At 62.6% G+C, this 57,671-nt stretch carries 51 protein-coding genes (2 of these 51 only partly in view); 35 read left to right on the top strand and 16 right to left on the bottom strand.

Going from position 1 to position 57,671, the window contains the following annotated elements; translation table 11 throughout:
- A protein-coding gene (locus tag HGSM_RS13345) for a LysR substrate-binding domain-containing protein (RefSeq protein ID WP_019149270.1) crosses the window boundary here: on the bottom strand, positions 1-183 show its 5' portion. The gene continues 708 nt to the left of window position 1, outside the view; the window shows 183 of its 891 coding nt (coding positions 1-183); its start codon is at positions 181-183; the stop codon falls past the left edge of the window.
- A gap of 122 nt (positions 184-305) precedes the next feature.
- On the opposite strand from HGSM_RS13345, the gene HGSM_RS13340 reads away from it, so the two are divergent.
- A complete protein-coding gene (locus HGSM_RS13340; protein WP_019149269.1) occupies positions 306-3,773 on the top strand; it encodes a bifunctional proline dehydrogenase/L-glutamate gamma-semialdehyde dehydrogenase in 3,468 nt (1,155 codons plus the stop codon).
- Positions 3,774-3,969: 196 nt separating this feature from the next.
- Here the strand turns inward: HGSM_RS13340 and HGSM_RS13335 are convergent, their stop codons facing one another.
- On the bottom strand, positions 3,970-4,509 hold the full coding sequence (locus HGSM_RS13335; protein WP_019149268.1) for a gluconokinase: 540 nt from the start codon (positions 4,507-4,509) through the stop codon (positions 3,970-3,972).
- Positions 4,510-4,649: 140 nt separating this feature from the next.
- Positions 4,650-5,345, bottom strand: coding sequence for a DUF4232 domain-containing protein (locus HGSM_RS13330; protein ID WP_081581489.1), 696 nt, complete (start codon positions 5,343-5,345; stop codon positions 4,650-4,652).
- Between the two features lie 153 nt (positions 5,346-5,498).
- On the opposite strand from HGSM_RS13330, the gene rlmC reads away from it, so the two are divergent.
- Positions 5,499-6,650, top strand: coding sequence for a 23S rRNA (uracil(747)-C(5))-methyltransferase RlmC (rlmC, locus tag HGSM_RS13325; RefSeq protein WP_326550048.1), 1,152 nt, complete (start codon positions 5,499-5,501; stop codon positions 6,648-6,650).
- Positions 6,647-7,252: a shikimate kinase gene (locus HGSM_RS13320; protein ID WP_019149265.1), complete on the top strand. Its 606-nt coding sequence runs from the start codon at positions 6,647-6,649 to the stop codon at positions 7,250-7,252. The genes rlmC and HGSM_RS13320 overlap by 4 nt, the downstream gene beginning before the upstream one ends.
- On the opposite strand, the gene HGSM_RS13315 is transcribed toward HGSM_RS13320, so the two are convergent.
- Positions 7,245-7,847 carry a pentapeptide repeat-containing protein gene (locus tag HGSM_RS13315; RefSeq protein ID WP_019149264.1) on the bottom strand — a complete coding sequence of 201 codons (603 nt, stop codon included), beginning with the start codon at positions 7,845-7,847 and terminating at the stop codon, positions 7,245-7,247. The two genes, HGSM_RS13320 and HGSM_RS13315, sit on opposite strands and share 8 nt — an antisense overlap.
- 277 nt (positions 7,848-8,124) lie before the next feature.
- Here HGSM_RS13315 and HGSM_RS13310 point away from each other — a divergent pair, with 277 nt between their 5' ends.
- Positions 8,125-8,790, top strand: coding sequence for a GNAT family N-acetyltransferase (locus HGSM_RS13310; RefSeq protein WP_081581488.1), 666 nt, complete (start codon positions 8,125-8,127; stop codon positions 8,788-8,790).
- 86 nt (positions 8,791-8,876) lie between these two features.
- Here HGSM_RS13310 and HGSM_RS13305 read toward each other — a convergent pair whose 3' ends face one another.
- Positions 8,877-9,296, bottom strand: coding sequence for a GNAT family N-acetyltransferase (locus tag HGSM_RS13305; protein WP_040595293.1), 420 nt, complete (start codon positions 9,294-9,296; stop codon positions 8,877-8,879).
- Between the two features lie 332 nt (positions 9,297-9,628).
- Between HGSM_RS13305 and HGSM_RS13300 the strand changes: the two genes are divergently transcribed.
- The 3 genes from HGSM_RS13300 to HGSM_RS13290 all read left to right on the top strand — a co-directional run bounded on the left by HGSM_RS13300 (position 9,629) and on the right by HGSM_RS13290 (position 11,985).
- Positions 9,629-10,822 (top strand): FAD-dependent oxidoreductase, encoded by a 1,194-nt coding sequence (locus tag HGSM_RS13300; protein WP_230197559.1) that lies wholly within the window; start codon positions 9,629-9,631, stop codon positions 10,820-10,822.
- 63 nt (positions 10,823-10,885) lie between these two features.
- Positions 10,886-11,332 (top strand): hypothetical protein, encoded by a 447-nt coding sequence (locus HGSM_RS13295; RefSeq protein WP_019149260.1) that lies wholly within the window; start codon positions 10,886-10,888, stop codon positions 11,330-11,332.
- Between the two features lie 38 nt (positions 11,333-11,370).
- Positions 11,371-11,985, top strand: a complete 615-nt coding sequence (locus tag HGSM_RS13290) for an NUDIX hydrolase (RefSeq protein ID WP_019149259.1) — start codon at positions 11,371-11,373, stop codon at positions 11,983-11,985.
- Between the two features lie 1,354 nt (positions 11,986-13,339).
- Here the strand turns inward: HGSM_RS13290 and HGSM_RS13285 are convergent.
- Genes HGSM_RS13285 through HGSM_RS13275 form a run of 3 tightly spaced genes read right to left on the bottom strand, consistent with a single transcriptional unit; the run spans position 13,340 to position 17,038 of the window.
- Positions 13,340-14,311: a MaoC family dehydratase gene (locus tag HGSM_RS13285; protein ID WP_019149258.1), complete on the bottom strand. Its 972-nt coding sequence runs from the start codon at positions 14,309-14,311 to the stop codon at positions 13,340-13,342.
- Complete coding sequence (locus tag HGSM_RS13280; protein WP_019149257.1) at positions 14,308-15,669, bottom strand: 3-oxoacyl-ACP reductase; 1,362 nt, start codon at positions 15,667-15,669, stop codon at positions 14,308-14,310. The genes HGSM_RS13285 and HGSM_RS13280 overlap by 4 nt, the downstream gene beginning before the upstream one ends.
- Before the next feature lie 10 nt (positions 15,670-15,679).
- Entirely contained in the window at positions 15,680-17,038 is a 1,359-nt protein-coding gene (locus tag HGSM_RS13275) for an acetyl-CoA C-acetyltransferase (protein ID WP_019149256.1), read from the bottom strand.
- 139 nt (positions 17,039-17,177) lie between these two features.
- Here HGSM_RS13275 and HGSM_RS13270 point away from each other — a divergent pair, with 139 nt between their 5' ends.
- From HGSM_RS13270 to HGSM_RS13945, 5 genes are all read left to right on the top strand, one after another.
- Positions 17,178-17,831 carry a TetR/AcrR family transcriptional regulator gene (locus tag HGSM_RS13270; RefSeq protein WP_019149255.1) on the top strand — a complete coding sequence of 218 codons (654 nt, stop codon included), beginning with the start codon at positions 17,178-17,180 and terminating at the stop codon, positions 17,829-17,831.
- Positions 17,832-17,887: 56 nt separating this feature from the next.
- The gene (locus HGSM_RS13265; RefSeq protein WP_019149254.1) at positions 17,888-19,966 is read left to right on the top strand and encodes an acyl-CoA dehydrogenase family protein; all 2,079 of its coding nucleotides are present in this window, start codon (positions 17,888-17,890) and stop codon (positions 19,964-19,966) included.
- Positions 19,967-20,249: 283 nt separating this feature from the next.
- Positions 20,250-21,653, top strand: coding sequence for a hemolysin family protein (locus HGSM_RS13260; RefSeq protein ID WP_019149253.1), 1,404 nt, complete (start codon positions 20,250-20,252; stop codon positions 21,651-21,653).
- Positions 21,650-22,699, top strand: a complete 1,050-nt coding sequence (locus tag HGSM_RS13255) for a hemolysin family protein (protein ID WP_019149252.1) — start codon at positions 21,650-21,652, stop codon at positions 22,697-22,699. The genes HGSM_RS13260 and HGSM_RS13255 overlap by 4 nt, the downstream gene beginning before the upstream one ends.
- A 166-nt stretch (positions 22,700-22,865) precedes the next feature.
- Positions 22,866-23,381 carry an SRPBCC domain-containing protein gene (locus tag HGSM_RS13945; RefSeq protein ID WP_019149251.1) on the top strand — a complete coding sequence of 172 codons (516 nt, stop codon included), beginning with the start codon at positions 22,866-22,868 and terminating at the stop codon, positions 23,379-23,381.
- Positions 23,382-23,423: 42 nt separating this feature from the next.
- Here HGSM_RS13945 and HGSM_RS13245 read toward each other — a convergent pair whose 3' ends face one another.
- Positions 23,424-23,891, bottom strand: coding sequence for an NUDIX hydrolase (locus tag HGSM_RS13245; RefSeq protein WP_019149250.1), 468 nt, complete (start codon positions 23,889-23,891; stop codon positions 23,424-23,426).
- Positions 23,892-24,051: 160 nt separating this feature from the next.
- Here HGSM_RS13245 and HGSM_RS13240 point away from each other — a divergent pair, with 160 nt between their 5' ends.
- Positions 24,052-24,669 carry a TM2 domain-containing protein gene (locus tag HGSM_RS13240; RefSeq protein ID WP_019149249.1) on the top strand — a complete coding sequence of 206 codons (618 nt, stop codon included), beginning with the start codon at positions 24,052-24,054 and terminating at the stop codon, positions 24,667-24,669.
- 339 nt (positions 24,670-25,008) lie between these two features.
- On the opposite strand, the gene HGSM_RS13235 is transcribed toward HGSM_RS13240, so the two are convergent.
- Positions 25,009-25,953: a DUF2599 domain-containing protein gene (locus tag HGSM_RS13235; protein ID WP_081581487.1), complete on the bottom strand. Its 945-nt coding sequence runs from the start codon at positions 25,951-25,953 to the stop codon at positions 25,009-25,011.
- 206 nt (positions 25,954-26,159) lie between these two features.
- On the opposite strand from HGSM_RS13235, the gene purL reads away from it, so the two are divergent.
- The 13 genes from purL to HGSM_RS13170 all read left to right on the top strand — a co-directional run bounded on the left by purL (position 26,160) and on the right by HGSM_RS13170 (position 41,801).
- Complete coding sequence (gene purL / locus HGSM_RS13230) at positions 26,160-28,484, top strand: phosphoribosylformylglycinamidine synthase subunit PurL (protein WP_019149247.1); 2,325 nt, start codon at positions 26,160-26,162, stop codon at positions 28,482-28,484.
- 256 nt (positions 28,485-28,740) lie between these two features.
- Positions 28,741-28,956 (top strand): helix-turn-helix transcriptional regulator, encoded by a 216-nt coding sequence (locus tag HGSM_RS13225; protein ID WP_051009899.1) that lies wholly within the window; start codon positions 28,741-28,743, stop codon positions 28,954-28,956.
- A complete protein-coding gene (locus HGSM_RS13220; RefSeq protein ID WP_019149245.1) occupies positions 28,946-30,208 on the top strand; it encodes a type II toxin-antitoxin system HipA family toxin in 1,263 nt (420 codons plus the stop codon). Before HGSM_RS13225 ends, HGSM_RS13220 begins: the two co-directional genes overlap by 11 nt.
- Positions 30,209-30,519: 311 nt before the next feature.
- The gene (locus tag HGSM_RS13215) at positions 30,520-31,275 is read left to right on the top strand and encodes an SDR family NAD(P)-dependent oxidoreductase (RefSeq protein WP_019149244.1); all 756 of its coding nucleotides are present in this window, start codon (positions 30,520-30,522) and stop codon (positions 31,273-31,275) included.
- A gap of 185 nt (positions 31,276-31,460) precedes the next feature.
- Entirely contained in the window at positions 31,461-32,693 is a 1,233-nt protein-coding gene (locus HGSM_RS13210) for an FAD-dependent oxidoreductase (protein ID WP_019149243.1), read from the top strand.
- Between the two features lie 182 nt (positions 32,694-32,875).
- A complete protein-coding gene (locus tag HGSM_RS13205; RefSeq protein ID WP_019149242.1) occupies positions 32,876-33,307 on the top strand; it encodes a hypothetical protein in 432 nt (143 codons plus the stop codon).
- Positions 33,308-33,485: 178 nt separating this feature from the next.
- Positions 33,486-35,189, top strand: coding sequence for a M81 family metallopeptidase (locus HGSM_RS13200; protein WP_019149241.1), 1,704 nt, complete (start codon positions 33,486-33,488; stop codon positions 35,187-35,189).
- Between the two features lie 243 nt (positions 35,190-35,432).
- The gene (locus HGSM_RS13195) at positions 35,433-36,770 is read left to right on the top strand and encodes an enolase C-terminal domain-like protein (RefSeq protein WP_019149240.1); all 1,338 of its coding nucleotides are present in this window, start codon (positions 35,433-35,435) and stop codon (positions 36,768-36,770) included.
- Complete coding sequence (locus HGSM_RS13190; protein WP_019149239.1) at positions 36,767-38,041, top strand: alpha-L-fucosidase; 1,275 nt, start codon at positions 36,767-36,769, stop codon at positions 38,039-38,041. The genes HGSM_RS13195 and HGSM_RS13190 overlap by 4 nt, the downstream gene beginning before the upstream one ends.
- Positions 38,042-38,106: 65 nt before the next feature.
- Entirely contained in the window at positions 38,107-39,384 is a 1,278-nt protein-coding gene (locus tag HGSM_RS13185) for an ABC transporter substrate-binding protein (RefSeq protein ID WP_019149238.1), read from the top strand.
- A gap of 91 nt (positions 39,385-39,475) precedes the next feature.
- Positions 39,476-40,387: a carbohydrate ABC transporter permease gene (locus tag HGSM_RS13180; protein WP_019149237.1), complete on the top strand. Its 912-nt coding sequence runs from the start codon at positions 39,476-39,478 to the stop codon at positions 40,385-40,387.
- Positions 40,377-41,375, top strand: a complete 999-nt coding sequence (locus HGSM_RS13175; protein ID WP_019149236.1) for a carbohydrate ABC transporter permease — start codon at positions 40,377-40,379, stop codon at positions 41,373-41,375. Before HGSM_RS13180 ends, HGSM_RS13175 begins: the two co-directional genes overlap by 11 nt.
- Positions 41,376-41,486: 111 nt before the next feature.
- Positions 41,487-41,801, top strand: coding sequence for an L-rhamnose mutarotase (locus tag HGSM_RS13170; protein WP_019149235.1), 315 nt, complete (start codon positions 41,487-41,489; stop codon positions 41,799-41,801).
- Here HGSM_RS13170 and HGSM_RS13165 read toward each other — a convergent pair.
- The gene (locus HGSM_RS13165) at positions 41,777-42,463 is read right to left on the bottom strand and encodes a FadR/GntR family transcriptional regulator (RefSeq protein ID WP_019149234.1); all 687 of its coding nucleotides are present in this window, start codon (positions 42,461-42,463) and stop codon (positions 41,777-41,779) included. The genes HGSM_RS13170 and HGSM_RS13165 overlap by 25 nt on opposite strands.
- A gap of 276 nt (positions 42,464-42,739) precedes the next feature.
- On the opposite strand from HGSM_RS13165, the gene HGSM_RS13160 reads away from it, so the two are divergent.
- The 5 genes from HGSM_RS13160 (at position 42,740) to gdhA (ending at position 47,870) form a co-directional block, all read left to right on the top strand.
- Positions 42,740-44,092, top strand: a complete 1,353-nt coding sequence (locus tag HGSM_RS13160) for an alpha-L-fucosidase (RefSeq protein ID WP_019149233.1) — start codon at positions 42,740-42,742, stop codon at positions 44,090-44,092.
- Positions 44,093-44,171: 79 nt separating this feature from the next.
- A complete protein-coding gene (locus HGSM_RS13155; protein WP_019149232.1) occupies positions 44,172-44,912 on the top strand; it encodes a copper homeostasis protein CutC in 741 nt (246 codons plus the stop codon).
- Between the two features lie 112 nt (positions 44,913-45,024).
- Positions 45,025-45,441 carry a hypothetical protein gene (locus HGSM_RS13150; protein ID WP_019149231.1) on the top strand — a complete coding sequence of 139 codons (417 nt, stop codon included), beginning with the start codon at positions 45,025-45,027 and terminating at the stop codon, positions 45,439-45,441.
- A gap of 491 nt (positions 45,442-45,932) precedes the next feature.
- Positions 45,933-46,187, top strand: a complete 255-nt coding sequence (locus tag HGSM_RS13145; protein WP_154646364.1) for a hypothetical protein — start codon at positions 45,933-45,935, stop codon at positions 46,185-46,187.
- A gap of 348 nt (positions 46,188-46,535) precedes the next feature.
- The gene (gdhA, locus tag HGSM_RS13140; protein ID WP_019149229.1) at positions 46,536-47,870 is read left to right on the top strand and encodes an NADP-specific glutamate dehydrogenase; all 1,335 of its coding nucleotides are present in this window, start codon (positions 46,536-46,538) and stop codon (positions 47,868-47,870) included.
- Between the two features lie 98 nt (positions 47,871-47,968).
- On the opposite strand, the gene rocD is transcribed toward gdhA, so the two are convergent.
- Positions 47,969-49,219, bottom strand: coding sequence for an ornithine--oxo-acid transaminase (rocD, locus tag HGSM_RS13135; protein WP_019149228.1), 1,251 nt, complete (start codon positions 49,217-49,219; stop codon positions 47,969-47,971).
- A 138-nt stretch (positions 49,220-49,357) separates the two neighbouring features.
- On the opposite strand from rocD, the gene HGSM_RS13130 reads away from it, so the two are divergent.
- The gene (locus HGSM_RS13130; protein ID WP_019149227.1) at positions 49,358-51,091 is read left to right on the top strand and encodes an RNB domain-containing ribonuclease; all 1,734 of its coding nucleotides are present in this window, start codon (positions 49,358-49,360) and stop codon (positions 51,089-51,091) included.
- A complete protein-coding gene (locus HGSM_RS13125; RefSeq protein WP_019149226.1) occupies positions 51,081-51,470 on the top strand; it encodes a sterol carrier family protein in 390 nt (129 codons plus the stop codon). Before HGSM_RS13130 ends, HGSM_RS13125 begins: the two co-directional genes overlap by 11 nt.
- 16 nt (positions 51,471-51,486) lie before the next feature.
- On the opposite strand, the gene HGSM_RS13120 is transcribed toward HGSM_RS13125, so the two are convergent.
- From HGSM_RS13120 to HGSM_RS13105, 4 genes are read right to left on the bottom strand one after another with little or no spacing between them, the layout of a single operon-like run.
- Positions 51,487-52,509, bottom strand: a complete 1,023-nt coding sequence (locus HGSM_RS13120; RefSeq protein ID WP_019149225.1) for a sulfate/molybdate ABC transporter ATP-binding protein — start codon at positions 52,507-52,509, stop codon at positions 51,487-51,489.
- A complete protein-coding gene (locus HGSM_RS13115) occupies positions 52,506-53,333 on the bottom strand; it encodes a sulfate ABC transporter permease (protein ID WP_019149224.1) in 828 nt (275 codons plus the stop codon). The genes HGSM_RS13120 and HGSM_RS13115 overlap by 4 nt, the downstream gene beginning before the upstream one ends.
- Positions 53,326-54,288, bottom strand: coding sequence for a sulfate ABC transporter permease subunit CysT (cysT, locus tag HGSM_RS13110; RefSeq protein ID WP_230197558.1), 963 nt, complete (start codon positions 54,286-54,288; stop codon positions 53,326-53,328). Before cysT ends, HGSM_RS13115 begins: the two co-directional genes overlap by 8 nt.
- Positions 54,285-55,322: a sulfate ABC transporter substrate-binding protein gene (locus tag HGSM_RS13105; RefSeq protein ID WP_019149222.1), complete on the bottom strand. Its 1,038-nt coding sequence runs from the start codon at positions 55,320-55,322 to the stop codon at positions 54,285-54,287. The genes cysT and HGSM_RS13105 overlap by 4 nt, the downstream gene beginning before the upstream one ends.
- A gap of 233 nt (positions 55,323-55,555) precedes the next feature.
- Here HGSM_RS13105 and HGSM_RS13100 point away from each other — a divergent pair, with 233 nt between their 5' ends.
- Entirely contained in the window at positions 55,556-56,005 is a 450-nt protein-coding gene (locus HGSM_RS13100; protein ID WP_154646363.1) for a hypothetical protein, read from the top strand.
- Positions 56,006-56,252: 247 nt separating this feature from the next.
- Positions 56,253-57,671 carry the 5' portion of an amidophosphoribosyltransferase gene (gene purF / locus HGSM_RS13095; RefSeq protein ID WP_019149220.1) on the top strand. The gene runs 126 nt beyond the window's last position, so 1,419 of the gene's 1,545 nt are visible here — the first part of the coding sequence; its start codon is at positions 56,253-56,255; the stop codon falls past the right edge of the window.

The following is a 57,671-nucleotide window of genomic DNA, read 5'->3' as shown; positions in this document are numbered from 1 at the left end:
CTCGGGCGTGAGCTGAACCCGCCGGCCCACCTTCCGCAGGAGTTGCGTGCCCACTTCCTTTTCCAGCAGCGCGAGCTGCTGGGAAATGGCGGAAGGGGTCTGGTGGAGGGCCACAGCGACGTCGGCTAGGGTCTCGCGTTGTTGCAATTCAAGCAACACTCGCAGGCGCCTGACGTCCAGCATTGTAGCCTCCGAAAAACAGTAGCAATACTTAAGTAAATCGATTAGAAATCTTCACTTTACCTAAAGTAAATCACCTCTCACACTTAGATTTGAATATGACACCTTGACTTAAAGGAGTGACCTTGCTCGATCACAGCAACGACGCTCAGGCGCTGACGGAACAGACCACCAGCCTGGTCCGTGAGTGGCTCGCCACCGCCGACACCATCAAGCCCTCAACCGCAGCCACCCTGCTTGCGGGAGTGCTCAGTGAGGAAGGCGGCCTCGACTTCACCGTAGGGTTTGTGGATGGCGTGATCCGCCCCGAAGACCCACAGATCGCGGCGGAGAACTTCCGCTCGCTCGCTCGCAACACCCCGGGCTTCCTACCCTGGTACCTGCGTGCGGCGGTCAAGACGGGATCGGCAGCATCGCGAGTGGCGCCGGCGCTCGTGGTTCCCGCAGCGCAGAAAGTCCTGCGCGAGATGGTGGGTCACCTCATCGTTGACTCCACAGACGCTAAGCTCGCCCCCGCTATCGACAAGATCAAGCGCACGGGACGCAAACTCAACGTCAACCTCTTGGGCGAGGCCGTCCTCGGCCCACGAGAAGCAGCAAAGCGCCTCGCCGGCACCAAGCGCCTGCTCGAACGCGATGACGTGGACTACGTGTCCATCAAGGTGTCCTCCACTGTTGCCCCGCACTCACCGTGGGCATACGCCGAGGCAGTGGACCACGTCATTGACCAGCTGCTTCCGCTCTACCAGTACGCAGCGAGCCACCGCGGACGCAAGTTCATCAACCTGGACATGGAGGAGTACCGCGACCTCGACATGACCATCGAGGTGTTCACCAAGCTGCTTGACCGGCCCGAACTTCTCGGGCTAGAGGCCGGGATCGTCCTGCAGGCCTACCTGCCAGATGCCATGCGAGCCATGCAACACCTCCAGGAGTGGTCGGCAGCCCGCCGCGCTCGCGGGGGAGCGGCAATCAAGGTCCGCCTGGTCAAGGGTGCAAATCTGCCCATGGAGCGAGTCGAAGCAGCTGTGCACGGCTGGCCGCTCGCCGTGGTGGGTTCCAAGCAGGAGGCCGACACCAACTACAAGCGCGTGCTGAACTGGGCCATGACCCCGGAGCGCATGAACAACGTCCACATTGGCGTTGCCGGCCACAACCTTTTTGACGTGGCACACGCCTGGCTGCTCGCTGGAGAGCGCAGCGTCCGCGAGATTCCGGGAGCCCTCGAGTTTGAGATGCTGCTCGGCATGGCGGAGGCCCAAGCCGAGGCCGTGTCCCGGACAGTGGGGCAGCTCCTGCTATACACGCCAGTGGTCCACCCCGACGAGTTCGACGTGGCCATCTCCTACCTCATTCGCAGGCTCGAGGAGGGCGCGTCGCAGGACAACTTCATGTCCGCTGTGTTCGAGCTGTCCAAGAACGAGCCGCTGTTTGCCCGCGAAAAGGCGCGTTTTGAGGCGTCGCTCGCGCAGGTAGATGACTCAGTGCCACTGGCAAACCGCCGCCAGGACCGGACCACGGATGTCCCCGCGCTCCAGTCGGAGTTTGCCAACACCCCGGACACCGACCCGGCGCTCCCCGGCAACCGCGGTTGGGGCCGCGAGATTCTGACGGCTATTCCGGGCAGCACACTCGGCGATGACCTCGTGGCATCCCACACGATCACAGACCCAGCGGCGCTCGAGCGCGCGCTGACCACCGCCGTGGATGCTACCCCCGGATGGGCCGCGCTGGGTGGAGCGGGCCGAGCCCGCGTTCTTCGTGCCATGGCCACCGAGCTGGAGAAGAACAGGGCCAGGCTCATGGAGGTCTCGGCCTCCGAATGCGGGAAGACCCTGGACCAGTCCGACCCTGAGATCTCCGAGGCAATCGACTTTGCCAACTACTATGCGCAGCTGGCTGAACAACTCGACACCGTTGATGGCGCCCGCGCAGTCCCCGTGAAGCTGACCGTGGTCACGCCGCCGTGGAACTTCCCTGTGGCGATCCCAGCCGGATCGACCTTGGCGGCACTTGCGGCAGGATCGTCGGTAGTCATCAAGCCTGCAACGCAGGCGCAGCGCAGCGGATCCGTCATGGTGGACGCACTGTGGGCGGGACTCGATGCCTGCGGCATCTCGCGCGACATCCTCCAGCTCGTGCACGTGTCCGAGGGCGATCTGGGACGCCAGCTGGTGTCCGATCCGCGCGTTGACCGCCTCATCCTGACCGGCGGATTCGACACCGCGCAGCTGTTCCAGACGTTCCGTCCGGACCTGCAGCTGCTCGCCGAAACATCGGGTAAGAACTCGATCATCGTGACACCGCACGCGGACCTCGACTTGGCAGTCAAGGACGTGGTGAACTCCGCGTTCGGTCACGCCGGGCAGAAGTGCTCCGCCGCGTCCTTGGTCATCCTGGTGGGTTCGGTGGGGCGCTCGCAGCGCTTCCGCAACCAGCTGCTTGATGCGGTCTCAGGCCTGCGGGTCGCCTTCCCCGAGGACCCCACCGCGCAGGTGGGCCCTGTCATCGAGGCACCCAGCGGAAAGTTGGAGCGCGCACTGACTACGCTGGCTCCGGGGGAGTCCTGGGCGATAGCGCCCGAACTCCTGTCGGAGGATGGCCGCTTGTGGTCCCCGGGCGTCAAGACCGGAGTTGTCCCCGGCTCCGAGTACCACCTGACCGAGTACTTTGGGCCGATCCTGGGCATCATGACCGTGGACACCCTCGAGGAAGCTATCGCCGCCCAGAACGCCACCGACTTTGGCCTGACCGCCGGCCTCCACTCCCTCGAACCAGCAGAGATCGAGCAGTGGACCGGGTCCGTGAACGCCGGAAACCTGTACGTGAACCGGGGGATCACCGGCGCGATTGTCCGACGCCAGCCGTTTGGTGGGTGGAAGCGATCGGCCGTTGGTGCCGGCACCAAGGCCGGTGGCCCCAACTACCTGGTTGGGCTGTCGGATTGGGAGCGCGCAGAGGCTGCGGCTTCGTCTGAAACTGCCACAATTATCGACGATGTTGCTCGCCTCATGAGCATCATCCGTTCCAGCGCATCCGAGTTGGGTCTGGGTCCAGCGGACTTGGAGTTCCTGTCTCGCTCCGTTGCCTGCGACGCAGCTGCTTGGGAGAGCGAGTTCGGAGTCATGCGTGACGCGTCCGGTCTAGTAGTGGAGCGTAACGAGTTTCGATACGTGCCAACGCTCACGCCAGTGCATGTCTTTGTGGGAGAAGACAGCTCCGTGGCGGACGTGCTGCGCGTTGTCCTAGCGGGGCTGGCAAGCCGGGGCATTTTCGAGGTAGTCCTCGAAGCTCCGCACGCCGGACTCCAGGAGGTTCTGGCGCGAGCAGGCATGGGCGCGAACGTGCGCGTTCAGGAACTTGGTGTGTGGGCGGAAAAGCTGAACGACGGGCGTGTTCGGGCCGTAGGATCTTCCCGCGCGGTGCTTGCGGGTGCGATTGGGGCTAAGCCCGACGTCGCCATCTATGCGCAGCCGGTCACCGAGGCTGGGCGGATTGAAATGCTTCCGTTCCTGGTGGAACAGGCCATTTCGATCACGGCTCACAGGTTCGGTACCGTGCAGCCTCACGTTGCGCTGGGAGCGCGGGACTAGCCTTCGCCCACACCCACACTCTCGCCGAGATTTTGGTTACGGCGGTAAACTCCTAGGTACGTACTAGGAACTCACCGTTGCGGCCAGGATCTCGGCGAAGTTGGTATTGGTGCCGGAAGTGTGCCCGAGAGTCCTCCGCCCAGCGCACAGGGCAGGGGCCTGGCGGGTGCTGGAAGCCAACCAGGATCGTCGAAAATCAGTTGCGGATGGACCGCACCCACGTGGCGGCAGCCGCGGCAATCTCGGCAGCGGGATCGGCGATGTCGAACTCGCGGCCGGGCTCATCCGACTCCAGCAACTCCAAGGTGGCCAGCTGGGACTCCAACAGACCCGTGGGCATGAAGTGGCCCTCGCGGCCGCCCACCCGAGCCGCCAACAACTCGGGCGTGCCGTGCAGGTGCACAAACACGGTGTCAGGTGAACCAGACTGAATCAACTCACGGTATGAGCGCTTGAGCGCCGAGCAGCCAACAATCAGGGTGCGTCCCGAGTCGGCGGCCTCACCCAAGCGCGCACCGATGTCCCGCAGCCACGGCTCACGATCTGCATCGTTCAGGGGCGTGCCGGCCGCCATCTTGTCGATGTTGGACTGAGGGTGCAGATCATCACCGTCCACAAACGTGCCGCCAAGCTCATGCGCAAGGAGCGCCCCCACCGAGGATTTGCCGCATCCGGAAACGCCCATCACGACGACCTGGAACGTGGCTGGCTGGGACGGGGAAGGCTGGCGCGACATCGCGGTCCGATCTGCGTGGGGAATGGCTGGCTAGACGCGATCCTAGCAAAGCAAGCGTGTGGACGGTCTAGGACTGCGGGCCAGCTGCGCGTGTGGATGGGCGCCGACTGACCGCTCGGCCATGTTCGGCTCAGCCCGGCTCAGTCCGTCCGAAACGGTCCCATCCGCACGGTCGTGTCCATCGAAATGTCGAATCCGGTGTTGGGGAGTGGAACCCCCTGCGCGTCCACGAAGTTCCCGGCATCCTGGCTGTATAGCGAGTTCACGGGCCGAGGAATCGGTATCTGAGCATCCGCCAACTGAATAATGAACAGGCTGATCGGCTCGCTCTCCGCGCCGCCTAAACTCCCCGTCCATTCAACGTTCGAGTACGCGGACTCACCCGGCTCCAGAGTCACCAGCGGCTGGTCTGTGGAGTAGTCGATCGGGTCGGATTGCTCCGCCTTCAGCAAAAGCTTATGGCCCCATTCGCCGCGGGCCCCAAACCCTGGGTAGCCCTGCACTGTGCAATCCGTTGCGGATGTGTTTGTGACCGTGAGCCGACCAAACCGGTGCCCCATCGCCGCATCCATGTACTGGATCTCCAGGTCAACCTGCGATGGCGTGCAACTGGCCATTGTGTTGGCGCCTGTGGCGTAGATCCGCAGCAAGTCCGTGAGTTCGCTTGCGGTGAGCTCCTCCGGAGCCGTGTACGGCTCGTCGTTCTTCTCGTCCCAGCTGTACTCGAACTCCGATTCGTGTGGCTCCGGCACACCTCTGGGCACGGCTGGTTCGTCAGCGCAGCCCGCCAGCAGCGCAGCTGCTGCCAGTGCCACAACTGATAATCGACGATTCATCCAGCCAGTCTACGGGCCCCACTTCCGGCGGCGCCTTGTCCGTAAGGGCGGTGCTCTCGGCACTCGCGGGGAGAAGGCGCGGGGAGAAGCCGCGAGGAGAGGGAAGGAGGGGCGGAACAGGCGGGATGCCGGGCAGCTCAAGTTCTTGAGACAATGCTTCCTATGCAATGCCCCCACTTCGATGCAGGCAGGTGTGGTTCCTGCGCGCTCATCCGTACTCCGTACAGCCAACAACTGGCGGACAAGGTGACGCACGCCCAGGGCCTCCTTGCCGAGTACCTGGACGTCGAATGGCTTCCCGCCACTCCGAGCGCGGAGCACGCATTCCGCAACAAGGCCAAGATGGTGGTCACTGGAACCGCCGAGCATCCGGTCCTTGGCATCCTTGACGCCCAGCAAAACGGCATTGACCTGCACGATTGCCCGCTCTACAACGAGCCCATGCACTACCTGCTCGAGGCAATCACTGCGTTCATCACCCGCGCGAACGTGCAGCCCTACGACCTGAAGACCAAGCGCGGCGAACTCAAGTACGTTCTGGTCACGCAGTCCCCAGACGACGAGTATATGGTCCGGTTCGTGTCCCGCTCGCAAGAGCCCGTGACCAGGCTGCGAAAGCACTTGCCTGAGTTCCTCGAGTCCCACCCGCAGGTAGCGGTGTTCTCGGTGAACATCCAACCCGAGCACAAGGCGATCCTCGAGGGCGACCACGAGATCATCCTCACCGAGCAGCACACCCTCACCATGCGCGTGAACGACATCCCGCTGCACCTGCGCCCACAGAGTTTCTTCCAAACCAACACGGACATCGCCGCCGCTCTGTACGATCAGGCCCGCCAGTGGATCGCGCACGAGCGGCCCGCTCACCTGTGGGATCTGTTCTGCGGTGTTGGCGGGTTTGCGCTGCACCTGTCCCCGTTTGCGGACAGGGTCACCGGAATCGAAATTAGCGAGGACGCAATCGCCTCAGCCGACCTCACCGCCGAAACCCTGGGCATCACCAACCTGCACTTTGACGCTCTTGACGCCACCGCGTTTTCCCGGGAGCACAGCGGGACGCAAGGTGAGGGCGGGCCGGACATGATCGTCGTGAATCCGCCCCGCGGGGGTATCGGCCAGGAACTGGCCGGGTTCATCGAAGCCAGCCCCGCCCACACGGTCGTTTACTCCAGCTGCAACGCTGTGACGCTGGCCAAGGACCTCGCACACATGCCGAGCCTGCGACCTGTGGCGGCGCGCGTGCTGGACATGTTCCCCCACACGTCGCACTACGAGGTCATCGTGCTGCTGAAGAGGGCCGCATGACCGGGCCGACTACGCCGGCCGCGCCCGCAGGCCCGTGGCTCGTGCTCATTGGGCCCGCGGGGGCCGGCAAATCGACGTTGGGGATGGCGCTCGCAGAGCTCGCTGGGCGTGAGTTTGTAGATATCGACGAGGCCGGCGTCCCGTTTTATGAGGAGATGGGCTGGCCTGTGGCTAGGATTTTTAGCGATTCTGCGCGGCTTGGGTGGATACCCACCGAACGTGCGTGGGAAGTTGCGCGGGCACACGCGGTCGAGCAAGTCGTGGCGCGCTCGGCTGGCGCCGTCTTGGCGCTGGGAGCCGGGCACACCAACTACACCAACCCGGAACTGTTTTCACGCGTGAAAGCAGCGTTGGCGCAGGCCGAACACGTGCTGTGGATCGAGCCCCATGCCGAGCCGCAGGAATCGCTGCGACTCTTGCGCGCGCGCAATCTGGTGGAGCGCGAACGCGACTACATCCAGGACGGGCACGACATTCTAGGCGAGTGGCTCACGGACGCCCAGGCACGTTCGCTGGCCACCGCGCGCCATTACAACCACGGGAAAGACGTGGCTGTGAGCGCGGCCGAGGTCATCGCAGTGATTACCGGCGCTGCTACTTGAGGGAGATCCCCAGCATCGTGGCAAAGCTGGGCGCCAAATCAGCGAACTGCTCGGGGCTCATGATGGTGCCCTTGAGTCCGGAGATGTCGGTGACGCGGGAGATGCGTGCGCCGCGCAAATCTACCTTGGTGCACGTAGCGCCGGTGAGCACAAGGTGCTCGATGGTGCAGTCCTCAAACACCACAGACTTGGCTGTGGCCGCGGACAGGTCGAGTTCCTCGATGGCGCATCCCACGAACCTCACCGTGTTGAGCCTGGCGCCGCGAAGGTTGAAGAACCCAATCTTGGCCACTTCAAACCGGCCGCGCGTCCACGAGGTCCCGAAGGCCTGAACCCCGCCCAGGCGTGACTGGGAAATAGTCACATCCTGGAGTCCCGAGTCCACAAACGAGACCTCAGGCGCGGACAACCCAGTGAACACGACATCGGAAAAGTGGCACGCGGAGAATACCGTGCCGTCCATCGAGCAACCGGAGAACTGTGAGTCCAAAATCCTCAAACCGTGCTCGGAAAAATCTCCAAAGTTGAAGCCCTCGGCCTCCGCGCCCTCGATGTAACCGCCGGACTCAATTAGCTCGTAAACCTGTGCGCTCATAAACACGAGTCTATGTCCCCAAAAAATGCCTCATGAACTCTTGCCGAACGCACGGGTACAGCACGTGTTTTCGGTCTCTTTCCCGGGCGGGTTATCTGACGAGGCCCGACAAGCCACAATCCGCTAGATTTCAATGAAACTGAGGTGACTTGTCGACAATAATTCACGCCAAATTTGGCGTGCGCCACACGGCGCGAGCCCCCGCGGATGGGCGGCGGTTCCACACGCCCAAATTCACCACTTTCGCAGGGTGCCAAACGTGTGATTTCATATCGCTGTGCAACATGAAATTGTCCTCGAGGGACACGGCTTCCGGTTGGAACCTTTGTCCCAGGCGCACGTCGGTGCGCTGGCTGAAATTGTCGACCACGAAATGTGGGCCGGCATGAGTACGCCCACCCCTGTTGGTGAAGTTGGTATGGCCAACTACATCGAGGATGCGTTGTCTGCCAGTGATGTTTTGCCGTTCGCTGTAGTCGATACCGTGAACGGCGAAGTAGTTGGTTCTACAGCCCTGTGCGGCGTCAACGTGGAGCAGGAGCGCCTCGAGATCGGCCGTACCTTCTACGCCCGTTCGCTGTGGGGCCGCGTGGTCAACCCCGCCTGCAAGTTCCTCCTCATGGAGTACGCGTTTGAGCAGATGGGTACCTACCGAGTGTCCATGCGCGCCGACTCCCGCAACACCCGCTCGATCTCCGCGATCACCCGCCTTGGCGCAACGTATGAAGGCACCCTGCGCGGCTTCCGCATCGCCCCGGACGGTTCGCGCTGCGACTCTGTCTCGTTCTCCATCCTTGAGCCCGAGTGGTTGCAGGTCCGTGAGGGCCTGCTCGACCGGCTCGACCCATTGCGTAACGTCTCGGGAATCAACTGGCCCAACCCGGACAAGCTGTTCGGGCAGCGCGCGGGAGACCTCGTCTCCGACGGTGCGCCGGAGGAATAGGCTCACCTGCACGGGGCTGTGAGTACTTTTGGTGCAAAAGAGCAGGGATTGCTGCGCTCACTTGCACGAAAAGTGCTCACACCCTGCTAAAGCAGCCGCACGAACGACCGCAGCGGCTGGGGCTCAACGTCGTGAACCTCGGTCATGCCGTGCGCCTCGTAGAACGAGCGCTGGGCGTGATCGGAGTCTGTGAGTAGCACGAGCTGGCGGATGTGCTTGGACCGCTTCTTGATTTCCTCCATCAGTGCGGTGCCCACGCCCGTGCGGTGCGCCTGCGGCAGCACGAGGATGTCTTGAAGGTACGCGATAGTGCAGTTGTCGCTGATCACACGGGCAAGCCCCACGAGCGTTCCCGTATCATTCCTGGCGGACAGCACGTACGTGGAGTTGCGGAGCGCCTCCATGAGTAGGTCGGGGTCCTTGGTGTAGGAGACCCACCCCACCGACGCATACAAGTCCAGAGTTTCATCAAGGTCTGGAATTTCCTGCTTCACTAGAACGCTCATGCCCCCACACTTCCACGTCTTGGGGGCTTTCTCCACTGGAATACCTTGTCTCCCTTGTGCACTCAACTTTTCGCACGAGAGTATTCTCTAGCCCACTCTCGACATCGAGAGTGGGCTAGAGAATACTCTCGTTTGGATTTTCGACGATCATGGTTGCCTGCCAGCATCACCCTGCGTCCCAGCACCACCCGGACACTCCGCTTCACCTCGCCTCCCCAACTCCACCTCGCCTCCCAAGCACCACTCGGACGCCGAGCGCACCTCACTCGCACCAGCGGAATACTCCGGCGAGATGACCGGTTCCAACGAATGTGAATGCAAACGCAAGTATCTTGAGTGGGTCGGGCACGATCGTCGAGAATCAGGGGCGCGAAAGCGCCCAACTGAAGGTCGTGGTGATCGGCGCCGGGCAGGCGGGACTGAGCGCGGCGGCCACGCTGCTGCGTAAAGGGCTGCGGCCGCACACGGACTTCATCGTGCTGGATGCGAATGAGGGGCCAGGTGGCGCGTGGCGGCACCGTTGGCCCTCGCTGACGCTTGGTAAGGCGCACGGCATTCACGATCTGCCCGGGCTGGAACTGGGCACGCCGGACCCAATGGAGCCGGCCTCGAGTGTTGTGGCCAGGTATTACGGCACCTACGAGAGCCAATTTGGGTTGCCCATCGTGCGGCCCTACAAGGTCATGAGCGTTCATTCCACACGTGAAAACGATCTGACAGCACCACTCGTGGTGAGCGCACGCAACGTGGTCACGGGCGAGGAGTCTGAGTGGACTACGGCCTCAATCATTAACGCCACGGGCACCTGGGACCAGCCGTTCTGGCCGTACTACCCGGGCATCGAAACGTTCGCCGGACGCCAGCTGCATACCAAGGATTACTGCTCCGCTGACGAGTTTGAGGGCAAGCGTGTGCTCGTGGTGGGTGGTGGCGCGAGCGCCGTCCAGTTCCTGATTCCGCTGGCTGCAGCTGGAGTGGACACGGTGTGGTCGACCCGCCGCGCGCCCGTGTTTGGCGAGCGGGACTTTGACTCTAACTGGGGGATTGAGGTGGAGAAGTCGGTGCGTGAGCGTACCGAGGCTGGCCTGCAAACCCTCTCCGTGGTGGGCGCAACCGGACTGGCGCTGACCAGCGAGTATGCGCAGGCCATCGAGCAGGGAGTGCTCATCTCGCGCGGCCCGATCACGCGGATCCACCCCGATGGCGTGGAGTTCATCGGGGTTCCTGCGGAGCTTGCAACTCAGCCGAACGGCGTGACCCCACACACCATGCCCGAGTCGGTCGGTGGATTTGAACAGGTGGATGTCATCCTGTGGGCAACCGGATTCAAGCCAGCACTACGGCACCTGGCGCCGCTCGGACTCCGCACGCCCTCCGGCGGCATCGCAACCGATGGTACCAAGGTGTTCGCCGACCCGCGCGTGTACCTCGCCGGATACGGCGCAGGCGCCTCAACGATCGGCGCAACACGCACGGGTCGTGCGGCGGGCGCAGGGGCGGCTAAGTTCGTTGGTGTGGGCGGCTGATCTCGAGATACAGCGACCGGGGGCGATAAGGTGGAGCAGAGACTCCCCTAAGTAAGGACCCACATGGACAACGCCGTTGGTATCGCCAGCATCCTCCTCGTCATCGCCGCGCCTGGTTGGGGCATCTCCCGGGTCATCGCAATCCGCAAGGCGCGCGCAAATGATCATGAGGTCGGCGAGGAAACGCCTGGCCAGCGCATCGCGTGGTGCATCATCGTCATCCTGCTTGCTGTCATCGTTGGCGCGATCACGATCCTGAACCCGGTCCTCATTGGCGAGTCCCATAACTTCTCCTCGCTCCGCACCGCACTGACCGGTCTGCTCACGCAGTCCGTGGGCGCGTCTAGTGGCCAGCGTGCGTTCGCGTTCGTCCAGTCGTTTGGTGTGGCCGCGCTTGTTGGCGTGGTTGCGTGGCTCGCGATCCGCAGCGGTAACCAGATCACGCGCACCGCGATCGCGACCTACGGCGTAACGGCGGACTACGCCGGCGAGGAACCGACCGGCAAGTAGCGCCCGTTCCGCCGCGGCTGCGGCGGTAGTGTTGTCGGGTGAGTAACCAGCAGCCCCCACTTCCCCCTTCGTCCGCACCCGCGCCAACTGCTGCGCAGTTTGCCGCAGCTGCGCTAAAGATTTTCGACGATTGGGTTGCGCCAGTCGCATCCCAAGAGTCCCTGCGCGATGAGTATGCCCAGTTCGTTCGCGAGCGTGGAGGCGCGAGCGCGCGCCGAGAAGGCGGACCGCAGCACCTCACGGCCTCGTCCTTCGTGTTCAACCACGACCTGACCAAGCTCCTGCTGTGCTATCACAAGAAGGGCCAGTTCTGGGTCCAGGTTGGTGGGCACATTGAGCCCGGCGACCCCGATCTGGCTGGGGCTGCGCTGCGCGAGGCGCAGGAGGAATCTGGGATCATGGAGTTGGAACGGCTCTCAGACTTCCCGTGCGACCTGAACCGTCACGACCTTGGCTCGGCGTTTGGTAAGTGCAGCACCCATTGGGATGTGGGCTTCGTGTTCCGTGCGCCCGAGGGCGTCCAGCCCGTTGTGAGTAACGAGTCCGAGGATGTTGCGTGGTTCCCAGTGCATGAGCTTCCGGAGAACGTGCCGGCTGCGGACTTTGCGGCTCGCGTGGCGTACGCGCTTGGTGCGGTGAGCTCCACCCGCTGAATTTTCTGAATAGCGGCACTAGGTGTTCTACGACTCCCTCCCTTCGGATCGAGAGTATTCCTGAGCCCACTCTCGACATCGAGAGTGGGCTCAGGAATACTCTCGATTGAGTGGTTGGGGAGGAGAGACATGAGCTTGAGGGATGCAATGCAATAGAAAAGGAGCCAGCGCTGCAGTCGCTGGCTCCTTCCGCAATCTCCTCGGACGCTCGTAGAACGCTAGGTTGCTAGAAACACAAGGTTGCTGAGAAACACTAGGTTCAGGCGAATCGTACCGAGGAGACCGCCTGGGGTTCATTGCTGTGAACCAAGATGTGGCCTCCTTTCGATCGAAACTTCGGCCCCGCACATCGCGTGCGGCTGCCCTGACACGATCAGCGTACGCGGCCCGAAAAGTCGCGTCCACCGATTTTCTGACCTGCACAAACACCATCGCAGCGAGCTGTCTATGCAGGACCAGACCTGCTGTGTGGCCGAACGCAACGGCCGCGTCCGACCACACAATTTTGTAGACCCGCCCCGTGTCTCGTCATCGGAACTGGGCAGGCCGCTAGACCGTCAGCGTATGACTGGGGTCGAGGCCTTCAGCCATGCGAGGCGTGCAGCTTCCGACTGCTCTGCCAAGAGCTGAGCCCGCTCGGCCCCACGTGTGTGGCTCTCAACTGGAACCTGTTGATGAACAGCGCGAGCCTGAGGCGGCGCGCCGAACCGCTTAAAAATAGACATGGTTGTACCCATCATGAAGTGAAGTGAAAACTAGGGTGCGCAACTCAAGGGCAAAGAGGTTGCTGCCTAGGGAAGCGCGAAGTTGCGGCAAATGCCGGCTTGGGATGTGACCGCTGGCGCATATGATGCGCGGCCAAGAGCACGATCTCGAATCTCAGATCCGAGACGAGGTGATCCGAAGGATCTACCGTCCACCCTTTTGCTGCTGGCGTGGGCGCTGGACCATTCGGGGTGCTGCTGTGGCCTGCTTGCGCGTCTGGGACACATTTGTTCCGGCAAGGCGCTTGGCTGACTTACTCATTGGTGCACTCCTTCCTGGTGTTGCGGGTTTGACTCGCTGTGGCCGCTCTGTTCGGCCTAGCGTGTTCGTACTCCTTCACACTACGAACACGTGATTCCCAGCGTCCACTTATTTTTCTTTGTTTTGATTTCTTTTCAGGAGACATCTCCTACGGGCGCACGAGGTTCTGGCTGACGCGCAACAACCAGAACCCGCGCCGCTTGTCGCGGCCGTTACACAGTCGACTGCCGACAGGCATACGTGGAGGGGCCAACCGATCTCAATCGGTTGGCCCCTCCACGTATGCGCGCTGTCCCGACGCGCACCTGTTTCCCCTCTAGCGAGTGCCCTAGCCTAGCGGCGTGATCTTCCCGGTGAAGTGCACCTTCCCGGATTTCCCATTCCATCCCGCGTAGGTGACGGCGCCGGTGCCACCAACACCTGCGTCGCCGCGGATGGACACGTCCACCTTGCCCGGCAGCAGCACGGGCTTTGCAAACTCCACCGTCCATTCGTAAGCATCGGGCCGCATGCGCCCCGCCTCGGAGAGAGCCCGGGCAGCGGTGTACATGCCGTGCGCAATGGCGCGCGGGAACCCGAAGGCCTTAGCCGTGAGCGCCGACATGTGGATCGGGTTCCGGTCACCCGAGACCGCCGCGTACTGGCGGCCGATCGAGCCGCCCAGCTGCCAGCGACCCGTGGGCAGCGGCGCCGAAAACTCGGCCCGATCAATCTGGCCAGACTCGTCCCCGCGCCCCACCAGATACTTGCCCTTAGCCAGGTACGTTGAGACCCCTCGCCACACAACCTCCTCGTCCGCGTACGCCTCCACCACGAGCTCAACGGACGTTCCCTTTGCGTGCCCAGTCATGTTTTGCGCCCAAGCCAGGATGTTGAGTTGCTCCCCGGTGCGGATGGTTCGCGCCACACTCACCGAGTTCCGCAGGTGCACCATGCCCATCACCGGCAGCGGAAACTCCGCCGACACCATGAGCGCCATCGCCACCGGAAACCCCAGCACGTGCACATACCCCGCGGGCAGCACGTCGCTGACCGGCTCCCCAAGGAGCCTCTGATAATCGACGATATGGCTGGGTTCCCCCTTCACCCCACGCACCAGGTAGGTGACGTCGGGCAGGCGGAGCGTACTGGCCTCTACGGTCGGAACCGCCGATTTCCCAAACGGAAGCTTGGAGCTCACCGCGCCCGCGATGTCGTGGGGGGATGGAAGAACGGCCTTGCCATACAGTGCCGTGAGTCCGGGGACTGACGGCAGCTCAACGACTCGCGATGGCCTGTTGGCGGGTGTCAGTACGCTCATGCGCCCACCATATTCTGGCCGCAGACGCGCACGGTTACGCCGCTGATGCCACCCGAGGCGGGGGACGCCAGGAACGCGATCGTCTCTGCCACGTCCACGGGCTGTCCACCCTGCTGCAGGGAGTTCAAGCGGCGGGCAACCTCTCGGGTGGCGAATGGAATCTTGGCGGTCATCTTGGTCTCGATGAACCCGGGTGCCACGGCGTTTGCGGTTCCTCCGCGCTCGGCAAGGAGCGGCGAGGTAGAGGCAACCATCGCGATGACTCCCGCCTTTGAGGCGCCGTAGTTGGTCTGACCACGGTTGCCGGCAATACCGGACGTGGACGTGAGCGAGACAATGCGCGGCGCATTGGTGAAGTGCTCGGACGCCAGCAGCGCCTCGTTGATGCGGAGCTGCGACTCGATGTTCACAGCGATCACGGAATCCCACTTGGCGTTATCCATGTTGGCCAGCAGTTTGTCACGGGTGATACCCGCGTTGTGCACCACGATGTCGATCCCACCGTGCCTGGCCACAGCGTGTTCGATGATCTGTGCGCCGGCGTCGGGGACCGTGATGTCGAGCTGGAGCGCGGTGCCCTTGATCCTGTTTGCGACCTTGGACAAGGATTCACCGGCGGCGGGAACATCGACCGCCACCACTGTTGCTCCGTCGCGTGCCAGGGTCTCTGCGATGGCGGCGCCGATGCCCTGCGCGGCGCCCGTCACCACGGCGACCTTGCCAGCGAGCGGAGCCGCCCACGACTCGGGAACCTGACCAGCCTCGGACGAGACAGCCACGATTTGACCGTCCACGAACGCGGAACGGGAGGACAGGAAGAAGCGCAGAGCGCTCAGTGCGGAGGGGCTGGTAGCCGCACTATCGTCGGTAATTGAAATGGCGTTAGCCGTGGCGCCCGCGCGCAGCTCCTTGGCGAGCGAGCGCATGGCGCCGATCGCGCCGTTGCGCGCAGCGGCAACGGCAGGGGACAGACCGGCCGCGGCCGGACGGGTCACAAAGATGACGCGGCCGCTGGAAGCGACCGAGCGGAGCTGGGAACCGAGCGCGAGGATCGGTTCGGACAGGTCGCCGGGAGCGGTGACCTGCGTCAGGACAACGACAATCGCGGCCCACTTGGAACCCGAGGGTTCGACGGCCTGCCGGCGGACGTCGATGGACTCCGAGGAACCTGCACCATCCAGCAGGTAGGTGGCCACTGCGTCCGCATCGGAACCGGAACCCACAACTAGAACAGGGCCGGATACGAGTGCCTGACCGGCCTTGAAGCGGCGCAACTTGGCCGGCTGGGGCAGACCCAGCTTCTTGGCCAGCGACTTGCCGAATCCGCCGTTCACAAATGCGGTGTACTTGTCAGTCATGGTGCGCCTTTCAGTGAGCGGATTCGATGATTGCGGTTGCGCCAAGGCCGCCGGCCGCGCAGACGGAGATGAGCGCGCGGGCGGGCTTGCCAGTCTCGGCGGCCTTCTGGGAAACCAGTTTGGCGGCGGTCGCGATGATGCGGGCGCCGGTCGCGGCGAACGGGTGGCCTGCAGCCAGTGAAGACCCGGCCACGTTGAGCCTTGCGCGGTCCACGGTTCCGAGCGCTCCGTCGAGGCCAAGCTCGGTGCGGCAGTACTCCTCGTCCTCCCACGCTGCGAGCGTGGTCAGGACAGTGGAGGCGAAGGCCTCGTGGATCTCGAAGAAGTCGATGTCGTCCAGGGTGAGGCCGTTGCGCTTGAGCAGAACGGGGACGGCATGCGCCGGCGCCATGAGGAGGCCCTCGTGGCCGTGGACAAAGTCCACGGCAGCGGTCTGCGCGTCAACAAAACGGGCTAGGACCGGAAGGTTGCGCTGCGCTGCCCACTCGCGGGTGCTCACAAGCACCGTGGACGCGCCGTCGGAGAGAGGAGTGGAGTTTCCGGCGGTCATGGTCGCGGGGGCCGACAGGGAGTTGCCGAACACTGTCTTGAGGGAACCCAACTTCTCTGCAGTGGAGTCCGCGCGCATGTTCTGGTCCGCAGCCAAGCCCTTAAACGGGGTGACGAGGTCGTTGAAGAAGCCCTCGTCATACTTGGCAGCCAAGTTCACGTGGGAGTTCAGCGCGATCTCGTCCTGAGCCTCGCGCGAGATTCCCCACTTGGCGCTCGTGATGGCCTGGTGCTCGCCCATGGATAGTCCCGTGCGGGGCTCATCGGTGCGCGGGGTTGCTGGGGAGAAGTCTGCGGGGCGGATCGAGGCGAATGCCTTGACGCGCTGGCCGAGCGACTTGGCGTGCGAGGCCTTGAGCAGGGCCTTGCGCAGGCCGTCCGACACCGCGATGGGGGCGTCGGACACTGTGTCGGTTCCGCCCGCGATGGCGGAGTCGATCTGGCCCAGGCGGATCTTGTTAGACACAGTGATGAAGGCTTCAAGGCCCGTGGCGCATGCCTGCTGTAGGTCGAATGCGGGGGTGGCGGGGGAGAGCGACGAGCCGAGCACACACTCACGGATCAGGTTGAAGTCGCGCGAGTGCTTGAGGACGGAACCACCCACGACCTCCCCGATGGTCTCGCCCTGCAAACCGAACCGAGCTACGAGTCCCTCGAGCGCGGCCGTGAACATCTCCTGGTTCGAGGCATCAGCGTATTTGGTTCCGGCCTTGGCAAACGGAATGCGGTTGCCGCCAACGATGACGGCGTCCTTCAGAGTGGGGGACTGAACGGTGCTGGACTGAGCGGTAGTTGGTGCCTTCTCAGGTGAAACGGCCACGGGTTCTCCTCGCGTCTTTGCTAAGTGTGAATTGCTGGGGTTTCTTGCGGGTGATCTTTAGCCGGCGGGACTTAGGTCTATTGAGTTGGACCGCCGCGAGATCTTTATAGAACTCAGAGTACCTGATACTCTGAGTATCGTGAGTTCAATCACGGAAAAATCAACGGATGACGGACGCTCCACCCGATGGGAAGGGCACCGTGCACAGCGGCGCGAGGAACTAGCTCGAGCCGCGCGCAAGGCTGTTCACCTCCACGGGACCGACATCTCCATGGATGACATCGCAACATTTGCGGGCACCTCGAAGTCGATCGTCTATAGATACTTCAATGACAAGCCCGGACTCCAGCGGGCCGTCGGTGAAGCAGTCATGCAGCAGATCCACGAGTCGCTCGCGGTTGCGGCCACCCAAGCAGCCACCCCCAAAGAGGCGCTGCGGTCCATGGTTGCTAGCTACCTAGGAACCATCGACCACTCTCCCAACGTCTACTACTTCATCACGCGAGACGCGCCGGGTCTACCCTTGCTCGACTCGATGATTGAGATCGTGGCCTTCCCATTCGCACAGGAAATGAAGGTCCCACTCTCCGAAGCCCACGCCTGGGCGGCAGGAGCAGTGGGGTTTGTCCGCGGAACCGGCGAATGGTGGCTCGAAGCAAAGAGCGCTGAGGACGCCGACCTCACGGCACTGCCAACACTTGATGACCTCACGGAATCAATCACCACTTGGCTGTGGTCAGGACCGGTCATGGAACTGGTCCGCTCCCGCACACACCACACCAAAACCACATAAATATAGCCAACGTCAAAGCCCCGCAACCCAAGAGGCTAGCCACAAAGGAGTGAGCAATGACTGCCGTAAGCGACCGACCGTCCACTATGGAGAAGAGCCACGAAGACGCTCGGGTCAACCTGCCGTACTTGGAGGACCGACTCCTTGGACGCTGGAAGGACCTGCGTAAGATCTCACGTGATTTCGCGCGTGATCCACGCATCCAACGCGATCCTTCGCTACCCATGGAACAGCACCGTGAGCGCGTCCTCGAGCAACTAAAGATCCTCGTCACGGAGGCACAGGTGCTCCGCGCGTTCCCCGAGCGCCTTGGTGGCAAGGACGACGCCGGCGGAGGTATCGCGGGATTTGAGGAGCTAGTCGCCGCTGACCCGTCGCTCCAAATCAAGGCTGGCGTCCAATGGGGACTCTTCTGCGCGGCGATCCACCACCTCGGCACCGCGGAGCAGCACGACCGCCTCTTGGGCGCTGCAATGCGCCTCGAGGTACCCGGAGCATTTGCCATGACCGAGATCGGGCATGGCTCGGACGTTGCCTCGATCGCAACCACGGCCACCTTCAACCCGGAGACCCAAGAGTTCGACCTCCACACTCCGTTCCGTGCAGCGTGGAAGGACTACCTCGGAAACGCGGCAAAGCACGGTGTGGCAGCCGTCGTGTTTGCGCAGCTCATTACCGGCGGCGTGAACTACGGCGTGCACGCGTTCTACGTGCCGGTCCGTGAAATCAACGAGGACGGCTCTGCAGGAGCAATGCTCCCCGGAGTCTCCTCAGAGGACGACGGCCTCAAGGGTGGCCTCAACGGAATCGACAATGGGCGCCTCGCGTTCGACCACGTCAAGGTCCCACTAGAGAACCTGCTCGCCCGCTACGGCCAGGTCGCTGAGGACGGCAGCTACACCTCACCGATCGACTCTCCCGGTCGCCGCTTCTTCACTATGCTGGGCGCTCTCGTGCAGGGGCGTGTATCCCTCGACGGAGCCGCTGGTTCGGCTTCCAAGATCGCGCTCAAGACGGCAATCACGTACGGAAACCAGCGCCGCCAGTTCACCGGTGCGAGCGAGACCGACGAGACCGTGCTGATGGACTACCAGACTCACCAGCGCCGCCTCCTTCCACTGCTCGCAGAGGTCTACGCAGGGCACTTTGCGCACGACAGCCTGCTGGACCTGTTCCACGCCGTGTTCTCGGAGGAGGGCATGGACACCCCAGAGTCCCGTGAAGACCTGGAAACGCTGGCCGCGGCACTCAAGCCTGTGTCGACCTGGCGTGCGCTGCACACCCTGCAGACGGCGCGCGAGGCCTGCGGTGGTGCTGGATTTATGGCTGAGAACCGGTTGGTTCAGTTGCGTCAGGACATGGACATCTATGTGACGTTCGAGGGCGACAACACCGTGCTGCTGCAGTTGGTGGGCAAGCGGCTGTTGTCGGACTACGCCAAGCAGTTCAAGGGCATCGACGGCATCAACATGGCCCGCTTTGTCATCGAGCGTGCGGGGGACACCGTTCTGTACAAGACGCCGCTCAACCGGGCAGTCCAGTCGATCCTGGACACCGGCTCCAAGCGCCGCTCCGCCTCCGAACTCCAGGAAGAGACGACCCAGCGCGAGCTCCTGTCCGGCCGCGTCGAGGCCATGGTGGAGAAGCTCGCTGCGGACCTGCGCCCAGCATTCAAGATGAACCAGGCTGACGGTGCCGCACTGTTCAACGACCACCAGGTCGAGCTCATTGAGGCCGCAAAGGCCCACGCCGACCTCGTCCAGTGGGAGGCCTTCACCAAGGCACTGACCACGATCGAGGATACTGAGACTCGTACCGTTCTCACCTGGGTCCGTGACCTGTTCGCTTTCACCACACTTGAGAAGAACCTAGCCTGGTACCTGATCAACGGCCGCCTGTCCGCCCAGCGTGCGGAGACCGTTACCTCGTACATCAACAGGTTGCTGGCTCGCCTGCGCCCGCACGCCCAGGACCTCATCGACGCGTTCGGATACGACGATGACCTGGTGCGCGCAACGATCATCAGCGGTGTGGAGCAGGAACGTCAGGACGAGGCTCGGGGCTACTTCCGCATGCAGCGTGCAAGCGGAGACGCCCCACGCAGCGAGAAGTCACTGAAGAAGACCAAGCGCTGAATCCCCCTTTAGCGCGTTCCATAGGCCAGGCAGAGGAAACTCTGCCTGGCCTTTCTTCATCACAAATTATCGTTTTGGCTAGCGGGAACTATTCCAAATCGGTGATAGTTATTACCAGTACTCACATCCAAGTGAGTGTTCCAGCCGCTCCACAATGGGGCAGGCGGGCGACCTAAACACTTTCGAGAAAGGCCATTGTGGACAACCCTGGTCATAGTCCCAACCACCTCCCTGACGCCGCACGCACAGTAGCGAGCGGAACGAACGCTAGGGAGGTGGACACATGGTAATCATCTCCATCCTCGTTGGACTCTTGCTCATAGCGGCCTGTGCGATGTTCGTCGCCGCCGAGTTCTCGCTCATGACGGTGAACAAGAACAACGTCAAGGCAGCGGTCGAGCAGGGAGATAAAAAGGCGGAGGGAGTCCTCAAGGGGCTCACCACGCTTTCCACCCAGCTCTCAGGTGCCCAGATCGGCATTACCGTCACGAACCTCGGTATCGGATTCGTGGCCGAGCCTGCCCTCGCAACCCTTCTCAGCCCCGCCTTGCAGGACTGGGGAATGTCGAGCGGACAGGCCCGTACCGTATCGGTCACCCTTGCCCTGGTGCTGGCAACCTCGCTCACCATGATCTTTGGTGAGCTCGTGCCCAAGAACCTCGCTCTGGCCAAGCCACTCGAGGTCGCACGACGAGTAACCGGATTCCAGCGCGGTTTCACCAAAGCAACCATGATCCTCATCCGTTTCTTCAACGGAACAGCCAACAAGATCCTCGGCTGGTTCAACATCGAAGCGCAGGAAGAGCTCGCCTCCGCACGATCGGCAGAGGAACTCGGCTACTTGGTCCGCCACTCGGCAAACCAAGGCGTCATGCCGTCGCAGACCGCGCAGCTCGTGGCTCGGTCCCTTGCTTTTGGTGAGCGCCGAGCCCACGACGCGATGACCCCGCGCTCGCGGATGGTCTCCGTCACCAAGGACACCCCTGTCAACGAGCTGCTGTCGCTCGCCAAGCAGACCGGCTTCTCACGTTTCCCCGTTCTGGAGCCGGGAGCGCGCGAGGTCGACGGCATGGTGCACGTGCGCCAAGCGTTGACCGTGCCGTTCTCACAGCGCCCGAAGGCGGTAGTCGGGGACGTCATGGGTGCGGCAAACCTCATCCCGGACACTGTCGAGCTGGACGACCTCATGGACATCCTCCGCGATGGCTCACTCCAGATGGCGATCGCCATCGACGAGTCCGGCGACATCGCGGGGCTGATCACCCTTGAAGACCTCGTAGAGGAGCTCGTGGGCGAGGTGCGCGACGAGCACGACCCAGACAGTGGCGAGATCGAGTTCGTTTCCACGCACGAATGGAACGTTGACGCATCTATCCGTCCCGACGAGCTCGATGACGCAATCAACTTCGATATCCCCGAACACGAGGACTACGAAACTCTGGCTGGCCTGGTGACCCTTGAACTTGGGCGCCTCGCAAACGTTGGAGACACCGTGTACGTCAGTGAATCGGGCGAACTCTCCCAAGAACAGTTCGGCCCCGACGAATCGGGAAGCAAACCTCGGTACATCCGCCTGATGGTGACGGAAATGGACGGGGTGCGCATCGAGCGCCTCCTCGTTTCGCTCCACGGCGAGTCCAAGGACTCCAAGGACTATGCACGGCACGGTAAGGGAGGCTCGCGATGAACTGGTCTGAACTTGGTTTTGGTCTCCTGCTGACCGCGGTGCTCCTAGCCTGCAATGCGTTCTTTGTGGGCGCAGAGTTTGCGCTCATCGGAGCGCGGCGCTCAATCATCGAACCGAAGGCTCAGGAGGGCGGTCGCGCCGCCAAGATGACCCTGTGGGCGATCGAGAACGTCTCGTTCATGATGGCCGCAGCACAAATGGGTATCACCGTGTTCTCGCTGCTCCTCGGTGCGGTGTCGGAACCGATGATCGCTCACGCAATCGAGGGCCCATTTGCCTCGTTGGGGATTCCTGCGAACCTAGTGCACCCTGTAGCGGTGGCGATCACGCTCGCGTTCATCACCTATCTCCACGTAGTGCTCGGCGAGATGGTGCCCAAGAATATTGCGATTGCCGGCCCAGAGAAGACCGCGCTTGTGCTCGGCCCGATCCTCGTGGTCATCGCGATGATCTTCAAGCCCATCCTGTGGACCTTCAACGGAATCGGTAACTCGATTCTGCGCCTTATGCGAGTGGAGCCTGCCAACGAGGTCGCAACCGTCTTTACCCGGGACGAGGTGGCTGACCTTGTTGAGGAATCGCAGGACGGCGGCATGATCTCTGAGGAAGACGAGCAGCTCCTGCTCAGCGCGCTCACGTTTGAGTCCAGATCCGTAGAAAACATCGTCATCCCCATGGACAAGATGCGCACGCTTGAGGCTGGTTTCACTGCCTCCCGGGCTGAGGAGGTAGCCCTCGCGGGCTTCTCCCGCTTCCCCGTGGTGGGTGCGGATGGAATGCCGTTCGGCTACGTTCACATCAAGGATTTCCTTGACCTCCCCGAGCACGAGCGCGACCTGCCCGTGTCTTCCGACATCGTGCGTGCGATGCCCGTCTTGTCCATCACGGATTCGTTGCAGGCTGTCCTCGGCCGCATGCAGCGCGAGGGCGCGCACCTTGCTCTCGTGGCCTCGGAAAATGGTGTGGCTGGCGTCATCACCCTTGAGGACGTCCTTGAGGAACTGGTCGGTCAGATTCGCGACGATTCCCGCGCTGCCCGTAAGTAACTCCCGATTCGTGGCGGGTAACTCCGAGTGGGTTGCCCGCCACGGGCGTATCTGTGTGCTGAAAGAGCACCAAACTCGTCCCGCGAGTAGCGTGAGAAGCGGAGCAGCAAAGACCGCATCGAGAACCCGCACGGCGGGCCAGGTGCTTAGGTTGAAGTGAGGGACGATGGCCCAGGAACTAGCCAAACTCGTAGAGATAGAGCACGCCACTGCAGTGCGATTTACTAGGGTGTTTACGGTAGGTGACTGGGCGCTATGGAAGCTCCTCACTGAACGAGACCTAGTCAAGCAATGGTTTCCGCAGGAGTACACGTTTGAACCCTGGGGTGGCGGCGAAATCCAGTTTCACTCAGACGAAGCTGAGGGGCTAGAAGAGGGCGTCATCGTCCAACACGAGGCACCGCACCACCTCGTATTCACGTGGGGCGAGAACGAAATCTCCTACTTTGTGGAACCGCTCGACGACGACAACGTCCGGTTCTACCTCCAAGACACGCTGGCGCACCCCAACGAGGCAGCGCGGAATGCTGCAGGTTGGGAACTCTGCCTTGCGGACCTAGAACGACTCACCAAGGGGCAAACACCCGCACTGTTCGACATGGACGAGTGGAAACGACACTACGCCGCATACCAGCAGGCTGGTTTTGCCTCGGGCGCGGACGTCCCCGGGCTTGATGAGTAGCCGGTATAGGCCGACCCGAGGAACTTGTTTGCAGGTGCGGGCCTAAAAGGAAAAAGCCGCGGCAGGATCGTCGGAAAGCGCAGCGGAAATGCGGCCACGCATTTCCTGACTCATCTGCGGCAGGTCATCCAACTCGAACCAGCGGGCCTGAACGTTCTCGCCGTCCGCAGGGTAGGGGTCACCGGACACCCAATCAAAGTGGAAGGTGAGGTCCAGGTACTGCGTGACATCGCCGTTCTCGTAGGTGACGGGGCTGGTCACCGCTACGAGCGCCAGCTTAGTGGGGGTGACCACCACGTTTGCTTCCTCCAGCGCCTCGCGGGCACCGGCCACGGCGGGATGCTCGCCCGGATCGATGATCCCGGTCACCGGAGTCCACTTCAGGTTGTCCGCACGCTGCACGAGCAAGATTTCAGTGCCCCTGGTGATCACCGCAGTGACGCCAGAAAGCCACAGTGGATCGGTACCAATCTTGGAACGCAGGGACACAACAAAGTCTGGGATAGCCATGACTCGAAGTATAGGCGCGTGGTGAGGCGCAATCAGGGCAGAAGTGCCGCAAAGGTCAGGGGGTTCCCTGATACTTTTCGCTAGGAAATGCCACTAGGCTTGAGGCAGACATCAAGACCACATCACCGCTGCTGCACGCAGCGGAGCAAAAGGAAACACAATGACTACGAACAACCCTTACAACGCGGGCCAAGACGGCTCGGACGGCTCGCCCTACGCTAACACCCAAGGCAACGCCGGCGGCTCCAACCCCTACGGCCAGCAGTACGGAGAGTCCGCATACGGATCCGAGTACTCCAACACCCAGGGCGGCACTGCCAGCAACGGCTCCCAGTACGGCGTGCCAAACTACGGTGGACAGCAGCCCTACGGCCAGCCACAGTACGGGCACCAGGACTACAGCCAGGCTCCGGCTGACCAGGGTTACGGCCAGCAGGGCTACGGTCAGGCATCTTACGGGCAGGTACCTTACGGTCAGGCACCTTACGGTCAGCAGGGGTATGGCCAGCCAATGTACGCCGGCGGCTACGCTGTGGGCACCAAGTCGAAGCTGGTTGCGGGACTGCTCGGCATCTTCCTTGGCAGCCTTGGCGTTCACAACTTCTACCTCGGACGCATGGGCCGCGCATGGGCGCAGCTCCTGATCTCCCTCCTGAGCCTTGGAATGCTCGCCTGGGCAGTTGGCATCTGGGGTCTCATCGAGGGAATCCTGATCCTAGCCTCGCAGCCGGGAACCCAGTGGCACCGTGACGGTCAGAACCTCGAACTAGTCGACTAGGTCCGGCAAACTCTACACAGCGCCGCGGACAGCCTCCTTGTGGGGTTTGGCCGCGGCGCTTTTGTGTGCCCCCACTTCGGGTGGCGGCTTCCTTCCGTTGGCGCCCCACCTTCGAGTTGCCTTGTACCGCTGCCGACACCTCACCTTCGGCGAGTGCCGCCGTTAGGTATCGAGTGCCGTTCCCGCGCGACGGCACTCGCTACCAATAGGCGGCACTCGCGAGCAGAAGGATGGGTGAGCTCGGTCGAGTGAGGCGTGGTTGGGGGAGTGTGGGGATGCTGGATGGGGTTCGAGGTACGGACTCGGGGAGGTGGGGTGGGGCCGACCTTGGGAGGGGCGCTACGGGTTGCACTTGGCGGCGAGGACCGCGGCCAAGGGAACATCGTCGCGCCAGGGTTCGAGGTTCCAAGTGTCCTTGGTCGGCGCGCCCAGCACATGGCATTTGAACTGCTTCTCCATCATGCTTTCGCCAGATGCAGACTGGCCTGCGGAGTTGGGCTCGGTTCCATCCCCTTTCTCTGCCCCGTCACCTACAGTGGCGGCGGAGTCGGCGTCGGGGGCGAGCCGCAGGACGCTGGGCCAGCCGAACTCGAGCACCGTCATGCCACCGGTGCGGCCCCACACGGACGGCGTGACCACGAGCGATTTCCCGCCCTCTCGCTCACCCCACGCGGCGGAGCTGGCGGCATCCCGCCCGATCGTCAGCGTTGCAGGCGCTGGCGTTGTTGGCGAGGTGATGGCCGCGGAGTCGTCGGCATCCTCAATGGGGGAATCCGTGGATTCCGCGGCTCGGACGAGGACGGTTGTGGAAGACTGCGCGCTCGCGGCAGCGGAGCCGTCCCCCGACTCGTCCTGGGAGAGGAACTCAAGTGCGGAGTCGCTGCCATCGCGCGGCTCGGCAAACCCGACGAGGAGAACCTCGCCGTCCACGAACCCTGCAGTGCCGTCGATCTGCTTGGATAGGCGCCCGGAGCCAACGAACTCGACCTCAAGATCGTGGCCGGCAGGAGCCGTGAGCGTGACGCCGAGCTCAGGGCGGGCGGAGCCGCCGAGCGACACCTCGGGGTCCGCCGTAACGGTGAAGCCCTCGGTACCAAACTGAACAACAGCGCTCACGGTCGGCGCGAGTGCCACCTCAGCAGTGGGGCTCGAAGACCCCTCGGACGGGGCGCTAGAACTCGTCGAAGAAGGTGGGGTGGTTGGGCTTTGCCCGCCCGCCGAGCACCCTGCCGACGAGACGAAAAGAGCGAGGGTGACCACGATCGTCGAAAAGCGGTAAGACATACAACTCAGCGTGACATACCGGCGTCGCGCTGCAAAAGACCCGACGGGTCAAGCGCGTAACGACGCGAACAACACACCGCAAGTCGTCTCGAACCCGGCATCGGGCCGTCCACGCACTCGCCGCAACGGATAGAATCGAGGGGTCTTGCCGCTGCCCGCACATAATCGGTTGGGACAGCGCCGCGCACATACTCATGAGGGAACGAATGACTGCCTCCAGCAAGCCCACCCTGGACACCGTCGACTACGCAGCGAGCACTCCGGACGAGGAACAGCCTTACGCCTCGCTCGGTCTCAAGCCCGAGGAATACCAGCAAATCCGCGACATTCTCGGTCGACGTCCAACCGCAGCCGAACTGGCAATGTACTCGGTCATGTGGTCCGAGCACTGCTCCTACAAGTCCTCCAAGGTGCACCTGAAGAAGTTCGGTGCCAAGGTAACCGACGAGATGAAGGAGCACCTCCTCGTTGGAATCGGTGAGAACGCTGGCGTCGTCGACATTGGAGACGGCTGGGCGGTGACCTTCAAGGTCGAATCCCACAACCACCCCTCCTTTGTTGAGCCATACCAGGGTGCAGCAACCGGCGTTGGCGGAATCGTCCGCGACATCATCTCCATGGGCGCACGCCCGGTAGCCGTGATGGACCAGCTCCGCTTCGGCGACGTCAACCACCCAGACACCGCTCGCGTTGTCCACGGCGTGGTCTCCGGCGTAGGCGGATACGGCAACTCGCTCGGCCTGCCAAACATCGGTGGAGAACTCGTCTTTGACGCGTCCTACCAGGGCAACCCGCTTGTGAACGCGCTCGCTGTCGGAGTGCTCCGCCACGAGGACATCCACCTCGCCAACGCCTCCGGAGTGGGCAACAAGGTCATCCTGTTCGGTGCGCGCACCGGTGGTGACGGAATCGGTGGCGCATCCATCCTCGCGTCCGAGACGTTCGAGGACGGCGTCCCAGCTAAGCGCCCATCGGTGCAGGTCGGCGACCCATTCATGGAGAAGGTACTCATTGAGTGCTGCCTCGAGCTATACAAGGCTGGTGTGGTTGAGGGCATCCAGGACCTCGGCGCAGCGGGAATCTCCTGCGCAACCTCCGAGCTGGCGTCCAACGGTGACGGCGGAATGCACGTGTGGCTGGATGACGTCCTGCTGCGCGACCCATCGCTCAACGCGGGCGAGATCCTCATGTCGGAATCGCAAGAGCGCATGATGGCTGTTGTCACCCCAGAAAAGCTCGACGAGTTCATGGCAATCACCGGCAAGTGGGACGTAGAGTCCTCCGTGGTCGGCGAAGTCAATGACTCGGGCCGCCTCACCATCGACCACCACGGCCAGCGCATCGTGGACGTTGACCCCAAGACAGTGGCCCACGAAGGCCCAACCTACAACCGTCCATACGCACGCCCAGCGTGGCAGGACGGCCTGAACCTTGACACGAACATTGCCGCTGGGCTGGCTCGCCCAACCACGGGTGACGAGCTGCGTGACGCCGCTCTGGCCACGCTTGGTTCGCCAAACCACGCGTCCAAGGAATGGGTCACCAACCAGTACGACCGCTTTGTTCAGGGAAACACCGCGCTTGCGCAGCCTGACGACGCCGGCGTGATCCGCGTGGACGAGTCCACCAACCTTGGAATCGCACTAGCGACCGACGCATCGGGACGTTACTCCAAGCTCGACCCACGTACCGGCGCTGCCCTTGCACTGGCAGAGGCATACCGTAACGTCGCTGCCTCGGGTGCCCGCCCGCTGGCCGTCACCGACTGCCTCAACTTTGGTTCCCCGGAAGACCCGGACTCGATGTGGCAGCTGGTCGAGGCAATCGAAGGCCTCGCGGACGCGTGCCTTGAACTTGCCGTACCAGTGACCGGTGGAAACGTCTCCCTGTACAACGGAACTGGTGAACCTGGACAGATCGATTCCTCGATCCACCCAACCCCAGTGGTTGGTGTGCTCGGTGTGCTCGACGACGTGACCCGTTCCGTGAGCTCCGGCTTCCGCAACGAGGGCGACGCCATCTTCCTGCTCGGCACCACGCGTGACGAACTCGATGGCTCCGCTTGGGCCGAGGTTGCACACCAGCACCTCGGTGGCGTGCCTCCAATCGTGAACCTGGCTGCCGAGAAGGCTCTTGCTGGTGTGCTGATCAACGCGGCACGTGACTCGATCGCTTCCGCAACGCACGACCTCTCCGAGGGTGGACTCATCCAGGCTGTTCTGGAGTCCGCAATCCGCTTTGGCACCGGTGCTCGCATCTCGGTGGCCGGCGTGGTTGAGCGTGACGGTGTCTCCGAGTTCGCGGCGCTGTTCTCCGAGTCCACCGCACGCGCGATCGTTGCAGTTCCACGCGGCGAGGAAGCTCGCTTCCAGGACGCATGCGTGGGCCGCTCGGTTCCGTTCCTCAAGATCGGTGAGACCGGCCACGAGGTAGACGGCGTTCCAGCAGTCGAGGTCGAAGGCCTGTTCACAGTTCCCGTGGCCGAGGCCTCCGAGGTCTTCAAGGCGACTCTGCCGGCGATCTTTGGCTGAGAGACCTAACTAGCTAGACCATCGAGAGGGGCCCGTAGGTTTCTAAACCTGCGGGTCCCTCACTGTGTTGAGGCGCTGAATTGCCGGCACGATGACCGGCAGGTTGCTGCCGGTTCTTGCTACAAGGCACCAAATCTGCGACCTTACGAGGAAAAGCGGCAAGATATTGCCGAATGCTTAGCGCTGATGGATACTGGGGTTGTCCAATGCTTTAAATCGGCAGAATGCTGCCGAATCCAAACGTGGGGTGGTGTACGTGGACGCAGCAGAAGTCGGTAAGGCCCTCCGGGCTGCCCGAAAGTCTCTGGGCGTGACCCAGCGCGACGCCGCTGAGCTGGCGGGAATGTCCGAGCGGACGGTGCGCGACATTGAACGGGGGAGGGCTAGTGCCAGTTTCTCCGCATATCTGGATCTCGCAGATGTGGTGGGGGCGACCATCCAGGTGACGAGAGCGGGTAGCGATGGATACTGACCAAATCGGGCGCTCGTCCGTTGCTGACGTGTACAAGGGAGAACGTCTCGCTGCAACGCTGACGCGGACTTCGCGGGCAGTTACATTCCAATACCTTGAGGACTACGCGCAGAAAGGCTTACCTCCGGTTGCTCACAGCCTGCCGGTTCTAGGTGGCGGTGAGCGGGTTGTCACGGAGAACGGGGCGTTGCCTGCGTTCTTTGCGGGCTTGCTCCCTGAGGGTTTCCGGTTTTCTCAGTTGGCCCACGAACTGAAGGTCTCGACGAGCGACGAGTTCCGACTCCTCCTCGCCGTGGGTGCCAATGTGCCCGGTGACGTGCGGATCCTCCCGCACGGTGTTGACCCCCAGCTGGACCTTGGCCTAGACGCCGAGGTCGACATCGATAGCGGTCTGGACTTCTCTGAGTACATCGGCAAGCTTGACCCGGTTTCCTTGCCAGGATTCCAGGGAAAAATCAGCGCACGGCGCGCGCGGCGAGCAATCACCGCGCGTGGACGGGCCGTGGCGACGGACAGGTCCTCGGCTCCCGCCCAAGCGAGCTCCGACCAGTACATACTCAAATACGACGCGCCAGGCCTGCCGCTGCTGTCACGCAATGAGCTGGCGCACCTTGATGCAGCGCGGATCATGGGCATCCCGGTGGAGGTTGCTGAACTGTGTACTGACGTACACGGAAGGGAGGGGCTGCTTGCCAGGCGCTTCGACCGGGTTGTACTCCCAGGCCAGCTACACATCACAAGGCTTGCAATGGAGGACGCGGGGCAGCTGCTCAACATCCCGCCTGCGGCCAAGTATGACCCCAGTACGGAGGAAGTTTCTGAGGCGTTGGTCGGCGCGTGCGCAGCGAAGCCTGTTGCACGGCGCAATATCTTCATGCAAAGCGCCTTTGCCTACTTCACCGGGAACGGCGATCTCCACGCCAAAAACTACTCGGTCCTTCAGGGCGTGGACGGGGTGTGGACCATGGCACCGATCTATGACATCCCGAGCACATATGTGTACGGCGACAAGGAGATGGCGTTGAGCATTTGCGGACGCAAGCGGGATCTGCGTCTTGCCCACTGGTTGGAGTTTGCTGACGCGATCGGGCTGCCTCGGAAGGCCGCGGTGACGGCGCTGCGCAAAGTCCTCAGAGCCGCGGAGCGAGTGGATCTCGGTCAGGTGGGATACTCCGGATCGACTCTGCGCGGGGCACAGCGCGCACTTGAGCATCGTCGGGATGGTGTCGAGCGGGATCTGAGCGCTCTCTAGCCTTGCGCGCCGTCACAAAGGTCGGCACAGAGCGTGGGCGAGAACACGTTTACCGGCAAGCGAACAGGAACCGGGAATAAGGTCCCCGAATCTTTCTGACAAACCGTAAAATCCCTGATGGGGGCGCTGCGAACACCGCCAAAAACCGCCCGGTAGAGGTTGTCCCGTGGGGTGACTTTAGGCCCAAACAGGCTTACCGTTGAAAGTGGCTTAGGGAAACAAAACAAAGGGCCACCGCATCTGGCAACGGACGCCCGGGCGGGTGAGGGGAACACTGCATTCGCCCGTACACGGGCAGAGAGTTGGTAACCATGGCACGTCTACAGGACAAGGTAGTCATCATCACCGGTGGTGCCGGTGGAATTGGCAAGGGCATGGCACTTGCTGCCGCCAAGGAGGGCGCAAAGATTGTTCTTGTCGACCTCAACCCTGAGGCGGGCGCAGCGGCGCTTAAAGAGGTGCAGGAACTCTCGCCAGAATCGTCGTTTATCCAGTTTGACCTGACTGAGCACGACAAGCTCAAGGCAATGGTTGAGGACGTTGTGGCAAAGTATGGCCGCCTCGACGGACTGATCAACAACGCTCACGTGTCCCGCCAGGTTCCTTACATGGAGACCACGGACGACGTCATGGCGCTGTCGTTCAACACCGGCTTCTACCCAACCCACTACCTCATGCAGGCATCGATCCCTCACCTTGAGAAGACCAAGGGCTCGATCATCAACTTCGCTTCGGCCGCAGGCATCAAGGGTCACGCGACCCAGAGCTCCTACGCCGCCGCCAAGGAAGCCATCCGCGGCCTGTCCCGCGTGGTTGCCAATGAGGTTGCGCCGCTCGGCATCAACGTAAACATCATCGCCCCTGTGGCCAAGACCGAGGGCGTTGCCAAGTGGGCCGAGGCTCAGCCTGAGTACTACGAGCGCGTGCGCGCGGGCATCCCACTGGGCCGCTTTGGCGACCCAGCCACTGACATCGGACCTGTCGCAGTCTTCCTGCTCTCCGACGACTCCAACTACATGACCGGCCAAACCCTGTCCGTAGATGGCGGCTCGCTCATGCTCTACTGATCAGCTGATCGCTTGATCATCTGATTTTCGACGATTGGGCCGGCTCCCAGCGCACCGCGCGGGGGCCGGCCCAGTTGCGTGTGGTCGGGTTTTTGGCGATGGTGTCTGCGGGCTGGAGAAACTCTTCACCCGTAAACAAGAAGGCATAAGATCCACATAGAATTCTCAGCAAAGGTGGAGCGGACATGCAGTCAAAGTTCGATGTTGTGGTGATCGGCGGGGGAGCCATGGGCTCGGCCGCGGCATGGCAGCTGGCCAAGCGCGGGCGTAGTGTTGCGCTGCTCGAACAGTTTGGGCCGGCGCACGCGAACGGTTCGTCCCACGGTGGATCGCGGATCTATCGGGCCACCTACTCGCAGAGCGAGTACCTAGACCTCATGGCACAGGCGCTGCCCATGTGGGACGACCTCGAAGAGGAGTCGGGCGCCAAGCTCCTGACCCGAGTGGGCCTTGTCTCGCATGGCTTCCCACCCCACGACTTCGAGGAACCCATGCGTGCGCACGGGATTCCGTTGGACGTGCTGAGCGCCGAGGAAGCAGAGGAACGCTGGCCTGGCATGAAGTTCGAGGGCAAGGTCCTCTACGAGCACTCCACGGCCGGACGCGTGAACGCGGACCTCACGCTCGCGGCTCTGCAGCACCGCACCGCCAAAATGGGCGGGGAGATCCACCACAACACCAAGGTCTTGGACGTCCAGCACGTCCGCAACGGCATGATCATCGAAACCACCAACGGTGTGTTCCTTGCCGACCGTGTGGTGCTCGCCGCGGGCGGATGGACCAACAAACTGGCTCCCAAACTTCTTGGGCTCGAAGGGGCCTTGCCACTCAGCGTGGTCGAGGTCGCGCCGGCCCACTTCCAGATAAAGGCGACGTTCGCGGACGCGACAGCCGACCCAGCCACCCACCCAGCGGAGGGTGAGGGGGAGGGCAAGGGAATCGTCGAGAATCAGATGACGGTGGCCAACTGGCCAGCGTTCACCCACGACCATGCGCCCACTAATCCCGTCACGGGTGAGCCAACCCGCTGGCCCGGAATCGTGTACGGGCTGGGGACCGACGGCGAGGGCATCAAGGTCGGGTTCAACGCGTACGGGCGGATCACCGATCCGGACGAGCGCACGTGGCAGCCCCGAGAGGGCGACCTCGAACTGCACGCCGACTATGTGCGCGAGTGGTTGCCAGGGCTCGTGCCTGAATCCGCGGAGTTCATGTCCTGCACCTACACTCGCACGCCATCCGATGACTTCCTGCTCGACCGCGTGGGGCGCGTGATTGTGGCGTCTCCGTGCTCGGGCCACGGCTTCAAGTTCACGCCGGTTCTGGGAAAGATGATTGCTGATCTGGCGTGTGAGGACATTGACGCACCGGTGCAGGGGAGACCAGAGCTGTTCGCGTTGCGGGCGCTGCTGGGCTGAGGGTTTGCCTGCGGGGCGGGTGGGCTCAGGGATTACCGGCGCGTGCAGGTGGGCGGTTGCTGGAGGCTGGTTGCGGCGCCACAGCAGCAGGCTGGAGAGGGACTGTCTCAATAGGGTCTCAATAGTCGCCCAGCAGGCCTCTCTGGCCATTTACCAACCTTTTGGACGGTAGAATTTGTGGCGTGATTCAGGGGGCAAATACGCAGGTGGAGGGCGCTAAAGGCGATCCTCCGGACGATCGAACATCCAACCGGGCCACTGGCCAGGCTAAACCGGGCCAACGGGCAGCGGGTTGGGCCAGATGGGTTGTCCTCGCCGCACTGGGGCTCGTTGCTATCGCACTCGTGTCCCTCGCCGTGGGAAGCAGGCCCTACGATTCGATCCGCGTGTGGGGCGCAACGGTGGCCGCAGTGTTTGGCGCGGCGGGCGTGAGCTCGATCCTGGTCCGCGCATGGAACAGAAACCCGTGGTCCTCGCTTGGATGGGGCGTGGCAGTCGCCGCGATTTCCTATTCGCCCATGGTGTGGGTGAAACACGGGTGGTCCTACGTCTTTGTCTTGCTGGGCGTCTCTGCGGCGCTTTCCTTCGCGTTTTACCAGTTGGCAAAGCGCTAAGTAAGCCAGAGAGCGTCTCAGTTTTAGCGTAACGCGCTTGAACATCGGATGTCTGTGTGGCACAGTAGTCCCAGCGCCACCCGTCCTCGCACGTCAATGCAGATCGCGACAGGGTCCGGAATGGCGCATAACCGCGCTACGAACACCCGCAACGCAGCACGACGCGCAAGGAGCATTCATGTCCCAGCAGCACGCCAACGAGTCCTCGGCTGAGCTTTCGGCCGCGCCTACGGCTGTGCCCGAGGCGAGCGCTGAGCCATCAGGCTCTTCTCAGACCTCAGACATCCAACCTCTGGCGAGCGAGGTCTGGTGTGGGCCTCTTGGCGCACTGCAACAGGGCGGCCTGGCTGCCCCGCGTATCGGAATTGCCGGAATCTCCATTGAGTCCTCCACCTTCTCGCCGCACGTCTCCGGGTGGGAGGCCTTCACGCTGCGGCGCGGTGACGACCTGCGCGCTTACTACCCGTTCTTTGAGGGCGATGACGCAGAACTGTGGAACGCCGCGCAGTGGGTTCCACTCATGCATGGACGATCGCTGCCCGGTGGTGCCGTGGACCGCGAGGTCTACGAGTCCATGCGGGACGAAATTACGGAGCGCATCCGGGCAGAGGTCGCCGCGAACGGCGAACTAGACGGCCTGTTCTTTGACATCCACGGAGCCATGAGCGTGATCGGCATGGAAGACGCCGAGGGCGACCTGGCCACCCACGTACGCGCGGCGCTCGGTGAAAACACGCTGGTCAGCGCCTCAATGGACCTGCACGGGAACGTCTCTCCGACTCTCGCCGAGAACGTCGACCTGCTCACCTGCTACCGCATGGCCCCGCACGAGGACGTGTGGAACACCAAGGAACGCGCCGTGTTCAACCTGCTCACGCGCCTTCGTTCGGAGCACGGTTCGGACCCCATTCAGCGCCGACCCTACCAGGCGTGGGTCCAGGTTCCCGTGCTGCTTCCCGGCGAAAAGACGAGCACCAGGCTAGAGCCCGCCAAGTCGCTGTACGAACAGCTTCCGGGAATCGCCGCGTCCGAGGGCGTCCTTGATGCGTCTATCTGGATCGGATATGCGTGGGCCGATGAGCCCCGCTGCCAGGTGGCCATTGTGGTCTCGGGTGACGAGCCCGACGTGCTGGGGGCCAAAACCAAGGCGCTGGCCCAAGACTTCTGGGCTGCCCGCGACGGCTTTCAGTTCGTGGCCCCCGTGGGCACGCTGGCCGAGTGCCTCGACCTCGCGCTGAACCGAGAGCCCGGCGCGCCCAACCCGTACGTCATCTCGGATTCGGGGGATAACCCCACCGCTGGTGGAGCGGGTGACGTGTCGTGGACGCTGGGTGAACTGCTTTCCGACGATCGACTGACTTCCAGCGACCTGACCGTCATTCATGCGTCCATCTTTGATCCCGCGGCTGTCGCCGCGGCTAGGGAAGCCGGGGTTGGCGGTCAGATCGACGTTGAGGTTGGCGGTCGGGTAGATGGCGAGTCCCGCGGTCCGGTGCGGATCACGGGTGAGGTGTTTTCCCTGACAGAGGGCGACCCCACTGCCGGCGGGATAGCTGTCATCCGGCAGGGCGCGGTGCATGCGATCATCACGGAACGCAGGAAGCCGTACCATCACGTGCACGACTTCACGGACCTGGGGCTCGATCCTCACGCGGCGGATATCGTGCTGGTAAAGATCGGGTATCTCGAGCCGGAGCTATATGACATGGCCGCGGATTGGCGGATGGCGCTTACCCCCGGCGGAGTAGATCAGGACCTGCTTCGTTTGGGCCATCACAGGATTGAACGTCCAATGTTCCCGTTCGATCCAGACATGGCCGACCCGCAGTTCGTGCCGGTCATCCGACGTCGAGGATTTGAGGATCGGGTCTTCGAGGGGTGAATCAAGCCCCCGCCCAGTCGGCGTTTAGGTCTGTCCCACCAGCTTGACCTTTAGTTTTGTCGTTCCTGTGCTGTGCAATGCCCGTAGTTGAGGGCAGTTTCTCTTGCCGCCAAATGTAACAGTTTGGAGACAAGTTCCCAGAAGTTCTTTGTGACTAAGGTCCCATGTGTTTAACTAACATCGGATGTCTGGTCAAGGCATCCGATCACTGGCAGGGTCGCCAGCGATGAAGGAAAGGTCCCTATGAGCAAGCTCACCGGCATTGAGGTACTGGATCTGCGGTTCCCCACGTCCTTGGAACTAGATGGTTCCGACGCGATGAACCAGGACCCAGACTACTCAGCTGCCTACGTAACGCTCACTGCCGACACAGGTGAGCAGGGCTTTGGCTTTGTCTTCACCATCGGTCGAGGCAACGATGTCCAGGCGGCAGCGATTGAGGCTCTATCTCCCGCGTTGGTGGGGCTTGACCTCGACCAGACCTTTGCAGACATGGGAGGTCTCTGGCGCTCCCTCGTTCACGACTCACAACTCCGCTGGCTCGGTCCGGAGAAGGGCGTCATGCACATGGCGATCGGCGCTGTGGTGAACGCCCTCTGGGACATGAAGGCCCGGCGCGAGAACAAGCCGCTCTGGAAACTCCTTGCAGACATGGCACCTCAGGAAATCGTGGACCTTGTGGACTTCCGGTACCTGACCGACGCGCTGACTCCTGAGGAAGCCCTCGAGATTCTTGAGGCGGCACAGGACGGAAGAGCAGAACGCGAGGCGGAACTTCTTGCCCACGGATATCCCGCGTACACCACGTCCCCGGGCTGGCTCGGTTACACAGACGACAAGATGGTGCGGTTGGCCAAGGAAGCGGTTGCAGACGGATTTGCCCAGATCAAGCTCAAGGTGGGTGGAAGCGTCGAGGACGACGTACGCCGCATGCGCCTAGTTCGTGACGCAGTGGGCGAGGAGATTCGGATCGCTGTTGACGCCAACCAGCGGTGGGAAAACGCCGAGGCAATTGACTGGGTGGGGGAGCTCGCACCCTACAAACCGTGGTGGGTCGAAGAACCAACCAGCCCGGACGACATTCTCGGCCACGCAACCATTGCCAAGGCGATTGCACCGGTCAAGGTTGCTACCGGCGAGCACGCGCAGAACCGGATCGTGTTCAAGCAGCTCATGCAGGCGGGCGCGACCTCGATCGTGCAGATCGACGCGGTACGGGTTGCCGGCGTCAACGAGAATATTGCGATTCTTCTCCTCGCAGCAAAGTTTGGCCTGCCAGTGTGCCCGCACGCGGGTGGAGTGGGGCTGTGCGAGATGGTTCAGCACCTATCCATGTTCGACTTCCTGGCGGTCTCGGGCACCCAGTCCGACCGGGTCATCGAGTACGTAGACCACCTGCATGAGCATTTTGAGACCCCAGCACTCATCAGCAGGGGTAACTACGTGACGCCAACAGCTCCAGGCAGCGGAGCACGCATCATTTCTTCGACCCTGAACGACTACTTGTTTCCGGAGGGGCGCGTGTGGCAGGACATCGCCGCACACGCCGGCAACGGCATCACGGAAGGAAAGCGGGCATGAACGCAGACACCGCATGGTTCACCGCTGACCGGTTCGGACTGTTCGTCCACTTTGGACTCTACTCGTCCCTCGCCAGGCACGAATGGGTCATGACGTACGAGAAGATCGGGACCGAGGAGTACGCCGGCCGCGCGGAGTTTTTCAACCCCGACAGGTTCGACGCCCGCGAGATCGCGCGCGCAGCCAAGAATGCTGGAATGACCTACGTGGTTCTGACGACCAAGCACCACGAGGGATTCGCGCTGTTCGATTCAAAACTGTCGGATTACACCGTCACCGCTTACACGGGACGTGATCTCGTAGCAGAGTTCGTTGAGGCAATGCGCCAAGAGGGTCTGCACGTTGGGTTCTACTACTCGCTCATTGATTGGCATCACCCCGACTTCACGATCGACTACCACCACCCACGCAGGGACGATGTGGACGCACGTGAGCAGAACGAATCGCGTGACATGGCACGCTACCGAGAGTTCCTCCACGGCCAGGTGCGTGAACTGCTCACCAACTACGGCAAAGTGGACTACCTCTTCTACGACTTCACGTACGCGGAGGACGTTGACGGCTGGCGTGGAAAGTACCCGGAGGACTGGGACGCCCAGGGTCTGCTGGCTATGACTCGCGAGCTTCAGCCGGGCATCATCGTGAATGACCGCCTCGGCATTCCGGGAGATCTTGTCACTCCAGAGCAGTACCAGCCCGATGCTCCGATGCGCCGTGATGGTCAGGAAGTCATGTGGGAAGCCTGCCAGACCCTCAACGGCTCCTGGGGCTACGACCGCGACAACCAGAACTTTAAGTCCACCGACATGCTCGTCTCGATGCTTGTCGACTCAGTTTCCAAGAACGGCAACGTGCTGCTCAACATCGGCCCCGACGGCCGAGGGGCCATCGCCCCGTATGACCGCACCACGTTGTCCGAGATTGGGCAGTGGATGGAGTTGCACCGCGACTCCATCCGCAACGCAGGGGCCAGCAATATCCCCGCGCCGCACGGAACCGTTGTTACCCAGAGCGGGACAAGGGTTTACGTGCACCTCCTCGTGTGGCCGTTCGGGCACATCCACCTTGCCAATCTGGCAGGAAAGGTGCGTCACGCTCGACTACTCAACGACGGATCGGAAATCAAGTTCTCGCAGACCGATCCGGATCAGAGGGCATGGAACACAACCCCGGGCGGCCAGCCTCCGGGCACACTGACGCTTCACCTTCCGGTGATTCGTCCGCACGTTGCGTTACCGGTTATCGAGCTCTTTCTCTCATCCGAGCAGTGACCAGACAAGGCAGTGACCAGACAAGGAAGTCTCCACTTTCTCTCGACCCAAGGTAAGGAACGACAATGAAGTTCAAGAAGACGATGGCAGTATCCGCGACAGCAGCACTCGCTCTGTCCCTCGCCGCCTGTGGCTCCGACGACAAGGGCGGCAACGAAGGAACCGGCAGCGGTTCCGGTGAGAAGGCCCAGATCACCTGGGACATGTGGGCGGGAAGCGACGACGACATCGCTGCGCTCGAAGCGACCCTCAAGATTGCTCAGGAAGAGAACCCTGACATCGACATCAAGCTGCAGCACGCTCCGTGGAACGACTACTTCACCAAGCTCACCGCTAACCTGTCCTCGGGCAAGGCCGCGTGTGTCACGTCTATGAACGGCCAGCGACTCTCCGGATACGCAGACGCATTCATGGAGCTCACTCCTGAAGACATGGCAACTGCCGGAATCAAGGAGTCCGACTTCACCGCTGGCTCGCTCGACATCATGTCCAGCGGCGGCAAGGTTCTGGGTATCCCTTACGACGTGGCCACCATGATGGTGTTCTACAACAAGGACCAGATCGAGAAGACTGGGGCTCCTGCGCCAAAGCTCGGCTGGACCAAGGCTGACATGGAAGCGACCTTGGCAAAGGCCGGCGACGACAAGATGAAGGCATTCGGTATGGGTATGGCGGAGTTCCAGTGGCTCGCGCTTCCTATCTCGGTTTCAGGCGTGCAACCAGTGACCGCCGACGGCAAGCTTGACCTGACCAACCCTGCGTTTGTGGACGCGGCAACCTGGTACGGATCGTTCGTGGAGAAGGGCTGGGCCGACCAGGCTCCGTCTGCATCCGAAACCGGTTGGGGCGAATCCGAGTACCAGGCGGGCAACGCCGCCCTCGCGGTGGACGGCACGTGGAACGCCGTGTCCTACCTGAACAACGAGTCCGGATTCAAGGCCGGAATGGTTGACCTCCCTGCTGGTGACAGCGGAAAGAACCTCGGACTCGTCCTCGGATCGGGCTACGGAATCGCCAAGAACTGCGAGAACAAGGAGGCCGCGCTCAAGGTCCTCGGTTCGCTCGTGGGCAAGGCCGCGCAGGACTCGATGGCATCGTCCGGACGTTCCTACCCGGCTCGCGTTGAGTCGCAGCCTTTGTACTTCGAGGCTCTCGACGCATCCGTACGTGACGAGGTGAAGGGTGCGTTCGACGCAGCGTTTGCAAATGTTGCTGGTCAGAACACCAACGCCGAGTGGACCAAGATCTCGGAGACGTTCCCCAACAACTTGGTGAGCGTCTACACCGGCGCAACCTCGATGGCTGACATGCTCAAGGCCACCCAGGACCAGTTCGCTAAGTAAGGTCCCGCGTTACCAGTGGGCGCGCCCGGCCACAGAACAACCGGGCGCGCCCCTCGCAGTTCCACCTCTCACAAGAAGGTCCCACCAAAAAATGACTCAGACAGAGATTCGGCGCAGCCGAAGCGCACTGAGCAGGGTCGAATCCCGGCAGGCCCTGGGCTTTGTGAGCCCAGCCCTTCTAGGACTCGCCATTTTCACCGCGGTCCCTGTGGTCCTGTCCATCGTCATGAGCCTGTACAACTGGCCGGCGTTTGGGGAGCGCAGCTTCAACGGTTTTGGCAACTACGTCAACCTGTTCACTAAGAACCCTGATTTCTGGCCTGCACTGCGCAACTCAGCGGTTTTCACCATCCTGTATGTGCCAGCGAACATTGCGGTGTCTCTCGGGCTCGCGTTGGCGCTGAGCTCCCGCATCAAGGGTCGCGCGGCGTTCCGCGTACTCTTCTTCATCCCGGTTGTCACACCCGTGGTTGCGAATGCGCTCGTGTGGAAGATGCTGCTGCAACCCAAGGGCCTGATCAACGGTGTCTCGGTGTCCGTGTTTGGCGTTGAGTTGCCCAACTTCCTGGCGGACCCCACGTGGGCCATGATCATGATCGTAGTCATGTCGGTGTGGCAGGGGATGGGCTACAACATGCTGATCTTCTCGGCTGCGCTTGAGCAATTGCCCGACTCGGTTATGGAGGCCGCCCGGATTGATGGTGCAAAGGGCTGGCGCATGCTTGCCCGCATCAAGATCCCGTTGATCTCCCCGTCGATCTTCTTCGCTGTCATCATGACGATGATCTCTGCGATGCAGGTCTTTGCTCAGCCGCAGCTTCTCACCGGTGGTGGGCCCGGAAACTCGACCCTCCCGCTCGTCATGTTCATTTATCAGCAGGGCTTCAAGTTTCAAGATCTCGGCCTCGCCGCGGCTGGCGCCTGGATCCTGTTCGTGATCATCATTCTGATTACTGCGGTGCAGTTCGGAGCGCAAAAGAAGTTGGTGCACTATGAGCACTGAGCAAGTAATGAACAACTCGATTCTCCCCACGGGTGGGGGTGCGGCAAAGGCTCAGGCCGCAGGCGCTCACGCCGCGCAGGTTGCAGTCCTTGGCGCGGACGGCCCCGAAGGGCCCGACCGTACCACCCGCCGCCGCAAGGCCGCGGTTGATGGCGTCCACAAGGAGAGCCTGATCCGCAAGATCCTGGCATACGGGTTCATCGGCCTCGCGGCCGTGGTGTTCGCAACGCCACTCGTGTACGCGTTCTTCTCCGCGCTTAAGCCGAACGACCAGATCTTCTCCATGCCACCCAAGCTCATTGGCACGGAGATTCGCTGGTCAAACTTCTTGGCAGTGTTTGAGCACGGGCCATTCGTGCGCTACATCCTGAACTCGTTCTTTGTGGCGATCGCGGGAACGCTTATCGTGCTGGCGGTGTCGTCACTAGCCGGATATGCGTTCTCCCGGCTGCGGTGGAAGGGCCGCGAACTCGTGTTCATCCTGTTCCTCGGGACCATGATGATCCCGCAAGAGGTTCTCGTGGTGCCGATGTTCATTGTGATGCAGTGGTTCGGTTGGGTGGACACGTACCAATCCCTGATCTTCCCGTTTGCGTTTGGCGCCTTTGGCACCTTCCTTATCAGGCAGTTCATGCGTGGCATCCCGTTCGAACTTGAAGAGGCTGCGCGTGTGGACGGCGCCGGTCCGATGCGCACCTTCTGGCGGATCATTTTGCCTTTGTCCAGTTCGGCGCTCGCGGTGGTTGCGGTGTTCACGTTCCTCGGATTCTGGAACAGCTACCTGTGGCCGCTGATCACGATCATCGACTTCTCCACGTACGGCACGCTGCCGGTGGGTCTGTCGACCTTCTCGGGCCAGAACGGCACCCGGTGGGACCTGCAGATGGCAGCGTCAATCATCTCCATGATTCCGACGACGATTCTGGTGATTGCTCTGCAAAAGCACCTGGTCAAGGGAATCTCGATGTCCGGTTTGGGCGGCCGCTGACCGGCGCCTCCACCCAATATGACGGTCCGCGTGCCGCGGCGCCCTGCGCGCCGCGGCACGCTGGTGTAAGTTGCTCCGAACCCGGTTCGGTCCACAGAAAGAGGGATAGCTGTGCAAGAGGTAGCGTTTCGGACCCGCCTGAAGGCGGGTTGTGAACAGGAGTATGACCGCGTACACGCGGTGATTCCCGACGATTTGGATGGGGCCCTGCGCGAGTCCGGTGTGCGTTCGTGGAAGATCTGGCGCGATGGCCTCGATCTGTTCCATGTGGTCGAGGTCGAGGACTACGCGCAGATGAGGGCGTTCCTGGAACACCACCCTGCCAACATCCCGTGGCAGGAGAGGATCAACGCGCTCTTGGACGTGGCGGACGACTACTCGTCCGAGTCGGGGACGATCCCTCAGATCTGGTCCTTGCCCAGCTGACTGGACACCCACATCTCCACGCCGGAGACATGCACGGTGGCCCATGAGCGGGCCAGGTCGGCACGGCCCATGCGCAGCGCGGACACGATTGCGCGATGCTCGGCGAGCGTCCGGTCGATGGCCCCGTCCTCTGTGACACCGCGCCAGATGCGCGCGCGGGAGGTCGCGCCGGACAAGCCTTCAAGGGTCGCCGCGAGGTATGCGTTACCGCTGGCCGCGTTGATCGTGCGGTGGAACTCCATGTCGGCCTCGACGAGTTCCTCCACGCTGGACTGGCTGTTCACTGATTCGGCGAGGACCGCCAACTGTGCGATCTGCTTGGGTCCAAGGCGAGTTGCCGCCATATGGGTGGCCTCGGCCTCGAGGATGCGCCGCACGCCTAGTAGGTCCACGATCGAGGAGTCCTGGTGCAGGTCGATAACGAACGAGAGCGTCTCCACGAGAGTGTTCGGGGCCAAACTGGTGACAAATGTGCCGTCGCCCTGGCGCACGTCGAGGACCCGGAGCAGGGCAAGAGCCTTGACAGCCTCTCGCAGCGAGTTGCGGGAAAGCCCGAGCCGCTCAGAGAGCTGCGCCTCGGGTGGCAAGCGGTCGCCAGGCTTGAGCTCACCGCTCATGATCATGGAGCGGATTGCAGCGATTGCGTCGTCAGTTACAGCCATGTATCAGAGATTAGTCCATTTTTCATACAAACTTCGAGAGAAGGTCGGGTGTTTGTGCGTGTCTTTCAGCAAGATTTGGCTCAGAATGGCTGTTAGATCGCCAAGTACGCCGCGAGACATCCAAGGGGTAGGGGATTTGTCCCCAGTTGGGCGGGCCCACCTGCGTACCCGCCGCAAGACCAGACTGACGCACGTCACCTACAAGCCCCAATCCCGATTCCATACCCCCACCCGAGCCGCCCTCCACGCATACGAGACCCAAGGAAGTAGCCCGTCATGCTGAACTTTGAAGACCGCACAGGACCCGACCTCGGCTCCGACGCCCCCGAATACCCAAACGTCCCCGTGGCCGACTGGTACCGCGACGCCAAGCTCGGGTTCTTCATCCACTGGGGCCTGTACTCGGTTCCCGCATGGGGAACGCCCAAGGGCGCGTACAAGGTGCAGGTTGAGGACGCCTACACCTACCACCAGTACGCGGAGTGGTACGCCAACACGGTGCGTATCCTCGGTTCACCCACCCAGCGTCACCAGGCGCAGACCTACGGCCCCGGAACCACGTACGAGGACCTCGCTGACCTCTGGCACCCGGACACGTTTGACGCCGACGCCCTGATCAGCCAACTCACCGATGCCGGCGGCAAGTACGTGGTCCCCACAACCAAGCACCACGACGGCTTCTGCCTATGGGGCACCAAGACCACCCCGTTCAACGTGGTGAGCCGAGGTCCCGGCCGCGACCTCATCAAGGAGATCGCGGAAGCAACCCGCAAACACGGCGCCCGCGTGGGGCTGTACTTCTCCGGCGCCCTCGACTGGCACGTGTCCGAGTTCCCGCCGATCGAATCCGACACCGACCTCTTCCGCTTCCGACGCAACGACGCCGACTACTCACGCTACGCGGCGGATCAACTGCAGGAACTCGTCGATAATTTCTCCCCGGACATCCTGTGGAACGACATCGACTGGCCAGACGGTGGCAAGGGGCGCGAGCCCTATGGGCTCGCCGCGCTGCTGGGGCGGTACTTTGACGGCAACCCGGACGGCGTCATCAATGACCGCTGGGGCGTTCCGCTGCATGGCTACCTCACGCGCGAGTACAGCCACGTCCCCGAGATCCTCGAGAAGCCGTGGGAAGCCACGCGCGGGCTCGGCGCCTCGTTCGGGTTCAACCAGAACGAGGGTCCGGAACACACGCTCACCGAGGCGGAGCTCGTCCACCTGCTGATCGACGTCGTGTCCAAGAACGGCAACCTGCTGCTCAACGTGGGCCCTCGCGCCGACGGCACGATCCCCGAGATCCAGCAGGAACGGCTGCGCCAACTCGGCGCTTGGATGCGCGTCAACGGCGAAGCCATCTACGGCACTCGCCCGTGGACTCGCTGCGGCGAGCAGTTCACGCCCGCGGATCGGTCGCCGGTGTCCTACACCGCCAAGGGCGACGTCCTGTACATCCACGCCCTCGACCCAGCGCGCGGACAGGTCGCGCTCCCCGCCGAGGCCGCGAGCAGCCCCGTGGAATGGCTAACCGCCGCAGGCCCAGTTACCAGCACGGTCGCCAACGGATTAACGACGATTCCCGCCGAGTTGCGCTCGCAGGTTGCGGCCACAGCCCGGGTACGGTTGTAGCAGTATTCGGCATCGCTGCTTGCTCGCGCGGCAGCGGTAGCATCCCGCGCTATAGGGCGGGGAAGCGGATGGAGGAACGATGACGGTTCTAGAGATAGCCGTGCAAGACGCTCGTGGCGCACGGATTGCCCGCGAGGCGGGCGCCGACCGTGTGGAACTGTGCGCTGCGCTCGGGCTCACTGGCGGAATCACACCCTCCATCGCGACAGTCGAGGCCGTGGTGGCCGAGGGTCTGCCAGTGCACGTGCTCGTGCGCACCCGTCCCGGTGGGTTTGTCTACACCGCCGAGGAAGTCGAGGTCATGGCCCGGGACATCGAGTTGGTGATCGAGGCAGGCGCGTCCGGCGTGGTCATCGGCGCCCTGAACCCGGACCTGAGTGTGGATCACGACGCCGTGCGCACCTGGCTTGGGGTGGCGCGGCTCGCGGGGGAGCGAGAGGGGCGGAACGTCGAGGTCACCTTCCACCGCGCCCTCGACGTGGTGCCCGACCCGGTTACGGTTCTGCGTGAGCTCGCAGGGCTCGGAGTGGACAGGGTCCTCACATCGGGAGGCGCGGCGGCCGCGCCGCAGGGCGTAGGCGTGCTGCGAGCGCTCGCGGGAGCGGGCACTGGAGTGCAGGTCCAGGTCGGTGGAGGGGTGACGATCGAGTCGATTCCAGAGCTGGTTGCACTGGGCGTGGATGGAATCCACCTCTCGGCCAAGCGAGTTGTACCTGACCCGGGACCCGTGGGTCCGGGAGGCGGCGAGCCCGGCGGGCTTGAGGAGACCTCACCGGAGATCGTCGCGGCGGCAGTCGCCGCGCTCCGGTCCAACGAGTGAGGCAACGAAACCCGACGCATATGTAAAAGTGCCTCCAAGTCACGAAGACACTCACGGAGAATTCAAAAGAAGATGGTACTCTCAGATACGCAGAACCGTTGATGGAAAAGAAGTGAATGCGCCACGAGAGCTTATTCACCTATTCCAAGAAGTTAGGAATGAACAGCTCAAGCGGTTTGAAACGCGGACCGCTAGCGAGGTTGACGAATCAATTTTCGAGCAAGCCCCTTTCAAGAGTGCAATCAAGATAGTATCCGACATGCGGCTCAAAGCAACGATTTTTGCCGAGTATCCCGATGCTAAACCATGGCTCGAAGCGCTTCGCTCAGAGATGGCGACGCAGCATATTGAAAGTCTCATGAGCATCTGGTCGGTAGACCGCGTCGAGGCGGAAAACAGAATTCAACGTCTACTTGATGTTGGTGTTCTGTCTAACGAGTCCAATGCGCCTATCCGCACTGCCGAGTTGAATTTTCCTTTCCTCTATAGACCCTCTCTCGGGCTCATTCAAGGGCGGGCACCGAAGTAAGCCGTGCCCAGAGAACAGTTCAGACCGGGAGCGCCTTCGCGCTTCCAAAGGAGCATGGCTCGCGCTGTTGCGGAGACGTGGTCCGCGTGCAGCTCGGAGTAGAGGCTACCCGTCATTCCTACCAGCCGCGATCGCGCTTGGCAGGAAACTGCGGGGAGGAAGGGGTAAAGAGTATGAAAGGACCGAGTGTAGGGGGGGCCGGGAATGGGTCGAAGGCCGCCCGGCGGAGCAATGTTGGATAGAAGCCCAGGGACAGAACGCCAACCGGAAGAGCACATGAGCGCGCTGATCGAACGCATCAAGCGGAAAACACGTATCAACCCAACGGACGGCCTACACCGCACAGCCTATGCGCTGCAATGGCAGTACGGTGCCCGACAAGCCACCGTGGGGGTGGCGATAGGAACGCTCACAGCGCTGATCTTCCGCACCGACATCCTGGTCAAGGAATCGGGAATGTCCTCGCGGCTGTCGGTGCGGTGTTCACCGCCGTGGCAGTCACTACCTCGTACGAGGCAGACCTCCAAGCCCGCCGCGACACTTACCGCGGAGAACGAGACATGGTGCTACGCGAGTTTGAACAGCGCATTGAAAGCGCATGCGAACCCGAAAGGTCCGCCATCCTCGCTCAGTACGCAGTATTCGTTGATGCCGGCACTCACCCTAACTGGCACCACGCCACACTCGACTACCGATCCGGCCGGTCACGGGAACTCATTGCGAGCGCCGCGCGCGGTTCGTGCTAGATCTCGGCGACGAGCACCGGACGTGATGGGAGTGGCGCTGGGTCGGGGTGAATCGTCGAAAATCACTTTCTCAGGCGCTGACAGCTGCAGCGAACGGCGAAAACACGCCAAAAATAGCCACTAGGTGGGATCATATGTTTCCCCCATGTAAATTTGAGTGTTACGGCAGTGTAAAAACCGCACAAAGTCGCGCTCTGACGCCGCTGTGTGAGTCTTCCGACCCTATTTGGTCCGCGTCAATAGTTGTAGGCTCGAACACGGCAACGCGCGAACAACGTGCCAGCGCGGCTCATTAAGCCGCGAGACGAGCGCACGTAACAAGAACTTAGGCAAAGGAGACCAGACCACATGGAAGGTCAGCTCGCACCCATCTTCGACCAGGTGTTGCGCCGCAACCCAGGCGAAGCAGAATTCCACCAGGCAGTACGCGAAGTCTTCGAGTCCCTTGCCCCAGTCCTAACCAAGAACCCAGAGTACGCAGACGCTGCAATCCTTGAGCGCATCTGCGAGCCAGAGCGCCAGATCATCCTTCGTGTGCCTTGGGTAGACGACCAGGGACACGTCCAGATCAACCGTGGCTTCCGCGTTGAGTTCAACTCCGCACTTGGCCCATTCAAGGGTGGCCTTCGCTTCCACCCATCCGTGTACCTCGGAATCGTCAAGTTCCTTGGCTTCGAGCAGATCTTTAAGAACTCCCTCACCGGCATGCCAATCGGCGGCGGCAAGGGCGGTTCCGACTTCGACCCACGCGGTAAGTCCGACGCCGAGGTCATGCGCTTCTGCCAGTCCTTCATGACTGAGCTCTACCGCCACATCGGCGAGTACACCGACGTCCCTGCAGGTGACATCGGCGTGGGCGGCCGCGAGATCGGCTACCTGTTTGGCCAGTACAAGCGCATCACCAACCGCTACGAGTCCGGCGTTCTGACCGGCAAGGGCCTGTCATGGGGCGGATCGCTCGTCCGCACCGAGGCAACCGGGTACGGAACCGTGTTCTTTGCCAACGAAATGCTCGGCACCAAGAACGACACGCTCGAAGGCAAGCGCGTGGTCATCTCCGGTTCCGGAAACGTGGCAATCTACGCTGCGCAGAAGGCTCAGCAGCTTGGCGCTAACGTGGTCGCGCTCTCCGACTCCTCGGGCTACGTGCTCGACGAAAAAGGTATCGACATCGAGACCATCAGGCAGGTCAAGGAAATCGAGCGCGGACGCGTCTCCGACTACGCAGAGCGCCGTGGTGCCCAGTTCGTGGCCAAGGGCAACATCTGGGAACTCCAGGCAGACATCGCACTTCCTTGCGCAACCCAGAACGAGCTGGACCTCGACTCGGCCAAGCTTCTCATCGCAGGCGGCGTCAAGGTCGTTGCTGAGGGCGCGAACATGCCTACCACCCCTGACGCGCTCGCCGCGTTCCAGGATGCGGGCGTGCTGTTCGCACCGGGCAAGGCAGCAAACGCCGGTGGTGTTGCAACCTCCGCGCTCGAGATGCAGCAGAACGCATCGCGTGACGCGTGGACGTTTGACTACACCGAGCAGCGCCTGCAGTCGATCATGAAGAACATCCACAAGAACTGCGCCACCACAGCCGAGAAGTACGGCCAGCCTGGCAACTACGTTGCCGGCGCAAACATTGCGGGCTTCACCAAGGTTGCAGACGCGATGATCGCCCAGGGCGTCATCTGATCTAGCTCTGTAGTTCAAGGCCCGGCCCCGGAACCTCAGGTTCCGGGGCCGGGCCTTTGTATTGGCTGGGTGCTTGGTACCGGGACGGACTTCGCCGACTAGGCCAACTCGGTGAGCGCCGCTGACAGCGCCGCGCACATGTAGTCGAGTTCGTCGTCCGTGATGGTGAGCGGCGGCGCGAGCCGGATGGTAGAACCGTGGGTGTCTTTGGCCAGTACGCCGTGTCGCAGAAGCCTTTCACAGACCTCGCGGCCGGTGCCCAGTTCAGGGTCCACGTCTATCCCCGCCCAGAGCCCCACCTGCCTAAACGCGACGACCCCGTGACCGACGAGCGCATCGAGTTCCTTATGCAGCTCTGCCCCCAGCCACCGTGCGTTGGCCTGCGGTATTCCCGAGTCCAATAGCGCGACCACCGCTCGCGCCACCGCGCTCGAGAGCGGGTTGCCACCAAACGTGGAGCCGTGTTCGCCGGGACGGACCACGGACATGACATCCTTTCGCCCGGCCACGGCGCTCACCGGGAGGATACCTCCGCCCAGCGCCTTGCCCAGAGTCACCAGATCCGGGGTGACACCGTTACGCGTGGTCTCGAGCGTATCCCCGGTGCGTCCGAGCCCTGACTGCACCTCGTCTGCGATGAACAGGACATCGTTGGCCGTGGTGATCCGCCGGATGTCCTCGAGGTACCCGGCGGGCGGGATGAGCACACCGGCCTCTCCCTGGATCGGCTCAATGAGAACCGCCACGGTGTTCTCGGTGATCGCGGCCTCGATCGCCGCGGCGTCGCCGTAGGGGACCGTGACAAAACCTGGCGTGAACGGTCCGAACCCGTCGCGGGCGGTGGGATCGTCGGAGAAACTGACCACGGAGATGGTTCGCCCGTGGAAGTTTCCGGCGGCAACGATGATCTCGGCAGAATCGTCGTCCACTCCCTTGACCCGGTACCCCCACAGGCGCGCGAGTTTGAGCGCGGTCTCGACGGCTTCGGCGCCCGTGTTCATGGGCAGCATCATGTCCTGGCCCACTAGTGCGCAGAGTTCCTCGCCGAGAGGCCCCAACTGGTCGTTGTGGAAGGCACGGGAGGTAAGCGTCAACCTACCGAGCTGCGCCACCGCGGCGCTCACCAAATCGGGGTGGCGATGCCCAAAGTTGAGCGCGGAGTAGGCCGAGAGCGCGTCGAGGTATCGACGCCCCTCAATGTCCGTGACCCAGGCGCCGTCACCTCGGGAGACCACGACGGGCAGCGGATGATAGTTGTGCGCTATGAACTGTTCCTCGTGCTCGATCGCTGAGCGTTGGACGGTAGGACTGTGTGCCTCGTGGGCGGCGTTGCCTGAGTACTCTTCCATGACCCAACGCTATTCCTGCACCGCAGTTTCGGCCAGACATTGCTTGTCGCCGCCCACATCGGGCGAGAAATGACCCCAGTTTCACGTTGCCTGCGCAATGTATTGGTGTCACCGAACCGCAGAAGGTACGGTCAGGGTATGCCTGCCAGAGTCGTCAAACTTGGTCTCCCACGTCCCTCCGTCGCCGAGGTAATCCGTGACGCATTTGAGCATCTACGTGCTGAAATGCAGATCCCGGCTGACTTCCCTGCACCCGTCAACGATGAGGCGGCGGAGGTCAAGACGCGATTCGCTGAGGCGGACCTCGCTCAACAGTTCCCCCGCCACGACGCCTCGACCCTAGACATTCCGTTCCTGACTATCGACCCCGAGGGTTCGATGGACCTCGACCAGGCGCTGCACATTGAAAAGCTCGACTCCGGCTTCCGGGTGAACTACGCGATCGCTGACGTGGCAACGTACGTGCGCGCGGGCGGCGCGATCGACGCTGAGGCCCAGTCCCGCGGCATGACCCTGTACGCCCCCGACGGCCGCACGCCGCTCCACCCGCCAGCTCTCTCCGAGGACGTGGCGAGCCTGCTGCCGGACCAGGTCCGGGCCGCAGCCGTGTGGACGATCGACCTCGACGAGACCGGCAAGATCGCTTCCATCGATGTGCGCCGTGGCATCGTCCGCTCCCGCGCGCGTCTCAGTTACGTGGAGGCCCAAGCCCTCATCGAGGCGCACCTGCCGAGCCACGCCCCCACGTCGGACCCTGACGGGTCCGGATCTATCGTCGAAAATCAGGACGTGGCGGCGGTGGACACCGCCGCACTGACCGCCACAATTTCCGACGAATGCCTGGACTCAGTCCTTCTCCTTGCGTCTGTGGGGCCGCTGCGCCAAAAGGTCGAGCAGGAGCGAGGAGGGGTGTCGCTGAACGTCCCTGAGCAGGAAGTTCACATGACAGAGGACGGGGACTTTGAACTCTCCTTCCGGTCGATCATGCCGGTGGAGGACTGGAACGCGCAGATCTCACTCCTGACGGGCATGGCGGGCGCCCAGCTCATGCTCAAGGGTGGGGTCGGGCTGCTACGCACGCTGCCACCCGCCGACCCGCGGGACCTTAAGCGCCTGCGGCACACCGCGCACGCGCTGGGACTGAACTGGCGCAAGGACCTGAGCTACGGAGAGTTCCTAGACACGCTTGGCGCTGCTGGACCGCGCGAAGCGGCATTCCAGCACGAGGCGACCACCCTGTTCCGCGGCGCCGACTACCTCGCATTCACGCAGGAGAGCGTGCCAGGGGAGAACGCGGGCAAGCACAACGCGATCGGAGCACACTACGCTCACGTCACCGCACCGCTGCGCCGACTCGGGGACAGGTACACCACCGAGATCTGCCTAGCCATTGCGGAGGGCCGCGAGGTGCCCGAGTGGGTCATGGAGAAACTGCCGGAACTACCCAAGCTTCTGGCAGACTCGGGCCGGCGCGCGGGATCGTACGAGCGGGCCACGATCGACATCGTTGAAGCGGCGGTTCTTGCGGACAACGTGGGCGACACTTTCGAGGGCGCGATCGTTGAGGTTGAGGACAGGGACTTCAAGCGCGGCGACGTCATGATTGCTGACCCTGCGGTGCACGCGCAGGTGCGCAGCTTGGGCGAGCTTCCGCTCGGAGAGGTCGTGACGGTCACCCTTGTGGAGGCGGACATCGAGCGCCGCCGAATCCGGTTCCAGTTTGGGCCGCTGTCGGTGGCGCAGGGTCAGGGACAAAGGCAGGGTCAGGGGAAGGCGCAGTCGCAGGCCGAGCGGGGGAACGTCCCCGGAGCATCAGGGCAACGGCCAAGCGGAAATCAGTCCGAGGCGGAAGGCACGAGTCGTGGCCGGTAGGCGCAAGACCGACCCCACTGCGGGGCGCGTGGCAGTGAACGCTTGGCGAGACGGAACGGCGGATCGCCGGACCGTGACCACGGCAGTGCGGTTCACGCTCGAGGAACTCGCGGACGTGACGCCAGGACATGCGGTCGAGGTGCGCGTGCCGCCGGCGGGGGCAGTCCAATGCGTGGAGGGCCCGCAACACACACGAGGTACCCCGCCGAACGTCATCGAAACCGACCCCCAGACCTGGCTCGAGCTGGTCACGGGTGCGCTCACGTGGGAGGAAGGAATCTCCTCCGGGCGGGTTCTGGCATCCGGCGAGCGTGCCAACATCGAGCAGTGGCTGCCGCTTCAAGCCACGAGGCGCCGGCAGGGCGAACTCGGGGAGTAGGTCGGGCGGTCAGGGCCTAGATTGTGTAGTTCGCAAACGGGAACTCGTTCGGGGCTGAAAGTGGGGCATCGGTTGCCACACTCGTGGAACCGGGCGCTTTGCGGAGCCAGACCTGTGCACCGGAATCCAGCTTGAGCGAGCGCGCCTCCGCCCGTGTTGCAACGCACTGGACCACGCCCGTGAAATGGTCTGACTCCACGAGTACATCGGAGCGCACCTCGAACCCCACGCGGGTGGTCCGCATGACCGTTCCCGGGAGGAACTCGCTGCCCGGATCGTGGGAGAGGACCTCGATGTCATGCGGCCGCACGAGCTCCCCACCGAGCCTGGTTGCAGGGCCAAGGAACCCCATGACGAACTCGTTAGCAGGCTCGTCGTACAGCGTGTCCGGCGCCCCCACCTGTTCCACCCGACCCTCGTTGATGACCACGATCTCGTCCGCCACCTCGAGCGCCTCCTCCTGGTCGTGGGTGACAAACACCGTGGTCACGGGGATTTCGTCATGCAGCCGGCGTAGCCACTCTCGCAGTTCCTTGCGGACCTTGGCGTCGAGCGCACCAAATGGCTCGTCGAGGAGGAGCACGCTGGGCTGAACCGCCAGAGCGCGGGCGAGGGCCATGCGCTGACGCTGACCTCCCGAGAGCTGCGAGGGCAGCCTGTGCGCGTACTGCTCGAGGTGGACCAGCCGTAGCAGTTCGTCGACACGCGCGGCGGTAGCTTCCTTGGGCGTCTTGCGGATGTCCAGCCCGAACGCCACGTTCCTGGCCACCGACATGTGCTTGAAGGCGGCGTAGTGCTGGAACACGAACCCCACATTGCGCTTGCGGGCTGGCAGGTTCGTTGCGTTCGTCCCCTCGATCTCGATGCTCCCGGAATCGGGTCGCTCCAGCCCCGCGATGATGCGCAGGAGAGTGGACTTGCCCCCGCCCGAGGGCCCGAGCAGCGCAGTGAGCTGACCTGTTGGAAGGCTAACGGAGACGTCGTCGAGCGCGACAAAACTGCCAAAGCGCTTGGAAATGTTCTTCACAATGATGCTCATGTGCCACTCCTGGCCTTGGTGCTGCTGTGGTCGGTGCGCAGAGCGGTCACCACGATGATGCAGGCTACGGACACGGCAGCAAGGAGGAACGCGGTTGCGTATGCCGTGGATTGCTCAAAGTCTTGGTACTTCTGTTCCACCAGCAGGGTGGCGGTCTGGGTGCGGCCCTCAAGGTTGCCGGACACGATCTTGACCGCGCCAAACTCGCCGAGTGCCCGGGCAAAGGTCAGAACAACCCCGTACACGAGGGCCCACTTGATCCCCGGAAGAGTGATGCGCAGGAAGGCCTGCACAGGGGAGGCACCGAGAGACGCCGCCGCCTGCTCCTCGTCGATGCCACGCTCCTGGAGCACAGGAACCACCTCGCGGATGACCAGCGGGAGGGAGATGAAGGCGGTCGCCATGATCATGCCGGGCGCCGAAAAGATGACGTCAAATCCGCGCTCATGCAACCACGCGCCAAACCAGCCGTCCCGAGGGCCGTAGACGAGCACGAGGGCGAGGCCAACAACAACCGGGGACACGGAGAGCGGTAGGTCGAGGAGCGCGCTGAATACCCGCCTTCCCGGAAACTCGTACCGCGCCAGCAGGAGGGAGACGCCCACTCCAAACAGGGTGTTGAGCAGAACGGCTTGAACAGCCACCGCGAGCGTGAGTTGAAGTGAAAACACCACGACTGGGTCAGACAGTGCGGCGCGGAGGGACTCCAACCCCTGCTCAAACGTGTGCTGACCCACGAGCCAGACTGGCCAGCCAACCAGGAAGAACAGGTAGACGATGACTGCAAACCGGAGCACGTACCGGGTTGCGCTTTTCTCAACCACGCTTGGCCACCCTCCGTTGAATGACATCGAGTGCCACGATGACCCCGAGAGATACCAGCAGGAGGACAGTAGCCACAGCGGCCGCCGCGCCCACGTTCCCGTTCTCCACGTACGAGAGGATCCTGACGGAGCCCACCTCGGTGCGCAGCGGCAGGTTCCCGCTCAGCAGGACGAGTGCCCCATACTCGCTCATGCCCCGAGCGAACGAGAGCGCCGCACCGGCCGAAATCGCCGGGATGAGCGAGGGCAGGACCACCACACGCAGCGTGGTGAATCGGCTTGCGCCCAGGGACGCCGCAGCCTCCTCCACGTCCCGGTCCAGCTCGGCGAGGACCGGTTGCACAGTGCGCACCACGAACGGCAGCGTGACAAACAGGAACGCTAGGAACACCGCGGCGCGGGTGTTGGCAATGTTGACACCCACGGGGCTTGTCGGACCATACAGGGAAAGAAGGACCAAGCCCGCCACGATCGTCGGTAATGCGAATGGAATGTCAATGACCACCTCAAGCAGACGCTTGCCCGGAAAGTCGTCCCGTACCAAGACCCAGGCGATCGCAGTTCCCACGACAACGTTCACGAGGGTTACGCCAAACGCAGTGGCCACGGTGAGCCCGAGCGCGGACGCTGTTTGCGGGTTCGTGATCGTGGCCCAGAACGCGGCCCAGCCGTGACCGGCTGTTTCTACGAGCACCGCGAGGAGCGGGATGAGTGTCAGCAGCGAGAACCAGATCATTGCCACGCCGAGCCCCACACCGGCGGGCGCGGAAAGTGAAACTGTGCCAGAGGAGGCGTTGGGTTTTGTTCTGAGGCTGGGGGCTGCGTGCGGGTTGACGCGCCGGACTAGTCGGCGCAGGGTTCTTGGTGCTGGTGCTGGTGCTGGTGCTGGTGCTGGTGCTGGTGCTGGTGCTGGTGCTGGTGCGGGCGCATCCTGAGTGGGCAGAGCGGAACTCACTGCTTGCCCGCCTCCGACTGGACCCGCGTGACAATCCCTGACTCGGAGAAGAATTCATCATTGACTGATTGCCAGCCGCCAAACGTGCCCGCGATCGTCTGCAGGGTCCTGGGCTGCGGGAAGGGGCTGGAGGGGTCGTTTGCGCCCTCCACTGTGCCCACCGTGACCGTACTGCGCACAGGGCGGAACCCCTTGGACGCAAAGATCTTTTGGCCCTGATCGCTCAGTACAAACTCGAGGTAGCGCGACGCGGCCGGGTCGGCGTCCCGCGTGACAGCTGCAGGGTTCTCTATGAGGAGAGTGGAATCGGGGACCACATAGTCAAAGTCTTCGCCGTTCTGGCGGGCAAGGATGGCCTCGTTCTCGTACGAAATCAGGACGTCGCCCGTCCCAGATGTGAAGGCGGTGGTCGCGTCTCGGCCGGAGCCTGGCAAGGCAGCCACGTTGTCAAAGAACTTCCGCAGGTACTCCTCGGCGGCCTGCTTGTCCCCACCCTTGGCTAGGACCGACCCGTACGCGGCCAAGATATTCCACCTAGCGGAGCCGGAGGAGCCCGGGTTGGGTGTGACGATCTTGACGTCATTGCGCAAGAGGTCGTCCCAGCCCGTTATGTTCTTGGGGTTTCCGTCCCTAACCACGAGGACAACCACGGAGTCCGAGACGATGCCGCGGTGCTCGCCTGAGTTCCACTCGGAAGAGACGATTCCCGCATCGACCAGTCTGGTGACGTCACCCTCCAGCGAGAAATGCACGTAGTCGGCCTCAAGTCCGCTCTCCACGGCGCGGGATTGATCGCCCGAGGCGCCATAGGAGGTGGTCCAGGTGGCGCCCTTGCCCTGCTCGGTTTTGGCGAAGGCCTTTTGTGCTGCATCGTTTGCGGCTTTGGGCACCGCGAACCCCACGATGGCGAGTTCAACCGAGGGGCCGCCGCCGGCAGTGCCGCCCGAGCTTCCGCCCACTGCAGTGGGAGCACAAGCGGAGATCACCACTGCGGTGAGCGCCGCCAGGGTGATCGAGAGCTTGTACTGGCGCATGGGGAGGGCCTTTCGGTTGAGGAATTTGGTTGGGGATTGGGGGAGGCTAGGGTTGGTGCGAACCCATAGCGTGGTCCGGTCAGACTATGGGGGCTGGTCCGTTGGGAAAAGGGAGGCGTTGAGTTCCGAGACAACGTAAACGCCCAGTTAACCTGTCCCCTTAACGGGGCGAAACGTGTGCTTGCAGAACAGCCCATCGGACAAGGGGAGCGTCACTGGGTAGAATCGACTGCGTGACTGATCCTCAGGAAAACCCAGTGCCCGCAGCAGATAATTCGAACAGCTCGTCGCCCGAGACCCAGGCGATGCCAGCAGTGCCCGCTCCCGCCCAGGACATTCCTTCGGAAGACACACTGAACCCCGCGCAGTCGGCCCCATCTCCGGAAATTATCGACATCAGCGAACTCTCGGAGGCTGAGGTTGCGGAGATTGAAGGTACCGCTAGCTACGCGGTCGTGCGTCGAGCTCCCCGCTTCAAGGCGTTCTTTGCCGTAGGGGCTGTCATTGGTGTGGTCCTCGGTATCTTCGTAGGCATGTATCTTTCGGAACCCGGCATGATCAACCGGGGCATCTACGTTGTTGTTTGTGTGTTGTTCACCACGATGATGACCACTTTGCTTACCGGATTGATCGCGTCGATCATTGACCGCCGCAGTGTGGCTCGGATTGAGGCCCAGAAGTAACTTTTTGCGTGCGTGCGCCAGTTAGGTCACGCCGCGTCAGAAAGCCGCTGGTGACGAGGAAAGCCTCGCACCGGCGGCTTTCTTCGTACCTGCCTAGACCGTAGTTCTGGCCCAAAAAAGGGAAGAACGTTAAGCGTTCAACTAAATTTGCGCATCCCGGGGATCGGCAGCGCGGTGCTCTAGAACGGAGCCTATTTCTCCGTGGACTCCAGAGAGAAGCCCCGCGATCGTATGGAACAATACTGATGTGGCCCTGCGTGGAGATGGACGACTGAATCATGACCTCATGCCCGGCGAGAAAGGACCCCAAGATGCCTGTGGCGTCTTCGGTGTCTGGGCTCCCGGTGAAGAGGTAGCAAAACTCGCTTACTTCGGGTTGTACGCGTTACAACACCGAGGGCAGGAGTCTGCTGGCATTGCGACAAGCAATGGCCAACAGATCCTGGTGTACAAGGACATGGGACTCGTTTCCCAGGTGTTCGACGAAACCGCACTCAACGCACTGACCGGGCACATCGCCATTGGTCACTGCCGTTACTCAACCACCGGTGGAGTGACGTGGGAGAACGCCCAGCCAACGCTCGGCGCCACCTCGCACGGGACCGTGGCCCTCGGGCACAACGGAAACCTCGTGAACAGTGCGGAGCTCGTGGAACTCGTTGCACAGCGCTACGGTGAGCAAACCCGTGGCGAACTTGCGCGGGGAAATACCACTGACACCGCACTCGTGACCGCACTCCTGTACGGAGAAGAGGGGCACTCACTCGAAGAGACCGCCCTTGAGGTGCTTCCGCACCTGCGCGGCGCATTCTCGCTTGTCTTCATGGACGAGAACACCCTGTACGCGGCACGCGACCCTCAGGGTGTGCGTCCACTCGTGCTCGGTCGCCTCGCGCGCGGGTGGGTCGTAGCCTCGGAGACCTCCGCGCTCGACATCGTTGGCGCCTCGTTTGTCCGTGAGGTCGAGCCCGGCGAGATGATCATGATCGACGCCGATGGCCTCCGCACCACCCGCTTTGCGGAAACAAAGCGCGCAGGCTGCGTATTCGAGTACGTATACCTGGCACGCCCCGACACCACAATCTCCGGGCGCTCTGTGCACGCCGCGCGCGTTGAGATGGGCCGCAGGCTCGCAGCAGAACACCCCGTTGAGGCGGACCTCGTCATTCCAGTTCCCGAGTCAGGAACCCCCGCGGCAGTTGGTTACGCGCAAGCGTCCGGTATTCCATTCGGGCAGGGACTAACCAAGAACGCGTACGTCGGACGTACCTTCATCCAGCCTTCAGACACGCTGCGCCAGCTCGGCATCAGACTCAAGCTCAACCCGCTGCGTGAGATCATCCGGGGCAAGCGCCTAGTAGTCGTGGACGACTCTATCGTCCGAGGTAACACCCAGCGCGCACTCGTGCGTATGCTGCGGGAAGCCGGAGCCGCTGAGGTCCACATCCGTATTTCGGCGCCACCGGTCAAGTGGCCATGCTTCTACGGAATCGACTTTGCCTCGCGTGCGGAACTGATCGCGAACGGGCTGGACTCGGCTGAGATCGCAGCGTCCCTAGGCGCCGACTCGCTCGGCTACATCTCGCTCGAGGCAATGGTGGAAGCCACTGAACAGCCTAAGAAGAAGCTGTGCACTGCGTGCTTCGACGGCGAATACCCGATCACA

This window comes from Timonella senegalensis JC301 (genome assembly GCF_000312125.1).
Classification (GTDB): domain Bacteria; phylum Actinomycetota; class Actinomycetes; order Actinomycetales; family Cellulomonadaceae; genus Timonella; species Timonella senegalensis.
This window is presented reverse-complemented; position numbering and strand designations above follow the sequence as displayed.

Excerpts from the sequence above, each read along its gene's own strand:
- purL (WP_019149247.1), top strand. The coding sequence starts at position 26,160 with ATGACTGCCTCCAGCAAGCCCACCCTGGACACCGTCGACTACGCAGCG.
- HGSM_RS13245 (WP_019149250.1), bottom strand. The coding sequence starts at position 23,891 with ATGGCTATCCCAGACTTTGTTGTGTCCCTGCGTTCCAAGATTGGTACC.
- HGSM_RS13220 (WP_019149245.1), top strand. The coding sequence starts at position 28,946 with ATGGATACTGACCAAATCGGGCGCTCGTCCGTTGCTGACGTGTACAAG.
- HGSM_RS13260 (WP_019149253.1), top strand. The coding sequence starts at position 20,250 with ATGGTAATCATCTCCATCCTCGTTGGACTCTTGCTCATAGCGGCCTGT.
- HGSM_RS13285 (WP_019149258.1), bottom strand. The coding sequence starts at position 14,311 with ATGAGCGTACTGACACCCGCCAACAGGCCATCGCGAGTCGTTGAGCTG.
- rocD (WP_019149228.1), bottom strand. The coding sequence starts at position 49,219 with ATGGAAGAGTACTCAGGCAACGCCGCCCACGAGGCACACAGTCCTACC.
- HGSM_RS13215 (WP_019149244.1), top strand. The coding sequence starts at position 30,520 with ATGGCACGTCTACAGGACAAGGTAGTCATCATCACCGGTGGTGCCGGT.
- HGSM_RS13130 (WP_019149227.1), top strand. The coding sequence starts at position 49,358 with ATGCCTGCCAGAGTCGTCAAACTTGGTCTCCCACGTCCCTCCGTCGCC.
- HGSM_RS13155 (WP_019149232.1), top strand. The coding sequence starts at position 44,172 with ATGACGGTTCTAGAGATAGCCGTGCAAGACGCTCGTGGCGCACGGATT.
- HGSM_RS13160 (WP_019149233.1), top strand. The coding sequence starts at position 42,740 with ATGCTGAACTTTGAAGACCGCACAGGACCCGACCTCGGCTCCGACGCC.
- HGSM_RS13265 (WP_019149254.1), top strand. The coding sequence starts at position 17,888 with ATGACTGCCGTAAGCGACCGACCGTCCACTATGGAGAAGAGCCACGAA.
- HGSM_RS13105 (WP_019149222.1), bottom strand. The coding sequence starts at position 55,322 with ATGCGCCAGTACAAGCTCTCGATCACCCTGGCGGCGCTCACCGCAGTG.
- HGSM_RS13280 (WP_019149257.1), bottom strand. The coding sequence starts at position 15,669 with ATGACTGACAAGTACACCGCATTTGTGAACGGCGGATTCGGCAAGTCG.
- HGSM_RS13190 (WP_019149239.1), top strand. The coding sequence starts at position 36,767 with ATGAACGCAGACACCGCATGGTTCACCGCTGACCGGTTCGGACTGTTC.
- HGSM_RS13180 (WP_019149237.1), top strand. The coding sequence starts at position 39,476 with ATGACTCAGACAGAGATTCGGCGCAGCCGAAGCGCACTGAGCAGGGTC.
- HGSM_RS13185 (WP_019149238.1), top strand. The coding sequence starts at position 38,107 with ATGAAGTTCAAGAAGACGATGGCAGTATCCGCGACAGCAGCACTCGCT.
- HGSM_RS13945 (WP_019149251.1), top strand. The coding sequence starts at position 22,866 with ATGGCCCAGGAACTAGCCAAACTCGTAGAGATAGAGCACGCCACTGCA.
- HGSM_RS13120 (WP_019149225.1), bottom strand. The coding sequence starts at position 52,509 with ATGAGCATCATTGTGAAGAACATTTCCAAGCGCTTTGGCAGTTTTGTC.
- HGSM_RS13175 (WP_019149236.1), top strand. The coding sequence starts at position 40,377 with ATGAGCACTGAGCAAGTAATGAACAACTCGATTCTCCCCACGGGTGGG.
- HGSM_RS13255 (WP_019149252.1), top strand. The coding sequence starts at position 21,650 with ATGAACTGGTCTGAACTTGGTTTTGGTCTCCTGCTGACCGCGGTGCTC.
- HGSM_RS13315 (WP_019149264.1), bottom strand. The coding sequence starts at position 7,847 with ATGAGCGCACAGGTTTACGAGCTAATTGAGTCCGGCGGTTACATCGAG.
- gdhA (WP_019149229.1), top strand. The coding sequence starts at position 46,536 with ATGGAAGGTCAGCTCGCACCCATCTTCGACCAGGTGTTGCGCCGCAAC.
- HGSM_RS13210 (WP_019149243.1), top strand. The coding sequence starts at position 31,461 with ATGCAGTCAAAGTTCGATGTTGTGGTGATCGGCGGGGGAGCCATGGGC.
- HGSM_RS13295 (WP_019149260.1), top strand. The coding sequence starts at position 10,886 with ATGGACAACGCCGTTGGTATCGCCAGCATCCTCCTCGTCATCGCCGCG.
- HGSM_RS13305 (WP_040595293.1), bottom strand. The coding sequence starts at position 9,296 with ATGAGCGTTCTAGTGAAGCAGGAAATTCCAGACCTTGATGAAACTCTG.
- HGSM_RS13330 (WP_081581489.1), bottom strand. The coding sequence starts at position 5,345 with ATGAATCGTCGATTATCAGTTGTGGCACTGGCAGCAGCTGCGCTGCTG.
- HGSM_RS13235 (WP_081581487.1), bottom strand. The coding sequence starts at position 25,953 with ATGTCTTACCGCTTTTCGACGATCGTGGTCACCCTCGCTCTTTTCGTC.
- rlmC (WP_326550048.1), top strand. The coding sequence starts at position 5,499 with ATGCTTCCTATGCAATGCCCCCACTTCGATGCAGGCAGGTGTGGTTCC.
- HGSM_RS13240 (WP_019149249.1), top strand. The coding sequence starts at position 24,052 with ATGACTACGAACAACCCTTACAACGCGGGCCAAGACGGCTCGGACGGC.
- HGSM_RS13165 (WP_019149234.1), bottom strand. The coding sequence starts at position 42,463 with ATGGCTGTAACTGACGACGCAATCGCTGCAATCCGCTCCATGATCATG.
- HGSM_RS13200 (WP_019149241.1), top strand. The coding sequence starts at position 33,486 with ATGTCCCAGCAGCACGCCAACGAGTCCTCGGCTGAGCTTTCGGCCGCG.
- HGSM_RS13320 (WP_019149265.1), top strand. The coding sequence starts at position 6,647 with ATGACCGGGCCGACTACGCCGGCCGCGCCCGCAGGCCCGTGGCTCGTG.
- HGSM_RS13335 (WP_019149268.1), bottom strand. The coding sequence starts at position 4,509 with ATGTCGCGCCAGCCTTCCCCGTCCCAGCCAGCCACGTTCCAGGTCGTC.
- HGSM_RS13195 (WP_019149240.1), top strand. The coding sequence starts at position 35,433 with ATGAGCAAGCTCACCGGCATTGAGGTACTGGATCTGCGGTTCCCCACG.